Origin of the sequence: Kineococcus aridisoli (assembly GCF_050871885.1) — a bacterium.
In the GTDB taxonomy this organism is placed as follows: Bacteria; Actinomycetota; Actinomycetes; order Actinomycetales; family Kineococcaceae; genus Kineococcus.
The window spans coordinates 1-56,017 of sequence record NZ_JBJLSF010000017.1; the positions used below are offsets into that span (position 1 = coordinate 1).

General features: G+C 74.9%; 51 protein-coding genes and 4 pseudogenes (1 of these 55 cut by a window edge). 25 read left to right on the top strand and 30 right to left on the bottom strand.

Features of this window, described 5'->3' with window-relative positions; genetic code table 11:
- The 3 genes and pseudogenes from ACRYM2_RS06955 to ACRYM2_RS23200 form a co-directional block, all read right to left on the bottom strand.
- Positions 1 to 1,966: GAF domain-containing protein (locus tag ACRYM2_RS06955; RefSeq protein ID WP_432520983.1), on the bottom strand; the 1,966-nt coding region annotated here is incomplete at its 3' end.
- Between the two features lie 186 nt (positions 1,967 to 2,152).
- On the bottom strand, positions 2,153 to 2,395 hold the full coding sequence (locus ACRYM2_RS06960; protein WP_432521078.1) for a WCX domain-containing protein: 243 nt from the start codon (positions 2,393 to 2,395) through the stop codon (positions 2,153 to 2,155).
- Between the two features lie 238 nt (positions 2,396 to 2,633).
- A pseudogene (locus tag ACRYM2_RS23200) lies at positions 2,634 to 2,678 on the bottom strand (hypothetical protein); the annotation flags it as partial.
- Positions 2,679 to 2,737: 59 nt separating this feature from the next.
- Here ACRYM2_RS23200 and ACRYM2_RS06970 point away from each other — a divergent pair.
- From ACRYM2_RS06970 to ACRYM2_RS06995, 6 genes and pseudogenes are all read left to right on the top strand, one after another.
- On the top strand, positions 2,738 to 3,547 hold the full coding sequence (locus ACRYM2_RS06970; protein ID WP_432520984.1) for an NAD(P)H-binding protein: 810 nt from the start codon (positions 2,738 to 2,740) through the stop codon (positions 3,545 to 3,547).
- 251 nt (positions 3,548 to 3,798) lie between these two features.
- Positions 3,799 to 4,363, top strand: a pseudogene (locus ACRYM2_RS06975) (dihydrofolate reductase family protein).
- Positions 4,364 to 4,600: 237 nt separating this feature from the next.
- A complete protein-coding gene (locus tag ACRYM2_RS06980; protein WP_432520986.1) occupies positions 4,601 to 5,758 on the top strand; it encodes an MFS transporter in 1,158 nt (385 codons plus the stop codon).
- A gap of 110 nt (positions 5,759 to 5,868) precedes the next feature.
- Positions 5,869 to 7,230: an NADP-specific glutamate dehydrogenase gene (gene gdhA, locus ACRYM2_RS06985; protein ID WP_432520988.1), complete on the top strand. Its 1,362-nt coding sequence runs from the start codon at positions 5,869 to 5,871 to the stop codon at positions 7,228 to 7,230.
- A 141-nt stretch (positions 7,231 to 7,371) separates the two neighbouring features.
- The gene (locus tag ACRYM2_RS06990) at positions 7,372 to 7,866 is read left to right on the top strand and encodes a hypothetical protein (protein WP_432520990.1); all 495 of its coding nucleotides are present in this window, start codon (positions 7,372 to 7,374) and stop codon (positions 7,864 to 7,866) included.
- Positions 7,863 to 8,216 carry a transcriptional regulator gene (locus ACRYM2_RS06995; protein WP_432520991.1) on the top strand — a complete coding sequence of 118 codons (354 nt, stop codon included), beginning with the start codon at positions 7,863 to 7,865 and terminating at the stop codon, positions 8,214 to 8,216. The genes ACRYM2_RS06990 and ACRYM2_RS06995 overlap by 4 nt, the downstream gene beginning before the upstream one ends.
- A 5-nt stretch (positions 8,217 to 8,221) precedes the next feature.
- Here ACRYM2_RS06995 and ACRYM2_RS07000 read toward each other — a convergent pair whose 3' ends face one another.
- The 3 genes from ACRYM2_RS07000 to ACRYM2_RS07010 all read right to left on the bottom strand — a co-directional run bounded on the left by ACRYM2_RS07000 (position 8,222) and on the right by ACRYM2_RS07010 (position 10,542).
- Positions 8,222 to 8,614: a VOC family protein gene (locus tag ACRYM2_RS07000; protein ID WP_432520994.1), complete on the bottom strand. Its 393-nt coding sequence runs from the start codon at positions 8,612 to 8,614 to the stop codon at positions 8,222 to 8,224.
- Positions 8,615 to 8,716: 102 nt separating this feature from the next.
- Positions 8,717 to 9,325, bottom strand: a complete 609-nt coding sequence (locus ACRYM2_RS07005) for an HAD family hydrolase (protein WP_432520995.1) — start codon at positions 9,323 to 9,325, stop codon at positions 8,717 to 8,719.
- Positions 9,326 to 9,432: 107 nt separating this feature from the next.
- Positions 9,433 to 10,542, bottom strand: coding sequence for a GNAT family N-acetyltransferase (locus ACRYM2_RS07010; RefSeq protein ID WP_432520996.1), 1,110 nt, complete (start codon positions 10,540 to 10,542; stop codon positions 9,433 to 9,435).
- 140 nt (positions 10,543 to 10,682) lie between these two features.
- On the opposite strand from ACRYM2_RS07010, the gene ACRYM2_RS07015 reads away from it, so the two are divergent.
- Positions 10,683 to 11,204 (top strand): GNAT family N-acetyltransferase, encoded by a 522-nt coding sequence (locus ACRYM2_RS07015; protein WP_432520997.1) that lies wholly within the window; start codon positions 10,683 to 10,685, stop codon positions 11,202 to 11,204.
- A gap of 47 nt (positions 11,205 to 11,251) precedes the next feature.
- Entirely contained in the window at positions 11,252 to 13,690 is a 2,439-nt protein-coding gene (locus tag ACRYM2_RS07020; protein WP_432520999.1) for a HelD family protein, read from the top strand.
- Here the strand turns inward: ACRYM2_RS07020 and ACRYM2_RS07025 are convergent.
- Positions 13,629 to 14,192, bottom strand: a complete 564-nt coding sequence (locus tag ACRYM2_RS07025; protein WP_432521002.1) for a GrpB family protein — start codon at positions 14,190 to 14,192, stop codon at positions 13,629 to 13,631. The genes ACRYM2_RS07020 and ACRYM2_RS07025 overlap by 62 nt on opposite strands.
- A 307-nt stretch (positions 14,193 to 14,499) precedes the next feature.
- Here ACRYM2_RS07025 and ACRYM2_RS07030 point away from each other — a divergent pair, with 307 nt between their 5' ends.
- Entirely contained in the window at positions 14,500 to 14,667 is a 168-nt protein-coding gene (locus ACRYM2_RS07030) for a hypothetical protein (protein ID WP_432521004.1), read from the top strand.
- A 63-nt stretch (positions 14,668 to 14,730) separates the two neighbouring features.
- Here ACRYM2_RS07030 and ACRYM2_RS07035 read toward each other — a convergent pair whose 3' ends face one another.
- Positions 14,731 to 14,955, bottom strand: coding sequence for a DUF4287 domain-containing protein (locus tag ACRYM2_RS07035; RefSeq protein WP_432521005.1), 225 nt, complete (start codon positions 14,953 to 14,955; stop codon positions 14,731 to 14,733).
- Positions 14,956 to 15,186: 231 nt separating this feature from the next.
- Between ACRYM2_RS07035 and nagA the strand changes: the two genes are divergently transcribed.
- Positions 15,187 to 16,395 (top strand): N-acetylglucosamine-6-phosphate deacetylase, encoded by a 1,209-nt coding sequence (gene nagA / locus ACRYM2_RS07040; RefSeq protein ID WP_432521006.1) that lies wholly within the window; start codon positions 15,187 to 15,189, stop codon positions 16,393 to 16,395.
- Positions 16,396 to 16,739: 344 nt separating this feature from the next.
- Here the strand turns inward: nagA and ACRYM2_RS07045 are convergent, their stop codons facing one another.
- Together ACRYM2_RS07045 and ACRYM2_RS07050 are read right to left on the bottom strand one after the other, a co-directional pair.
- Positions 16,740 to 20,096: an ATP-binding protein gene (locus ACRYM2_RS07045; RefSeq protein ID WP_432521008.1), complete on the bottom strand. Its 3,357-nt coding sequence runs from the start codon at positions 20,094 to 20,096 to the stop codon at positions 16,740 to 16,742.
- A 113-nt stretch (positions 20,097 to 20,209) separates the two neighbouring features.
- Positions 20,210 to 20,965 (bottom strand): DeoR/GlpR family DNA-binding transcription regulator, encoded by a 756-nt coding sequence (locus tag ACRYM2_RS07050; RefSeq protein ID WP_432521009.1) that lies wholly within the window; start codon positions 20,963 to 20,965, stop codon positions 20,210 to 20,212.
- A gap of 65 nt (positions 20,966 to 21,030) precedes the next feature.
- On the opposite strand from ACRYM2_RS07050, the gene ACRYM2_RS07055 reads away from it, so the two are divergent.
- Together ACRYM2_RS07055 and ACRYM2_RS07060 are read left to right on the top strand one after the other, a co-directional pair.
- Positions 21,031 to 21,456, top strand: a complete 426-nt coding sequence (locus ACRYM2_RS07055) for a DUF4406 domain-containing protein (RefSeq protein ID WP_432521010.1) — start codon at positions 21,031 to 21,033, stop codon at positions 21,454 to 21,456.
- 357 nt (positions 21,457 to 21,813) lie between these two features.
- Positions 21,814 to 22,263 (top strand): LGFP repeat-containing protein, encoded by a 450-nt coding sequence (locus tag ACRYM2_RS07060; RefSeq protein ID WP_432521076.1) that lies wholly within the window; start codon positions 21,814 to 21,816, stop codon positions 22,261 to 22,263.
- 75 nt (positions 22,264 to 22,338) lie between these two features.
- Here ACRYM2_RS07060 and ACRYM2_RS07065 read toward each other — a convergent pair whose 3' ends face one another.
- The gene (locus ACRYM2_RS07065; protein WP_432521011.1) at positions 22,339 to 23,601 is read right to left on the bottom strand and encodes a DUF418 domain-containing protein; all 1,263 of its coding nucleotides are present in this window, start codon (positions 23,599 to 23,601) and stop codon (positions 22,339 to 22,341) included.
- Positions 23,602 to 23,872: 271 nt separating this feature from the next.
- Between ACRYM2_RS07065 and ACRYM2_RS07070 the strand changes: the two genes are divergently transcribed.
- The 3 genes from ACRYM2_RS07070 to ACRYM2_RS07080 all read left to right on the top strand — a co-directional run bounded on the left by ACRYM2_RS07070 (position 23,873) and on the right by ACRYM2_RS07080 (position 27,019).
- The gene (locus tag ACRYM2_RS07070; RefSeq protein WP_432521014.1) at positions 23,873 to 24,619 is read left to right on the top strand and encodes a phosphotransferase family protein; all 747 of its coding nucleotides are present in this window, start codon (positions 23,873 to 23,875) and stop codon (positions 24,617 to 24,619) included.
- A gap of 195 nt (positions 24,620 to 24,814) precedes the next feature.
- Positions 24,815 to 25,039: an I78 family peptidase inhibitor gene (locus ACRYM2_RS07075; protein ID WP_432521016.1), complete on the top strand. Its 225-nt coding sequence runs from the start codon at positions 24,815 to 24,817 to the stop codon at positions 25,037 to 25,039.
- Positions 25,040 to 25,645: 606 nt separating this feature from the next.
- Positions 25,646 to 27,019, top strand: a complete 1,374-nt coding sequence (locus ACRYM2_RS07080) for a hypothetical protein (protein WP_432521018.1) — start codon at positions 25,646 to 25,648, stop codon at positions 27,017 to 27,019.
- A gap of 64 nt (positions 27,020 to 27,083) precedes the next feature.
- On the opposite strand, the gene ACRYM2_RS07085 is transcribed toward ACRYM2_RS07080, so the two are convergent.
- Positions 27,084 to 27,440: a hypothetical protein gene (locus tag ACRYM2_RS07085; RefSeq protein ID WP_432521021.1), complete on the bottom strand. Its 357-nt coding sequence runs from the start codon at positions 27,438 to 27,440 to the stop codon at positions 27,084 to 27,086.
- Between the two features lie 132 nt (positions 27,441 to 27,572).
- Between ACRYM2_RS07085 and ACRYM2_RS07090 the strand changes: the two are divergent.
- Positions 27,573 to 27,827, top strand: a pseudogene (locus tag ACRYM2_RS07090) (DMP19 family protein); the annotation flags it as partial.
- A 202-nt stretch (positions 27,828 to 28,029) separates the two neighbouring features.
- Here the strand turns inward: ACRYM2_RS07090 and ACRYM2_RS07095 are convergent.
- Both ACRYM2_RS07095 and ACRYM2_RS07100 read right to left on the bottom strand, forming a co-directional pair.
- Positions 28,030 to 28,308, bottom strand: coding sequence for a hypothetical protein (locus ACRYM2_RS07095; protein ID WP_432521079.1), 279 nt, complete (start codon positions 28,306 to 28,308; stop codon positions 28,030 to 28,032).
- Between the two features lie 70 nt (positions 28,309 to 28,378).
- On the bottom strand, positions 28,379 to 28,717 hold the full coding sequence (locus ACRYM2_RS07100; RefSeq protein ID WP_432521022.1) for a hypothetical protein: 339 nt from the start codon (positions 28,715 to 28,717) through the stop codon (positions 28,379 to 28,381).
- Between the two features lie 310 nt (positions 28,718 to 29,027).
- Here ACRYM2_RS07100 and ACRYM2_RS07105 point away from each other — a divergent pair, with 310 nt between their 5' ends.
- Positions 29,028 to 29,435, top strand: a complete 408-nt coding sequence (locus ACRYM2_RS07105) for a hypothetical protein (protein WP_432521025.1) — start codon at positions 29,028 to 29,030, stop codon at positions 29,433 to 29,435.
- Between the two features lie 118 nt (positions 29,436 to 29,553).
- On the opposite strand, the gene ACRYM2_RS07110 is transcribed toward ACRYM2_RS07105, so the two are convergent.
- Both ACRYM2_RS07110 and ACRYM2_RS07115 read right to left on the bottom strand, forming a co-directional pair.
- Positions 29,554 to 30,576 carry a hypothetical protein gene (locus tag ACRYM2_RS07110; protein ID WP_432521027.1) on the bottom strand — a complete coding sequence of 341 codons (1,023 nt, stop codon included), beginning with the start codon at positions 30,574 to 30,576 and terminating at the stop codon, positions 29,554 to 29,556.
- A gap of 267 nt (positions 30,577 to 30,843) precedes the next feature.
- Complete coding sequence (locus tag ACRYM2_RS07115; protein WP_432521028.1) at positions 30,844 to 31,602, bottom strand: hypothetical protein; 759 nt, start codon at positions 31,600 to 31,602, stop codon at positions 30,844 to 30,846.
- Positions 31,603 to 32,309: 707 nt separating this feature from the next.
- Here ACRYM2_RS07115 and ACRYM2_RS07120 point away from each other — a divergent pair.
- A complete protein-coding gene (locus ACRYM2_RS07120) occupies positions 32,310 to 33,254 on the top strand; it encodes a C45 family autoproteolytic acyltransferase/hydrolase (protein WP_432521030.1) in 945 nt (314 codons plus the stop codon).
- A 285-nt stretch (positions 33,255 to 33,539) separates the two neighbouring features.
- Here the strand turns inward: ACRYM2_RS07120 and ACRYM2_RS07125 are convergent, their stop codons facing one another.
- Positions 33,540 to 34,469 carry a LysR family transcriptional regulator gene (locus ACRYM2_RS07125; protein ID WP_432521031.1) on the bottom strand — a complete coding sequence of 310 codons (930 nt, stop codon included), beginning with the start codon at positions 34,467 to 34,469 and terminating at the stop codon, positions 33,540 to 33,542.
- 72 nt (positions 34,470 to 34,541) lie between these two features.
- Here ACRYM2_RS07125 and ACRYM2_RS07130 point away from each other — a divergent pair, with 72 nt between their 5' ends.
- A complete protein-coding gene (locus ACRYM2_RS07130; RefSeq protein ID WP_432521034.1) occupies positions 34,542 to 35,258 on the top strand; it encodes an aspartate/glutamate racemase family protein in 717 nt (238 codons plus the stop codon).
- A 436-nt stretch (positions 35,259 to 35,694) separates the two neighbouring features.
- Here ACRYM2_RS07130 and ACRYM2_RS07135 read toward each other — a convergent pair whose 3' ends face one another.
- Together ACRYM2_RS07135 and ACRYM2_RS07140 are read right to left on the bottom strand one after the other, a co-directional pair.
- Positions 35,695 to 37,044, bottom strand: a complete 1,350-nt coding sequence (locus ACRYM2_RS07135; protein WP_432521037.1) for an MFS transporter — start codon at positions 37,042 to 37,044, stop codon at positions 35,695 to 35,697.
- Positions 37,045 to 37,174: 130 nt separating this feature from the next.
- Complete coding sequence (locus ACRYM2_RS07140) at positions 37,175 to 38,206, bottom strand: GGDEF domain-containing protein (RefSeq protein WP_432521039.1); 1,032 nt, start codon at positions 38,204 to 38,206, stop codon at positions 37,175 to 37,177.
- A 720-nt stretch (positions 38,207 to 38,926) separates the two neighbouring features.
- Between ACRYM2_RS07140 and ACRYM2_RS07145 the strand changes: the two genes are divergently transcribed.
- Positions 38,927 to 39,271 (top strand): hypothetical protein, encoded by a 345-nt coding sequence (locus ACRYM2_RS07145; RefSeq protein ID WP_432521041.1) that lies wholly within the window; start codon positions 38,927 to 38,929, stop codon positions 39,269 to 39,271.
- Between the two features lie 1,580 nt (positions 39,272 to 40,851).
- Here ACRYM2_RS07145 and ACRYM2_RS07150 read toward each other — a convergent pair.
- The 3 genes and pseudogenes from ACRYM2_RS07150 to ACRYM2_RS07160 all read right to left on the bottom strand — a co-directional run bounded on the left by ACRYM2_RS07150 (position 40,852) and on the right by ACRYM2_RS07160 (position 43,688).
- Positions 40,852 to 41,955, bottom strand: coding sequence for a glycoside hydrolase family 2 protein (locus tag ACRYM2_RS07150; RefSeq protein WP_432521043.1), 1,104 nt, complete (start codon positions 41,953 to 41,955; stop codon positions 40,852 to 40,854).
- A 419-nt stretch (positions 41,956 to 42,374) separates the two neighbouring features.
- Positions 42,375 to 42,656 (bottom strand): annotated as a pseudogene (locus ACRYM2_RS07155) (sugar ABC transporter permease); the annotation flags it as partial.
- A gap of 615 nt (positions 42,657 to 43,271) precedes the next feature.
- Positions 43,272 to 43,688: a hypothetical protein gene (locus ACRYM2_RS07160; protein ID WP_432521045.1), complete on the bottom strand. Its 417-nt coding sequence runs from the start codon at positions 43,686 to 43,688 to the stop codon at positions 43,272 to 43,274.
- Positions 43,689 to 44,006: 318 nt separating this feature from the next.
- Here ACRYM2_RS07160 and ACRYM2_RS07165 point away from each other — a divergent pair, with 318 nt between their 5' ends.
- A complete protein-coding gene (locus ACRYM2_RS07165) occupies positions 44,007 to 44,363 on the top strand; it encodes a type II toxin-antitoxin system VapB family antitoxin (protein WP_432521047.1) in 357 nt (118 codons plus the stop codon).
- Positions 44,360 to 44,770 carry a PIN domain-containing protein gene (locus ACRYM2_RS07170; RefSeq protein WP_432521048.1) on the top strand — a complete coding sequence of 137 codons (411 nt, stop codon included), beginning with the start codon at positions 44,360 to 44,362 and terminating at the stop codon, positions 44,768 to 44,770. The genes ACRYM2_RS07165 and ACRYM2_RS07170 overlap by 4 nt, the downstream gene beginning before the upstream one ends.
- A 265-nt stretch (positions 44,771 to 45,035) precedes the next feature.
- Here the strand turns inward: ACRYM2_RS07170 and ACRYM2_RS07175 are convergent, their stop codons facing one another.
- From ACRYM2_RS07175 to ACRYM2_RS07185, 3 genes are all read right to left on the bottom strand, one after another.
- Positions 45,036 to 46,493: an alanine/glycine:cation symporter family protein gene (locus tag ACRYM2_RS07175; RefSeq protein WP_432521050.1), complete on the bottom strand. Its 1,458-nt coding sequence runs from the start codon at positions 46,491 to 46,493 to the stop codon at positions 45,036 to 45,038.
- 475 nt (positions 46,494 to 46,968) lie between these two features.
- A complete protein-coding gene (locus tag ACRYM2_RS07180; RefSeq protein ID WP_432521051.1) occupies positions 46,969 to 47,313 on the bottom strand; it encodes a hypothetical protein in 345 nt (114 codons plus the stop codon).
- A 290-nt stretch (positions 47,314 to 47,603) separates the two neighbouring features.
- Positions 47,604 to 47,786, bottom strand: coding sequence for a hypothetical protein (locus ACRYM2_RS07185; RefSeq protein ID WP_432521052.1), 183 nt, complete (start codon positions 47,784 to 47,786; stop codon positions 47,604 to 47,606).
- 814 nt (positions 47,787 to 48,600) lie between these two features.
- Here ACRYM2_RS07185 and ACRYM2_RS07190 point away from each other — a divergent pair.
- Positions 48,601 to 49,545 carry a TIGR03560 family F420-dependent LLM class oxidoreductase gene (locus ACRYM2_RS07190; RefSeq protein ID WP_432521054.1) on the top strand — a complete coding sequence of 315 codons (945 nt, stop codon included), beginning with the start codon at positions 48,601 to 48,603 and terminating at the stop codon, positions 49,543 to 49,545.
- A 91-nt stretch (positions 49,546 to 49,636) separates the two neighbouring features.
- Complete coding sequence (locus ACRYM2_RS07195; RefSeq protein WP_432521056.1) at positions 49,637 to 49,951, top strand: hypothetical protein; 315 nt, start codon at positions 49,637 to 49,639, stop codon at positions 49,949 to 49,951.
- A 219-nt stretch (positions 49,952 to 50,170) separates the two neighbouring features.
- Here ACRYM2_RS07195 and ACRYM2_RS07200 read toward each other — a convergent pair whose 3' ends face one another.
- The 3 genes from ACRYM2_RS07200 to ACRYM2_RS07210 all read right to left on the bottom strand — a co-directional run bounded on the left by ACRYM2_RS07200 (position 50,171) and on the right by ACRYM2_RS07210 (position 52,362).
- Complete coding sequence (locus ACRYM2_RS07200; RefSeq protein WP_432521059.1) at positions 50,171 to 50,677, bottom strand: DUF1801 domain-containing protein; 507 nt, start codon at positions 50,675 to 50,677, stop codon at positions 50,171 to 50,173.
- A gap of 264 nt (positions 50,678 to 50,941) precedes the next feature.
- The gene (locus ACRYM2_RS07205; RefSeq protein ID WP_432521061.1) at positions 50,942 to 51,982 is read right to left on the bottom strand and encodes a DUF1648 domain-containing protein; all 1,041 of its coding nucleotides are present in this window, start codon (positions 51,980 to 51,982) and stop codon (positions 50,942 to 50,944) included.
- A complete protein-coding gene (locus tag ACRYM2_RS07210) occupies positions 51,979 to 52,362 on the bottom strand; it encodes a GntR family transcriptional regulator (RefSeq protein ID WP_432521064.1) in 384 nt (127 codons plus the stop codon). The genes ACRYM2_RS07205 and ACRYM2_RS07210 overlap by 4 nt, the downstream gene beginning before the upstream one ends.
- A gap of 311 nt (positions 52,363 to 52,673) precedes the next feature.
- Between ACRYM2_RS07210 and ACRYM2_RS07215 the strand changes: the two genes are divergently transcribed.
- Positions 52,674 to 53,087: an ester cyclase gene (locus ACRYM2_RS07215; protein ID WP_432521065.1), complete on the top strand. Its 414-nt coding sequence runs from the start codon at positions 52,674 to 52,676 to the stop codon at positions 53,085 to 53,087.
- A 305-nt stretch (positions 53,088 to 53,392) separates the two neighbouring features.
- Here the strand turns inward: ACRYM2_RS07215 and ACRYM2_RS07220 are convergent, their stop codons facing one another.
- Together ACRYM2_RS07220 and ACRYM2_RS07225 are read right to left on the bottom strand one after the other, a co-directional pair.
- Positions 53,393 to 55,243, bottom strand: a complete 1,851-nt coding sequence (locus tag ACRYM2_RS07220; protein ID WP_432521066.1) for an ABC transporter ATP-binding protein — start codon at positions 55,241 to 55,243, stop codon at positions 53,393 to 53,395.
- An 83-nt stretch (positions 55,244 to 55,326) separates the two neighbouring features.
- Positions 55,327 to 56,017 carry the 3' portion of an alpha/beta fold hydrolase gene (locus ACRYM2_RS07225; RefSeq protein WP_432521067.1) on the bottom strand. 230 nt of this gene lie beyond the right edge of the window, so only the last 691 of its 921 coding nucleotides appear in the window; the start codon falls outside the window, past its right edge; the stop codon is at positions 55,327 to 55,329.

Genomic DNA, 56,017 nt, shown 5'->3' on the forward strand with positions numbered 1-56,017 from the left:
TGGCGGCGGGGCGGTAGCGCACCGCGATCTGCAGGTGGTCCGGCTGCACCGGGTCGGTGAGCAGGGCGCGTTGCAGGCCTTCGGCCACGTGCTGCTGCTGGGCGTACAGGCGGGCGTTGTCCAGGGCGAGCCCGGCGCGGTCGGCGACCTCGCTCGCGGTCAGCAGGTCGTCCTCGAGCGGCGGCGGCCGGTGCGCCCCGCGGAAGAGGGTGACCAGCCCCACGGTGCGCCCGTGCGCGCGCAGCGGCAGCATCTGCGCGGACTCCGGCGCCAGCTGCCGCAGCAGCCTCCGGGCCGGCTCGGCGAGCATGGCCCCGAGGCGCTCGGTGGCCCGGGCGCCCACCACGACGGGGCGGTCCTCGCGCAGGGCCCGGTGCAGGGGCGCGGCAGGGTCCAGGCAGGACATCCGCACCCGGCGGTAGTCCCGCGCCACCGGGCGCAGCGCCTCGTCCTCGTGCCAGTCGCCGATGTCGCGCAGGCTCCCGTCGTCCTGGACGAGGGTGACGATGCACCAGTCCCCCAGCGTGGGTACCAGGTGCTGGGCCAGGCGGGCCACGGCCTCCTGGGTGTCCAGCGTCTCGCTCAGGTCGGCGCTGACGGAGGCCAGCAGCGCCAGCCGCCGCGCGGTGCGCTCAGCGTCGCGGCGCGCGTCCTGGGCCGCGGCGCGTTCGGCCTCGGCCTGCTGCTGCGCGGCGCGGCGGACGGTGACGTCCAGGAAGTACACCGACAACCCGTCCGGGTCCGGCCAGCCGCGGATCTCGTACCAGCCGTCCAGCGGGGGCGGGTAGTAGGCCTCGAAGGCCACCGGCTGCCCGGTGTCCACCGCGCGGCGGTACTGCGTCTCGAAGTCGGCGCCGACCGCGTCGGGGAACAGCTCCCAGATCACCCCGCCGAGCAGCTCCTCGCGGCGGCGCTGCAGCAGCTTCTCGGCCTCGGCGTTGACGTAGGTGAAGCGCCAGGAGTGGTCCAGGGAGTAGAACGCCGCCGACATCGACTCCAGCACCCGCGCGGTGCGCACCTCGTCCTCGTGCTCGCGGGTGGTGTCGTAGGCGGCGCCCAGCACCCGCACCGCGCGCCCGTCGGCACCGGCCACGGCCTCGCCGCGGGCCTTGACCCAGCGGGTGGTGCCTCCGGGCAGCACGACGCGGTACTCCGCCTCGTAGGTGCCGCACTCCTCGATGGCCTGCTGCAGCGCCTGGCCGACCCGCGGCAGGTCCTCGGGGTGCACCCGCGCGTTGAAGGCCTCGATGGTGCCGTCGAAGCCGCTGCCGCCCTCACCCTCGCGACCGCCCTCGCCGGCCCGCTCGTAGCCGAACATCCGCAGCAGCTGCTCGTCCCAGGCGAGTGCGCCGGTGCGCAGGTCCCAGTCGAAGCCGCCCACCCCGCCCGCGGCCACCGCCAGCTGCCAGCGCAGCCGGTCGGACTCGTACTCCAGCGCCAGCGCCGACAGCTCCAGCTCCGCAGCGGCGGCGCCGGCCAGGTCGGTGAGCACCTCCACGTCCGTGCTGCTCCAGGTGCGCGGGGCGGGGTCGAAGACGCACAGCGCGCCGACGACGTGCCCGTCGTGGCCGAGCAGCGGCACGCCCAGGTAGGCGCCCACCGCACCGCTGGTCACGGGTGGCAGCGCGGCCACCCGCGCGTCCGCGGCGGCGTCCTCGACCACGAGCGGCGCTCCGCCGGCGGCGGTGACGGTGCACAGCGGGTCCGCCGGCGCAGCGGTGGAGCCCACCAGGGCGGGGTCCTGCCCGGCCACGACGCTGGTGGTCTGCACCTCGGTCAGCAGCGAGACCTGCGAGGCCGGTGCGCCCAGCAGCCGCGCCGCCAGGCCCGCCAGGCGCTGCAGCGCCTGGTCGGCCGGCGCCTCGAGCAGCCGCTGGGCGGCCTGCACCTGGGCTGCTGACCTCTCCACCTGCCGGCCGGCGCGGGGCCGGTCGCCCCCGGCTGCTGGGTGCGGAGCTGCCGTCACTGCTGCGACCTCGACCTTCCCGGTGCGCCGGAGACCCGCGCGGTGCCCGGCGGGGACCTGCGCGCCGCGAGGTCGGACCCCGTCAGCGCGGTGAGCGGCCGCTGCGGGTCGTGCACGGCGCCACCCGTCACAGCGTACGGGCACTCGTGCGGCCGCTCGGTCCACCGCTGCCGCCGGCCACCGGTGTCAGCGCCGCGGTCCTCGCGCCGGCGGGGGTGGGGACTGCGTCGAGCCGGCCCCTGCCGGGGGAGTGGCCGTGAGCTGCGCGCGGGTGAAGCGGCGAGCCCAGTCGCTCGCGCGCGCGAGGAGCTCCGGCGGGGAGGTGACGTCGAAGTCCGCACCGATCGCACCCAGGAGCACGAGCGGCCGGTCGAGGTCGTCGGTGGCCATGCGCACGCGGCACGTGCGCTCGTCGAGCTCCTCGACCACCCCCCCAGAGGTCGACCTCGGCGCGGACGCGGGGAGCAGGTGCGTGCACGGTGACCTCCACGGCGTACGAGGCCGAGGCGCTGACGAGGCCCGCGGTGACGATGCCCGAGCGCACGAAGGCGGCAGCGTCCTCGGTGGGCAGGTTCCGTGGGCGGAAGCGCTCACCGGTGCGCTGCGGCGCGGTGAGCCGGTCGAGGCGGAAGCTGCGCCAGTCCTGCCGCGCCAGGTCGTAGGCCACCAGGTACCAGCGGTGCTCCAGCAGCACCAGCCGGTGCGGCTCCACCTCGCGCCGGCCGCGCTCACCGCTCCTGGTGGTGTAGCCGAACCGCCGGCCGCCACCTGGTGCGGCAGCTGGCGGCCGGCGGCCACCGCGTGCGCGCGCTGACCCGCACCCCCGCCACGGCGGACCTGCCCGACGGGGTGGACGTCGTCTCCGGCGACCTGACCGATCCCGGCACGCTCACCGGCGCGTTCGCCGGGGTCAGCGCCGTCCACTTCATCACCTTCGGCGGCCAGGACGGCGCACCTCTGAGCACGGGCCCTGCACTCGCGGAGCTGGCGATCCGCGCCGGCGTCCGGCGCACCACGGTGCTGCGCGGCTGGGAGGAGAGCGGTCTGGAGCAGGCGCTGACGGCGGCCGGTCTGGGGTGGACGCAGCTCGCCCCGGTCGAGTTCATGTCCGGTGCCCTGGAGTGGGCCCCTTGCGTCCGCGAGCACGGGGCCGTGCGGCTGCTGGCGGACTGGCCCAGCGCCGTCGTGCACGAGGCGGACATCGCCGCGGTGGCCGCCGTCGCCCTCACCGAGGACGGGCACGCCGGGCGGACCTACGACATCACCGGACCCGAGGCCCTGACCCCCCGGCAGCGCACCCGCGTCCTCGGCGACGTCCTCGGGCGCCCGATCGCCTTCGAGCCGCTCACCGAGGAGCAGGAGCGCGAGCGCCTGCGCTCGTGCGGCTACGGCGAGGACGACGTGGAGTTCGGCATCCGGCTGGCCACCGCCCCGCCCGTGACGGCGGCCGTCGTCCGCCCGACCGTCCAGCGCGTCACCGGACGACCCGCCCGCACGTTCGCCCAGTGGGCCGCCGAGCACGCCGACGCCTTCCGCACCGGCCCCTCCCGAGCTCCCGCCACGGTCCCCGCCGACGTCTGAGCGAGCGGCCGGGTGCCGGCGTCGAGGAGCCGTCGGCGTCCTCGGCCGCCCGGTGACCACCGAGCCCGTCGTGACCGACGACGTGAAGGCACCTCCGTCGTGGGGCCGGCAGCGAACGGATCGGGGCCCCGTCCCCGTGCCCGCAGCGCTCCGCCCCGCGTCCGGGTGAGGGCCGCCGATGAGGAACGGCGCCGGCGGTGGTCTGAGCACGATCCGGTGGAGGCAGGGCGCATCGAGGGGGGAGCAGCGGGATGAGACCACTCCGGTACTCGATGAACGTCACGCTCGACGGCTGCTGCCACCACGAGGCGGGGCTCCCCCCGACGAGGGGTCGATGCGCTGCTGGACCGGTCAGCTGGAACGAGCCGATGCCCTCGTCCTCGGCCGGGTGACCTGCGAGGTGGTGGAACCGGCGTGGCGGAAGCCGGCCACGGGCACGTGGCCCGACTGGATGGACGAGTGGCAGCTCCCGTTCGCCGAGACCATCGACCGGGCGCGGAAGCACGTCGTGTCCAGCACGCTGGGCAGGGCCGACCGGAACGCCGAACTGGTGCGCGGCGGCGTGGGGGGAGCGGTCCAGCGGCTCGAGCAGGAGCCGGGGGAGGGCCTGTGGGTGGCGTGGCGCTCCCCCTGGCGCTGGCGGACCTGGGACTGATCGACGAGTACGAGTTCCTCGTGCAGCCGGTCCTCGCCGGGCACGGGCCGACGTTGCTGGCCGGTCTGCGCGAGCGCGTCCGGCTCGAGCGCGTGGACCGCCACGAGTTCCGGTCGGGGGCGTTCTCCGTGCGGTACCGCCCCGTGCGAGGTGCGGGCTGACGCGGTGCTTCCCGGCACGTCGGCCGCTCCCTCGCGACAGGACGCCGGCTCGCCCGTGGGACGACGCCCGAGCAGTTCCTGGACCCTGGACGTGAGCAGCTCGGCAGGAGCAGGGTTCCCGTAGCCTGGCCGGCGACCCTACGACCGAGAGTTCGAACCACCATGCCTGCCAGTGCGCCCTCGTCCGCGAACACCCCGCCTGCTCCTGCTGCTCCGCTGAGGCGAGCGCGCGCTGCCGTGGCGGGGTGCTTCTTCCTCAACGCCGTCTTCTACGCCAGCCTCGTCCCGCGCCTGCCGGACCTGCGCGACGGGTTGGGCATCGGCAACGCCACGCTGGGCATCGCCATCGCCGCGCTGCCGCTGGGCAGCTTCCTGGCCGCTCCGCTCTCCTCGGTGCTGCTGCGCAGGTTCGGCTCCGCGGTCACCGCCTGCTCGGGCCTGGTGCTGCTGGCCCTGGCGCTGTCCGCTGCCGTCTCGGCACCGTCCTGGCCCCTGCTCGCGGTGGCCTTCTTCCTCGCCGGCATCGTCGACGCCCTGGTGGACGTGGCGCAGAACGCCCACGGGCTGCGGGTGCAGCGCGCCTACGGGCGCTCCATCCTGAACTCCTTCCACGGCTTGTGGAGCGTGGGGGCGGCCACGGGGGCCGTGCTGGGGTCGGCGGCCGCCGCGCTCGCGGTGCCGCTGGTGGGCCAGATGTGGACGACGGCTGCGGTCTTCGCCCTGGTGGCCCTGCTGCTGCAGCGCTGGATGCTGCCCGGTCCCGACCGGCCCGCGCCGGAGGGCCCGAGCAGCGAGCACGGTGAGCACGGTGAGCCCTCGAGCGGGTCCACCGGCCGCCGCAGGGTGGTCGTGGTGCTGCTCGCCCTGGGGCTGGTCGCCGCCTGCGGCAGCGTCGTGGAGGACGCCGGCTCGTCCTGGAGCGCCATCTACCTGCGGGACGAGCTCGCTGCGAGCGCCGGGGTGGCGGGGACCGGCTACCTGGCGCTCATGGTGGCGATGACGATCGCGCGCCTGACCGGGGACCGCGTCGTCGACAGGTACGGGCAGCGCCGCGTCGCTCGCGCAGGCGGAGCCGTGACCGCCCTGGGCATGGCGCTGGCGCTGGCGTGGCCGTCGGTGCCTTCGACCCTGCTGGGCTTCGCGCTGGCCGGTGCGGGCGTGGCCACCTTGATCCCTGCGGCCTTCCACGCCGCCGACGAGCTGCCCGGGCTGCCCCACGGCCTGGGGCTGTCGCTGGTGAACTGGGCGATGCGCCTGGGCTTCCTGCTCAGTCCACCGGTCATCGGCTTCGTCGCCGACAGCACGAGCCTGCGCATCGGCCTGCTGGCGACCGTCGTGAGCGGTCTGGCCACCCTGGTGCTGGGACGCTTCCTCGCCCCGCGCCCCGCGCGCTGATCCCGGGGCGCTCGCGCGTCGTCCGGTCGGCGTGCCCGGTCTTGTAGCGTCGGAGGCTCGCCTCCGCGCACGGCGGTCGGCGGTGTCGATGGAGAGGACCGCGAGCAGCCATGAGCGTCGACGTGCACGCCGACATCGAGCGCATCTTCGAGGAGGTGGCGCGCCGCAACCCCGGGGAGGCGGAGTTCCACCAGGCCGTGCGCGAGGTGCTGTCCAGCCTGGGCGCGGTGCTCGACAAGCACCCCGAGTACCGGCGGATGAAGATGATCGAGCGCATCTGCGAGCCGGAGCGGCAGATCATCTTCCGCGTGCCCTGGCAGGACGATCACGGCCGGGTGCACATCAACCGCGGCTTCCGGGTCGAGTTCAACTCAGCGCTCGGCCCGTACAAGGGCGGTCTGCGCTTCCACCCCTCGGTCAACCTCGGCATCGTCAAGTTCCTGGGCTTCGAGCAGATCTTCAAGAACGCGCTGACCGGCATGCCGATCGGCGGCGGCAAGGGCGGGGCGGACTTCGACCCCAAGGGCCGTTCCGACGCGGAGATCATGCGCTTCTGCCAGTCCTTCATGACCGAGCTGTACCGGCACCTGGGTGAGTACACCGACGTTCCCGCCGGCGACATCGGCGTGGGTGGGCGTGAGATCGGCTACATGTTCGGCCAGTACAAGCGCATCACCAACCGCTACGAGTCCGGTGTCCTGACGGGGAAGGGGCTGTCCTGGGGCGGCGCGCGGGTGCGCCCGGAGGCCACCGGCTACGGCCTGGTGTTCTTCGTCGCCGAGATGCTCGCCGCGCGGGGCGAGTCGCTGCGCGGTCGCACGGTGGTGGTCTCCGGCTCGGGGAACGTGGCCGTCTACGCCGTCGAGAAGGCCCAGCAGCAGGGTGCTCGGGTGCTGGCCTGCTCGGACTCCAGCGGGTACGTGGTGGACGAGGACGGCATCGACGTGGCGCTGCTGCGCCAGGTCAAGGAGGTGGAGCGGGCCCGGCTGAGCGCCTACGCCGAGCGCGCTCCCCGGGCCCGCCACGTGAGCACCGGTGCCGGCGGCGCATCCGTGTGGGACGTGCCGTGCGAGGTCGCACTGCCGTGCGCGACGCAGAACGAGCTCGACCGGGACGCCGCGGAGCAGCTGGTGCGCAACGGCTGCCTGCTGGTGGCCGAGGGGGCGAACATGCCCACGACGGTCGCCGCGGTGCAGGTGCTGCGCGAGGCCGGGGTGGCCTTCGGGCCCGGCAAGGCGGCCAACGCCGGTGGGGTGGCGACCTCGGCGCTGGAGATGCAGCAGAACGCCTCGCGGGACTCGTGGACCTTCGAGCACTCCGAGCAGCGCCTGGCCGAGATCATGCGTGACATCCACGCCCGCTGCTTCGAGGCCGCCGAGGAGTACGGCGGCCCCGGCGACTACGTCCTGGGGGCAAACTGCGCCGGTTTCGTGCGCGTGGCCGACGCCATGCACGACCTCGGGCTGATCTGAGCGCACCCCGGCGGTGCCGCCGCGTCGTGGTGGTGGGGAGCGCGACGCGCTGCCCGGCCGCTGCCGGTCGCGGGGCGCCGACACCGGTTTCCACCTCCTCAACCATTGCCGAGGTGGAAACCATCTGGCATGGTTGCCCCCATGGCAAGCACCGGAGGCAGACCCGATCCCGATGAGGCCCGCGCGGCGCTGGCCGGCATCCAGCAGGTGCAGCGGGCCGTGCGCGACACCCCCTGGCCCACCTGGCTCTACCCGACCAACGCGCTGCTGCTGGGCGCGATGACGCTGACCTTCCTGCTGGAGCAGCACCGCACCGCCGCCTTCCTGGCCGTCGCCCTGGTCGTCGCGGCTGTCAACCTGGTGGCCGGCTACCGGATGGGCGCTCCGTGGGCGCTGCCCACCTCCCGGCTGTTCCTGGCAGCGGTCGCCGCTGCGGGCGCCTGCGTGGTCGCCGCCCTCGTGCTCGCCGACCTCACGAGGAGCAGCTGGCCGGTGCTCGTGCTGGCGGTCGCGGCGACCGCCCTGTACTCGGCCGGCGCCGTGGCGCACCGCAGGTCCACCGGTCCGGTCGGCCGGGCAGGCACCTCGCGGCCCGGCGCGCGGGGCGCCTCGCGAACGGGTCGGCGGGACCGGTGAAGGCGCAGCTGGACCCCGTCATCCACCCGACGCACCGCTTGCGCATCTGCGCGATGCTCGCCGCGGGCACGACGCTGGAGCTGCAGGTCGTCAAGGAGCACCTGCAGTTGAGCCCGTCGGCGCTGAGCAAGCAGGTCGCGGCCCTGGTCGAGGCGGGGTACGTGAAGCAGGAGCGCCCGGGCGCCGACTCGCGCCGGGTGTGGTTGTCGATGACCCGGCAGGGCGCCAGGGCCTACCGGGCCCACGTCGCGGCGCTGCAGGAGATCGTGGCCGGCTCGGCACCGCCTGCCGCGCAGGTGGACGGGGGAGCGGACGGCACCGCGGGTCAGGACGTGGACGCGCGCCGCTGAGCGGCTCAGCCGGCGCCGGGTGCGGCCGCCTGCTGCAGGTAGACCAGGTCGTTGCCGTCGGGGTCGGTGAAGTGGAACATCGGCGGCACGCCGTCCCAGCGCAGCACCTCGGCGTTGTGCAGCGTCACGCCCGGCACGCCCGAGAGCCGCGCGTGGGCGGCGTCGGCGTCGGTCGTCGTCAGCCGCACCGCCATCGGCAGGGGGCTGTCGGGCGGCAGGAGCACCAGCCCCACCTGCGAGCCCGGTGGCACGACCTCCACCATCCGGGCTCCCGGCATCGCCTCCACGTCGTGACGCAGCTCGAAGCCCAGCACCCGGGTGTAGAAGGCCAGCGCAGCGTCCTGGTCGGCCACCGGCACGGCCACGCTCACCACGCTCGTCGTCATCGTCGTCGTCATGCCCCTGTGACCACGGAGCAGGCCTGGAGTCATCGCTCCGGGCGCAGGCGCGACCCCCACCGCAGCGGTCCCCGCCGCCTCCGGTGGTCGGCCGGCGCCGGGTCAGCTGCTCGCACCGGGGCGGGGCAGCACGTCCACGGCGGTCGCCGGGGTGCCCCAGGTGTCGTCGGCCGCGGCGGCGGGGTCGTACAGGTGCCCCCAGGCCGCGGCGACGGCACGGGCACCGGCAGCGCGCGCAGCCAGCAGGTCGGTCGGGGCATCGCCGACGTAGAGCACCTCCGCAGGCTCCACCCGCAGCTCGCGGGCTGCCAGGAGGACTCCGTCGGGCGCCGGCTTGGGCCGCTGGACCAGGTCCCCCCCGATCAGCAGGTCCACCTCCAGCCCGGCCGAGCTCAGCAGCGTGCGCGCGCCCCGGACGGCTGCTCCGGTGAAGACGGCGACGGGGTGGCCGCGCTCGCGCAGCACCTGCAGCGTCCGCGCGACCTCCGGGTAGGGGTGGACCTCGGCTCCCTCCAGGCGGCGGTAGTAGGCCTCGGCCTCACCTGCGCGCAGCGGGCGGCGCAGCAGGTGGGCCAGCACGGCCTCCGGGACCCCCAGGGAGTAGGCGGCCACGACGGCACGGGCGTCCACCGCCGGGCCCCCGAGCTCGGCGACGGCCTCGACGAAGGCGGCGGGCACCACGCGCGAGGAGTCCAGGAGCGTGCCGTCCATGTCCCACACGACCTGCAGCCGCTCCGCTCGGGGGACCGGCGGGTGGAGGCGGGGAGCGGAGGAGGGCGTGGACCGCAGGGCGGGCCTGCCGGTCACCGTGTCGCCGTTCACGCGTGGGCCGCCAGCCACTGCTCGGCCTGCTGCCGCGACCGTGCGCCTCCCTCCAGGACGGCGCGGCACACCGCCCACCCCCCGGGGTAGTCCGGCCGCTGGTGCCACTGCTCCTTCAGGCGCAGCACGGCGGCGCGCTCGGCGTCGCCGAGCTGCTCGCGCCAGCGCTCGTGCTGCTCGGCGACGTGGGCGTGCTCGTCGTGCAGGAACAGCGACAGGTCCAGCCTCCACAGCTCCCCGTCGGCCGCACGCACGCGCACGGGGAGGTGGTAGCGCTCGTCGCGCCGCTCGGCAGGCGTCCGCTCGCCGCGCTCGTCGGCGAGGTCGAAACCCTCGACCCCCGGCAGGCGCACCAGCTGCGTCAGCAGGCGCACCACGTCGGCCGGTGCGAAACCGGCTCCCACCCGCACCGCCACGTCCAGGTCGCGGGCCACCACCAAGTCGGAGACCACGCTGCCCACGGTGCGCACCGGGCCCAGCGCCGACAGCAGTTCGACGACGCGCAACTGCTCCAGCACCGCCCAGCCGGCGCGCCGCCGCGCCGCGGCCCGCTGCAGGACGGCTCGGTCGTCCTCGCCGCCGCCCGCACCGCCACACCCGCCGGAAGCGCTGCGCTGGTCCTGCCGGTCGCCGGGTCCGGGCAGCACCAGCTGCATCGCCACGTTGGTGAGCACCTGCCCGCCGCGCTGCACGCGCTGCTCGCGCACGGTCGTGAAACCCGCGCGCTCGAAGAACCCCCGGGCGGTGAGGCTGGCGTCCACGGTCAGCTGCCGGAGTCCGCGCGCCGCGGCCTCGCGCCGGAGCGCCGCCAGCAGGACCGCGCCGACCCCGCGGCGTCCGTGCTCGGGGTGGACGTAGAACATGCCGATGTGCCCCTGCGGGGAGAGGTCGGTGAACCCGGCGATGCCGCCGTCGTGGACGGCGACGCGGGTGCCGGCGGCAGCCCGGCGCCGTCCCCACTCCTGCACGTCGATGTCGTCGGGGGCCCAGGCCGCTCGCTGGGCCGGGGAGTAGTCCGCGGCCGCGGTGACGTGCACGCTGCGCCGGAACACCTCCGCGGTGGCTGCGGCATCGGCGGGTTCCCAGGCGCGGACGAGGAGGGACACGCGGCACCATCACCCGCCGCGCACGAGGTTGTCCAGCGGTTTTCCCTCCGGTCCCCGCCCGGCCGGGTCGGCGGCTCGCGACGGGACCTCGAGCGGTCGACGGGTGGTGGCCCCCGGGACCGGGTCGCTAGGGTCGGGCCGTGCCCGGTTCCGTGTGGTCGTTCCCCGCGCCGCTGGTCTCGGAGCGGTTGCTGTTGCGCGGGCACCGCGAGGAGGACCTGGACGACCTGGTCGCCTTCCACGGCGACGAGGAGGTCACCCGCCACACGCCGTGGCCCACGCGCACGCGGGCGCAGACGCGGGAGGCGCTGCTGCACCGCACCGGTCAGCAGGCCGCGGCCTGCGCGGGCGAGGCGATCGTCCTGGCCGTGCAGGAGCAGAGCAGCGGCACGGTGGTCGGGGAGGTGCTGCTGCTGCGGCAGGGCGACGACGAGGCGGTGCTCGGCTACGCGCTGCGTCGGGACCGGTGGGGACGTGGGCTGGCCACCGAGGCGGCCCGCACCCTGCTGGAGGCCGGGATCGACCGCTTCGGGCTGCGCCGCATCACCGCCGTCGTCGTGCCGGAGAACGTGGCCTCGACCGCCGTGCTGGCCAAGCTGGGTTTCGTCGAGGTCGCCCGCTCGCCGGAGCGCATCACCTTCGCCCGCGCGGTGGAGCGCTGAGGTCCTCTGCGTCGCAGGCGCACCGCACCACGGAAGGAGTTCGCCGAGTGGGTGCCGTCGACGAGGAGCAGCGCTTCCTCGACACCTTCCACGCCGCGCGGGACGCCGCGCTGACCCTCACGCACCGGCGGCTGGAACAGGTCCTGCACGGCGGGGCCCGAGCGGGTCAGGCGCGGCTGGAGCGGGAGGACCTGGCTGCGGGGTTGCGTCGGCGCGCAGCCCGCCTGCGCGCGGCCGAGGAGGGGCTGTGCTTCGGGCGCCTCGACCTCCTCGACGCGTCGGTGCTGCACATCGGGCGGACAGCCCTCTTCGACACCGAGCAGTCCCCGCTGCTGGTCGACTGGCGCGCCCCGGCCGCCCGGCCCTTCTACACCGCCACCGCCCGCAGCCCGCAGGGTGTGCGCCGCCGGCGTCACATCACCACCCGGGGCCGCGAGGTGCTCGACGTCCAGGACGAGCACCTCGCCGAGGTCGCCGGTGACGACTCCAGCGGCGCGGGCGGGGGGAGCGACCCGGGGGCCGGCGACGCGGATGCCGACGCTGCGGCCCCCTCCGCAGCGCTGGTGTCCGCGCTGGAACTGCCGCGCAGCGGGTTCGCGCGCGACATCGTCAGCACCATCCAGGCCGAGCAGGACGACATCGTCCGCCAACCCCTGCCGGGAGTGCTGGCGGTGCAGGGCGGGCCCGGTACGGGCAAGACCGCGGTGGCGCTGCACCGCGCGGCCTACCTGCTGTACACCCACCGCGAGCAGCTCGAGGAGCGCGGGGTGCTGCTGGTCGGGCCGAGCAGCACCTTCCTGGACCACGTCAGCCGGGTGCTGCCGGCGCTGGGCGAGACGGCGGTGGTGATGGCCACTCCCGGGCGGTTGTTCCCCGGCGTGGACGCCGAGCGCGAGGACACCCCTCGCACCGCGCAGCTGAAGGGCCGCCTGGAGATGGCCGACGTCGTGGCCGCGGCCGTCGCCGACCGCCAGGAGGTCCCCGAGCGACCCGTGCAGCTCGACGTGGCCGGTTTCCCCCTCACCGTGGCGCCGCAGGTGCTGGCCGGCTGCCGGGAGCGTGCCCGCAGCAGCGGCCGGCCGCACAACCGCGCCCGCGCCGCCTTCGCCGGCGACCTCGTCGAAGCCCTCACCGCGCAGTACGCCGACCAGCTGGGCGCCGACCCCTGCGGCGGGCCGAACCTGCTCGACGAGGCCGACGTCGCGGAACTGCGCCTGGAGGTTCAGCAGGCCGACGACGTGCAGGAGCTGATCGAGCGGTGCTGGCCCGCGCTGAGGCCGCAGCAGCTGCTGCGCCAGCTGCTCGCCGATCCGGAGCGCCTGCGACGCGCCGCTCCCCGGCTCGGCGCGCAGGAGCGGGCCCTGCTGCTGCGCGGTCCCGAGGAGCCGTTCACCGCCTCCGACGTGCCGCTGCTGGACGAGGCGGCGGAACTGCTCGGAGACCCGCAGGCAGGCGCCGACACCACCGGCCACCGGGCGCGAACCGCGAGGCACCGCTGGAGCGAGTACGCCCACGGCGTGCTGGAGGTGCTGCACGGATCGCGCTCCACCGACCTGGAGGACGACGAGGAGGCCGAGCAGGTCAGCGCCGGTGACCTGCTGGACGCCGACGCCTTCGCCGAACTGCTCGTCGAGCGCTACGAGAGCGCCGACGCGCGCACGAGCGCCGAGCGCGCCGCCGCCGACCGGGACTGGGCCTACGGTCACGTCGTCGTCGACGAGGCGCAGGAGGTCACGCCCATGCTGTGGCGGCTGCTCGCCCGCCGTTGCCCCACCCGCTCGATGACCCTCGTCGGTGACCTGCACCAGGCGGGCGCGCTGGGGGCACCCACCGACTGGGCCCAGGTGCGCGAGTGGATCGGCGCCGCCGACGACGCCCGGCACTGGCGCCTGCGGCAGCTGACCACCGGCTACCGCACTCCGGCGGAGGTCATGGACGTGGCCGCCGAGGTCCTGCGGCAGGCGGACCCGGCGGCGCGGCCGCCCCGGGCCGCGCGCCGCAGCGGTCACCCCACCACCGTGCTCACCGCGACGCGCCGGCAGGCGCACCGCTGCGCCGCCGAGACGGCCCTGCGCGCCGCGGCCGACGCGCCCGGCACCGTGGCGGTGATCGGCCCCGCCGAGGAGCTCGAGCACGTCCGGCGGGCGCTGCAGGAGGCTCCCGCACCCGAGGCCGACGACGACTCCCCGGTCGCTGGTGCGGGTGACGCCCGCACGCGCACCAGCGTGCTCACCGCCCGGGCCGCCAAGGGCCTGGAGTACGACCACGTCGTCGTGCTCGACCCGGCCGCGGTCGCCGCGGGGGGACCCCGGGGCCAGCGCGACCTCTACGTCGCCCTCACCCGCGCCACCCGGCAGCTGACCCTGCTGCGCGTGGAGGACGACGTGGACGGGGATGCCGCCGCCGGTGCTCGACCGCCGGCGGCTACGGCTCCCGGTGACCGGGGTCGTTCAGCCGGCGGATCGCGCGCAGCTCGTCGTCGGTGAAGCCGGCGGTCGCGAGGACCTGCTGCAGGACCGCGCTCTTGCCGGCCAGGTAGGCGTCGATGTCCATGTCCGGGTCCTGGGCGAGCCGCTGCTTGACGGCGGCGTAGGCGTCGCGCAGGTCCGGACGGCGGCGCAGGACGTCGCGCACGGCGAGGTGGTTGCGCACGTGCAGGGTGCCCGCCCGGCACAGGTAGACGTTGCGGCGCGGCTGCTCGTCGGGGGCTGCGAAGGCGTCGCGGCCTGCGATGCCGAGGTCACCCAGGGGGCGGTAGCCGAGCGACCGGAGGGCGTCGACGGCTGCGGCGTGCTGCGCGCGGTCGTCGGGGTCGACGAGGACGTCGATGTCGAGGACGGGTTTGGCGGCCAGACCGGGGACGGAGGTGGACCCCACGTGCTCCACCCGCGCCGAGGGGACGTCCACGAGGGCGCGGCGCAGGTCGGCGGCGACCTGCGCGAACTGCTGGGGCCAGCGCGGGTCGTGCGGGAGCACCTCGATCGCCATGGCAGCAGCCTGCACCGCACCTCGTCCGTCGGCGCGGGCGCCCTCCAGCGACGAGGGGCGGCGGAAGGTGGTGTCCAGGTCGGCGCAGGCGGCGTCGTGCGCGCGCCGCAGCCGGCGGTAGGCCCGTGAGGTGGTGGGGTCGGGGGGTGAACTCGTCGGTGATGCGCACCATCGCGGTGACGGCCGCGCAGATCGCGGCGCCCCGTGTGACGCCTGCCGAACCTGCCGCGCGGGTACCGGGCACCTGTGCTCGCGCCTGCTCTTCCTCGGCTGCGGTGGAACGGGTTCGCAGTGCCAGCGCTGGACGGTGCCCATCTCCTGCCTCGTGCGCCTGCCCACCGGCGCGGACCTGCGCAGGGCGGCGCTCGACGAGGCCGCCGACGCCTTCTCGCTGCTGACCGCCGGTGGCTCCGTCGTCGAGGTCCTCGTCGACTGCCGGCGCGTGAGGGCGGACCCGCAGCCGAGCGCGCCCTGACGGCTCGCGACCGGCGCGACCGGCACGACCGGCACGACCGGGGCGTCGGTCGTCGTGGACGTCTCAGGAGCGCCGGTCGTCGGCGAGGGTGGCGGCCACCAGCGCGTTGGCGTGCCCGTGCCCCATGCCGTGCTCGTCCTCGAGCCAGGCCACCAGCTGCATGTGCCGGAGGTCGGGGTGCTGGGCGCGGTGCTCGCGCAGCAGGTGTTGCCAGTGCGCGACCGGGTGTCCGTACCGGGCCTCGATGGCGGGGAAGTAGGAGGCCGGTCCCCTGGTGGTCTCTGCCATGGAGCTCTCCTACCGCGGGGCGGAGCCGCCGTCAACGGTGCGCCGCTCCGCCGCCGGTCGCAGGCGGACCCGTTGACACCCCCGGGCCGCGGTGCTTGAGTCCGACCGGTCGAGATCACCCGCGGACCGTGCCGCCCCGCCGGGAGACCGTCCGCTGCACGCGGTGCCGGAGTTCCGACGGCGCGAGCACACCGTCCGTCCCGCACCGACCCTCCAGGGAGCCGCACCACCGTGGTCGACCTGCTCTTCGTCGGAGCCCACCTGCTGGGTTCGTCCAGGGTCCCCGCCGGGACCGGCTGGTTGAGCACCGAGGGCGGTGCGATCGCAGCCCTCGGCGCGGGCGCCCCACCACCGGCCGCAGCGGGCGGGCGGCAGGTCGTCGACGTGTCCGGGTACACGCTCATGCCCGGTTTCATCGACGTGCACGTGCACGGTGCGCTGGGGCACGAGGCGATGGACGGGAACGTGCCCGGGTTGCTGACGATGGCCTCGTTCTTCGCCTCGCACGGGGTCACCTCGTTCCTGCCCACGACCTGGACGGCCGACCGCGCCGAGACGCTGAGGGCGCTGGAGGCCATCGCCGAGGCCGTGGACACCTCCACGGGCGCCGGCGCGGCGGGAGCGCGCGTGCTCGGCGCGCACATGGAGGGTCCCTACCTCAGCGACGTGCGCTGCGGGGCGCAGGACCCGCACCAGGTGCGCGGTGTGGACCGGGAGGAGGCGGCGGCGTTCCTGGACACCGGAGCGGTGCGGCTGATCACCGTGGCACCGGAGAGCGAGGGGGCCGGCGACCTCATCGACGAGTGCGTGCGCCGGGGCGTCGCGGTCAGCATCGGGCACACCGACGCCACCTACGAGCAGGTCGACGCCGCCCTCGCGCGCGGCGCCAGCCACATGACCCACGCCTTCAACGCCATGTCGCCCTTCTCCGCCCGGGTCCCCGGTGCCGTCGGCGCCGCCCTGGCGCTGCCCGGTTTCGACGCCGAGGTCATCGCCGACGACGTGCACGTGCACCCGGGAGCGGTGCGGGCGCTGGTGCGCGCCCGCGGGCTGCAGGAGGTCGTCCTGGTCACCGACGCGATCCGGCCGACCGGCAGCACCGGCGAGCAGGAGCTGACCATGGCCGGGCGTCCCGTGGCGGTGCGCGACGGCGCCGTCCGGTTCCCCAGCGGCCAGCTCGTCGGCAGCGTGCTGACCATGGACGCCGCGCTGGGGAACGTCCGCCGTGCCACCGGCCTGCCGCTGGAGGAGCTGTGGCCGATCGTCAGCGCCAACCCGGCCCGTTCGGCCGGGGTGGCGCGCTCGAAGGGGCGCCTGGAGGTGGGCATGGACGCTGACCTCGTCGTCGTCGACGACCGCCACGACGGCGTCCGCGTCGTCATGACGGTCGTCGGGGGGCGCATCGTGCCCACTGCCCCCGGCGGTGCGGGCGGCAGCTGAGCACTCGCCGGACGGCCGGCGGGTGGTCCCGGCGGCAACCCCGGAACCGCCGCAGCCCGGGACCCGCCGGAACCCGGGGACCCGCTCGGCCGGCGCGCGGCGGGGTTCACCCCGGAGCGCCTCGCGGAGGCCGCACCGGTGGCGCGGTGAGCCCGAAGAGCGACTCCAGGGTCTCCTCCTGCTCGGTCCCCGCCGGGCCGGTCTCCTGCGGGCCCGGTCCTGCTCCGTCGCCGCTGCCGGGCTCGTGAGCGCCCGGGCCCGGCGCGCCGGGTACGTCGGGAGTGGTCATGGCGTCCTCCTGGGGGCTCGAAGTGCGTGCGGGCCACCCTGGCGCCCCCGCCTTGTCAGACGGTTGCCGCGCGCTGACCTGCAGCCGCACCCGGCGGGGCGCCCACCTCCCTGGTCAAGCCCGCGGCGCCGGTGGCCCGCGCCGCGGCCAGCGCGCGCTGCACCTCGGCCTCGACCTCCGCGGGGCCGGCGCCGGTGCGGGCCAGCGCCTGCGCCAGGGCCAGGTGCACGCGCGGCAGGAAGAAGCGCTCGCCGGTGCGCTCGGCCTCGCGCACGGCGCGGCGGGCCGCCTGCGCCGACTCCGGCCACCGCCCGGCGGCGGCCAGCGCCTCGGCCAGGGCACCGAGCATGAGGTGGCCGAACATGTGCCCGCCGGGCAGCGCCCCGAACACCTCCAGCGCCCGCTCCAGCTCGGCCACGCCCTCGGCGGTGCGCCCCAGCCGGGCCAGCGCCCACCCGTGGGGAGCGGTGGCGAAGGCCGTCAGCTGGTCGAAGCCGCGCCCGGTGCTCAGCCGCAACCCCGCCTCGGTGGCCTGCGCCGCCGCCTGCGGATCGTCGCGGAAGGCGGCGCGCCAGCCCTCGAGCACCGTGCGGTAGGCGCTGGTGTAGTCGTGCCCCAGCGCCGTTCCCGCCTCGCGCGCCCGCCGGGAGAACCCCTCGGCCTCCTCGTCCTCGCCGAGCAGGGTGAGCACGACGGCCAACCACGCCGGCGCGGTCACCGCCGGGTGCTGCAGGAACAGCGCCAGGTCCACCTGCTCGCGGTGCTCCTCGGCGAGCGCGGTGGCGGCCAGCAGGTCGGCGCGCGCCTCCTGCAGGCGCCCCTGGTGCAGGCGCACCTGCCCCAGCGCGTGGTGGTGGGCCAGGCGCAGCATGAGGTCCTCGCGCCGGTCGGCGGCCCGCGCCAGCTCCAGGGCCGCCGCCTCCGCCGCCGGCAGGTCGCCGGAGACCAGGGCGACGCCCCACGCGCCCCACAGCGCCGACAGCAGGTGGTGGGTGGTGCCCACCTGCTCGGCCAGGCGCACCGCCCGGCGCCGCTGCTCGGCCACCTCGGGGGTGTTGTAGCCGTGCAGCAGGGTGAGCAGCGAGCCCAGCCGCACCCGCACCTCCAGCTCCAGCTGCGCCGAGAGCGAGCCGGCGCTCGCCGACACCTGCCCCAGCGCGGTGCGCAGGTGCTGCTCGGCCTCGGCGTGGGCGGCGTGCCGGCCGGCGACCTCGGCGGCCAGCAGGCAGGCGCGCACCGCCCGTTCGGGATCGCCGAGCGCGCCCGCCGCGACGTGGTGGTGGGCCAGGTACGCGGCCACGGGCGCCAGGTCGCCGCCGTGCCGGTTCTCCAGGACGTCCGCGGCGCGCGCGTGCAGCGCCGCCCGCCGCATCGGCCCGGTCGCGGCCAGCAGCACCTCCTGCACCAGGGCGTGCGTGAACAGGTACGTGCCGGCCGTGCCCGGTTCGGCGTGCACGATCCCCGCCGCCGTCGCGGCGTCCAGGTCGTCGGCCAGCTCCAGGGGCGTCCTGCTGAGCAGCTCGGCCAGCAGCCGGACCTCGAACTCGCGCCCCAGCACCGCCGCGGCCTCCAGCACCTGCCGCGCTCCCGTCCCCAGGTGCACCAGGCGCCGCTCGAGGACGGCCTGCACGCTGCGGGGCACCTGCAGGTCCGCGCGACCGCGGCTGGCGCGCTCCTCGCCCAGCAACCGCACCAGCTCGGCGATGAAGAACGGGTTGCCGTTGGTGCGCTCGTGCAGCCGCTGCGCGGCCGACGGCTCCACGGGTGCCGCCAGCTGCTGGGCCGCGTAGCGCTGCACGTCGGTGGTGGACAGCCCGCGCAGGACCACCTGCTGGGCGTGCGGCAGCCGGCTGACCAGCGACAGCACCCGGTCGCGGGCCTCGGCGGCGGCCGCCTCCGGGTCGCGCACCGTCAGCACCAGGCACAAGGGGGCGCCGGTGGCCCGGGTGACGACGTGCTCGGTCAGCTGCAGCGTCTCCGGGTCGGCCCAGTGCAGGTCCTCGACCACCACCGTCAGGGCGGCCTCGGCGGCCAGCTGCTCCAGGAACGCCGTCACCGCCTCGAACAGCAGGGTGCGCGCCGCCTCGGGCGCCATGGCCGCCACGTCCGGCGCACCGGAGCGCCCGGCGCCGGTGTCCCCGGGATCGGCCGCTGCGCCACCCGCGCCGCCCGCGCCGCCCGCCTGCGGCAGCAGCAGCGCCGCCGCGGCACCGCGCCCCTGCAGGGCGCGGGCGGTGGCCGCCGGTCCCCGGGAGGCCGCCAGCGCGGTCAGCACCTGCCGCCACGGCCAGTAGGCCGGTGCCCCGCCGCCGTCGGTGCAGCGCCCCCACACCACCTCCGCGCCCTCGGCGTGCACGCGCCGCCCCAGCTCCTGCGCCAGGCGCGTCTTGCCGATCCCCGCCTCGCCCACCAGGGCGACGGTGCTGGGCGTGCCCGCGGCGGCGCGCCTCCACGCGCGCAGGCACTGCGTCAGCTCCTCCTCGCGCCCGACCATCGTCTCGCGCCCGCCCTCCGCGGCGGTCACCGCCGCACCCGCTGCCGCACCCGCTGCCGCACCGTCCGCGCCGCCCGCCCGTCCACGCGCACCGGCGTGCGGGGAGGTCGCACCGGGCGAGGGGGTGCGGCCGGGGGAGGAGCTCGTGCCGCCCGCGGGCGCGGCGGCGGGCGCGTCCAGCACCGGGTCCTGGCGCAGCACCAGCTCGTGCAGCCGCTGCAGCTGCGGAGAGGGGTCGGTGCCGAGCTCCTCCGCCAGCAGGGTGCGCGTCTGCTCGTACAGCGCCAGGGCGGCCGCCTGCTCGCCGCAGCGGTACAGCGCCAGCAGCAGCGCTCCGCGCAGTCCCTCGCGCAGCGGGTGGGCGGCGACGACGGCGGGCAGGCGGGCTGCGACGTCCTCGTGGTGGCCCAGCACCAGGTCCAGCTCCGCGGCCAGCTCGGTCGCGGCCAGCCACAACCCGTCCAGCCGCGCCACCTCGTCGGAGACCACGTCGGCGCGCACGTTCGCGTACGGCTGCCCGTGCCAGAGCGCCAGCGCCGCACCGGTCTGCTCGCGCGCGACCAGCACCTCGCCCTGGGCCACCGACCGGCGCGCAGCGGCGAACAGGTCGGTGAAGCGGTGGGCGTCGACGTCCTCGCGCGCCACCTCCAGGCGGTAACCCGGTGCCGCCGTCAGGATGGGCGAGGCCCCGCCCACCGACAGCCGCTTGCGCAGCCGGGAGATCACCACCTGCAGGGAGGTGGAGGCCGCCGGTCCGGCGTCCTCGCCCCACACCCGCTCCAGCAGCGTGGCGGTGCTCACCGTCCGCCCGGCCTCGACGAGGAGGACGGCGAGGACGGCGCGTTGCTGGGGCGCACCGAGGTCCAGGCGTCGCTCCGCCTCGAAGGCCGCCAGCGGCCCCAGCACCTGGTAACGCACACAGCCTCCCCGGATCGGCGACCGGCCCCCGCCGGCCGGGCGGCGACGAGGCTACCGCGCCCGCCGCCGCCGATGGTCCGGTGCGCGTGATCGGTTGCGGCGCAAACGGTGGATCACTGCAGCACGACGACTCCTCCGCCGCGCAACGACTCCAGCGTGGAGCCGTCCGCGTCGGTGCCGTCGGTGACGATGCCGGCGACCTCCGCCAGCGGCAGGACGGTGAACGGCGAGGCGGTGCCGATCTTCTCCGCGCTGGCCAGGACGTAGGTGTCCGCGGCGCGGCGGGCCAGCGCGCGCTTCATGGCGGCCTCGTCGGAGTCGCCGGTGGTCAGGCCCGCGGTGGCGTGGACGCCGGTCACCCCCAGCAGGAAGACGTCCGCGTTGACGCCGGCGGCGGCTTCGACCGCGGCGGCTCCGCAGGCGACGGCGGAGTGCTTGAAGATCCGGCCGCCGATGACGTGCAGGTCGATGCCGGGGTGGTCGACCAGGGCGGCGGCCACGGTGGGGCTGTGGGTGACGATCGTGGCCTCGAGGTCCGGTGGGAGAGCGCGGGTGAGAGCCAGCGCGGTGGTGCCCCCGTCGAGGATGGCCGTGCACCCGGGGGTGATGAGCTGGGCGGCGCGTTCGGCGACGCGTCGCTTGCTGTCGACGGCGACGCCGCTGCGGGTGGACAGGTCGGCGACGGCGGGGGAGACCGGCAGCGCGCCGCCGTAGACGCGTTGGCACAGCCCGGCTGCGGCCAGTTCCCGCAGGTCCCGGCGGATGCTGTCCTCCGACAGGCCCAGTTCGAGGGCCAGGTCCTTGGCGACGAGGCGGCCGTCGGTGCGGAGGCGGGCGAGCAGCACCTCCTGGCGTTGGGCTCCCAACATGCGCGTTCTCTCCCGTTCTCGCAAATTGCTTCACGTTCTTGCACGTTGTCGTCTACGGTACTGCCATGCCGACGACCACGACCGAAGCACCGCCTTCGACCAGGCCCCTGCTCATCCTCATCGCCGGTCCCTACCGGTCGGGAACCGGTGACGACCCCGCCCTGCTGGAGGCCAACCTGCGGCGGCTGGAGGAGGCGGCCTGGCCGATCTTCCGCCGCGGGCACGTGCCGATGATCGGTGAGTGGGTCGCCCTGCCCGTGCTGCGCGGTGGCGGTGGCGACGGGCCGGCGCACCCGCTGGCCGAGCAGGTGATGTACCCGACGGCGCAGCGCCTGCTGCAGCACTGCGACGGCGTGCTGCGCCTGCCCGGTGCCTCCCGGGGAGCGGACCAGGACGTGGCCATCGCCGAGGACCTCGGGCTGCCGATCTACCACGACGTGGAGCAGATCCCGTTCGCGGCGACCCACCGCGGAACCCTTCAGGGTTCCTGAGGCGGAACCCCCACCGCGCTGGGCGATCTCCTGCGGCCGTCGCGGGTCCCCGAACCCTCGTCGAGCCGGCAGGCCGCCCCGAACTCGAGCAGGTTCGGTGGAAGACCCCGCGTGCGAGGCGCTGCGCGTCCGCAGGTCGTACCGGCCCGGCTGCTGCCGGGGGCGGGGGACCGGTCGATCGGGGGAACTGCGACGACGAGGCGACGGCTGCGGTCCAGGTGGATCGCCGCGGCACTGGTGGCTGCGGGCGTGGTGGTGGGGAGTGCCGTTCCCGCCGCTGCGCGGGAGTGCCTCACGGGCTCCGTGGCTGCCCGGTACGCGCAGGTGGGGGGGGGCGAGCAGGGACCGCTCGGTCCGGTGGCCGCGTGCGAGGAGCGCACGGCGCGCGGTACGGGGTCGTTCGCGACCTTCCGCCGGTGGGGCGATCCACCAGAGCCCGGCGACGGGGCCTGGGACGTCTCCGGTTCCTCCCTCGGCCTGTGGCGGTCGAAGGGCTGCGAGACGGGCCTCCTCGGCTACCCGCGCTCGGGCGAGGTGTGGACGAACGGGGGCGTCGTCCAGCAGGACCACCAGGGTGGGGACCTGAACTGGAGCTACCGCACGGCGAACCGGGGTCCGCACTCGGTGTCCGGGGCGTTGGGGTCCACCAGGAGCACGAGCACGGCGTCGCCCGCTGGGCGGCGGCGACGGGCGCGCACAGCGTCACCGGCTCCTTCCTGGGCTGTACCGCGACAACGGGTGGGAACGGGGGCGGCTGGGCTGCCCCCGTCGGTCACCACCGACGACCCCGACGCCCAGGTGCGCTGACCATGGAGCCCGGTGGCGCGCGAGACCTCCCGGCGAGGTCCGTTCGCGCCAGGGGCCCGCGGCCCAGGGGGTTCCTCAGGCGGGCGGTGCCGGTGCCACGGGTGCCGGCACCGCCGGTGCCGGTCGTCCGTACACCCAGCGCCGCAGCAGCACCTCGGCCGGGCCCGAGCGGCCGGCGCGCTCGAGCAGGACCGCGACCAGCGCGCTCGAGGCGTAGGTGCCCACGCCGACGGCCGCGACGAAGGCGGTGCCCGCTCCCACGCCCCAGCCGGCGCCCCACGGCGCCAGCAGCGGGACCATGACGATCGACTGCAGCAGGTAGCAGGTCAACGAGCGCTGCCCCACGGCCGCGGCCACCCGCCACGCACCGGCCGGCACCCAGCGCCCGCCCGCGCGCCCGCCCTCCCGTCCGGCCCGTTGCTCGCGCGCCCCGACCAGCCACGCCACCAGCGCGGCGAAGGCGAGCCCGCCGGCCAGGCCCGTGCCGGCGTGCACGATGCCCAGGGCGTAGCCGCCGGCCACGCCCACGGGCAGCACCTGCACCGAGGCCAGCACCAGCGGCACCGCTCCCGGCACGCTGAGCGCGAGACCACCCAGCGCCAGGCGGCGCAGCAGCGGCAGGTGCTCGGCGGGGTGCTCCAGGACGCCGCGCCGCGCGAGGAGGAGGCCGAGCACCGCGGGACTGAGGAAAACCAGCGCGACCAGCGGCGCGGTCACCACGTAGGAGGCCGCGACGAGCGCTCGCGCCGCCAGCGCACCGGTGGAAGTGTGCGTGTCCAGATCGAGCGGGACGGGCGGCCCGCTCAGGGCGCCGGGCATGCCGTCGACACCGTTGTAGGCCAGGTAGGGCAGCAGCGCCAGCGAGCCCACCAGGACGAGCGTGCGTTCCCGCACCCGCAGCAGCAGCACCACGGCGAGCCCGAGCAGGCCGTAGACGAGCAGGATGTCGTTCTCGAAGAGCAGGACCAGGTGGACCAGGCCGAAGGCGCCCAGCCACAGCGTGCGCCGCAGCAGCAACGAACGGGTGCGCGGCCAGGGCGCACCGCGCTCCCCCTGGCGACGCGCGGTGACGGCCAGCCCGTACGCCAGCAGCAGCGTGAACAGCGGGAAGGCGCGGTTGTCGACGAGCAGCCCGACGGCGACGTCGACCGCCCGGTCCGCGCTCGAGCCGTCGACGGGGCGGAAGGAGGGACCCAGCTCGCGGGCGCTGATGTGCGAGACGCTGTTGGCCAGCGCGATGCCGAGCAGCGCGGTGCCACGGGCGACGTCCGGCGCCGGTGAGCGCTCGGCACCGCTGAGCGGTGCACCTGGACCAGGGGTGGTGGGTGCTGTGGTCACCGCGGCAGCCTCCCACCGCAGCGTGCCCGGCAGGGCTGTCCGGCCCGACCGGTTCCGGTACCGCGACGACCCCCTCGACGCCGACCCGTCGTGAGGCGGCCGATCACCGGGTGCCGGCGCCACGAGCCGCAGCCCACCGGGGTTCCACACCACGCCCGGGCCACTCGGCCTCCTCTCCGCACGCAGGTCCGGTGCGGGCTGCTGGTGGCGTCGGCCATCGACGACTCCGGCTGCGGCCACACGCGCACTGCCGCGTGGTGGTTCCGCGACGATGACGGGCGTGGATGACGTGGAGATCATCGTCGCGCACGGGGAGCGGGCGACCTTGCGGGTCGGTGGGGTGTTCCTCAAGGTCGACGCGGACCGGGCGCGCAGCGACGTCGAGGTGACCGCGATGGCCCTGGCGCCGATCCCGACGCCGCAGGTCCTGTGGCACCAGGCGCCCGTCCTGGCCCTGGCTGCGGTGCCGGGTACGGCGCTGGGACGCCTGGGGCAGCCCTCGAGCGCTCCGCCCGAGGCCTGGGCCGCGGCCGGTGCCGCGGTCCGGCGGCTGCACGAGGCGCCCCTGCCTCCGTGGCCCGGGCCGGAGCCGGCTGAGGTGGAGGCTGGTCTGGACCGTCAGTGCCACTGGCTCCGCAGCAGCGGTGTGCTGCCCGCCGACCTGGTCGAGCGCAACAGGCAGGTCGCCGGCGCCGCACTGCGGGAGTGGACGCCGGTCTTCACGCACGGCGACCTGCAGGCCGGGCACGTGTTCGTGCGGGGTGAGGAGGTCACCGGGGTGATCGACTGGTCGGAGGCAGCGCGAGGTGATGCCCTGTTCGACCTGGCGGTCCTGACGCTGGGGCACGAGGAGCACCTGGGGGACGTCGTCGCCGGTTACGGCCGGCCGGTGGACGTGGACGTGGTGCGGGGCTGGTGGTCGTTGCGCAGCTTGTCGGCCATCCGGTGGCTGGTCGAGCACGGGTTCGACCCGTTCGCGCCGGGCTGCGAAGTCGACGTGCTCAGAGCGCGGATGTGATCGGGGACCACGTGCGGGAGCGGGGCCGGCTCATCGGGGTGCGTCCCGGCGTCGGTGGTCGAGTCCGGTACCGACGAGCTGCTGGTGTCGGCAGGGCCGGGAGGTCCGCGAAGCCCTCGCCAGCGCCTCGACCGTGACGTCGCGCGCAGCGCGGGATGACCGTGCGCCGGTCCAGTTCGCTGAGACAGTGGTCGTGTGGAGGAGCCGGTCGGTGAGAGTGCGTGGGACCACTTCGACAACACGTGGTTGAGGGACTTCGTCGGTCTCTCGCTGGAGGCTGCCATCGAAAGGGCTGCGGCTGAGGGCCGGCCGGTGCGGGTCCTGCATCCAGGGTCGGACGTGACCTTGGACTTCCGCCCTGACCGCTTGAACCTGCGCTTGGACGCATCGGGTGATCTCCAGGACGTGAGCGCAGGGTGAGGCTCCGGTGTGCGGGGGACCGTGCAGCCGAGGACGTCTCTCGGCCTGGTGATCGTCGACCGCGAGAGGGGTGGGGAGGCCCCGTAGCCGCCCTCCACCGGCACGGTGGTTCTCCGACCGGGTCTGATCAGCGGTCTCCCCGGCTGCGCCGGGAACCCTCGGGTCGTGGTCGCCGTCTGAAGCGCGACTGGTCTCAGGACCAGCCCCGCAGCGGAGTGCGGCACCGCGGTCGTCCACAGCTTCAGCACCGATGCCGAGGGCTGCGCCTCACCTCAGGAGGCGATCGCGGCCTTCCGGGACTCCACAGCGGACACCGCTGACCATGAGTCCGGGACTGAGGAGGCAGTGGCAGACCGTCGCGCCATGGCCGAATCGGCGTCCACACGCCCTGATGGCCGCGTTCGGGGCTCGTTCGCCTGCGTGCACCTCACCGTGAGCGCGGGTGCCGCTGGCTGCGGGGACGTGTGGGTGATCCTCGCTGCTCAGCTTCCACTCGCTCTTCGGCACGATCGCGAGGTCGTCGACGTCCTGACCAGCGCATGACCGGATGCGTGGGTCCACGGGAAAGCTGCTGCCTGGTGCTGCCGCCAAGGGCAGGATGCTGAAGTGCCCACCAGTCCAGGCGATGCACCTCGTGCGCCCGAGCGGGCGCCGTTCGCGGTGCTGCAGGAGCCGGCCGATCGGCAGTCCGCGCAGCAGGTGTGCGCCGCGGTGGCGCGCCTGCTGCGCCCCGCCACCGCGCGAGTGCTGCTGGAGGTCTGGTCCGATCACCGCGGTGCGATGCCGCAGGAGGTGGTGCAGGCACAGGTGACCTTGCGGCTGCCCACCGGTGGGCGCGGCTGGCGCCACCAGGGCGACCGCGTCATCACGATGCACGACACCGACGCCAACTGGGCCGCCCTGCAGGTCTACGCCGGCTGGTCGCGGCACGTTCGTCTGCTGGACGAGCGCGGGGTGCAGCTGGCTGAGCTGTCCGGTGCCGGCGCCAGCACCACGGTGCTCCTCACGGCGCAGGAGGCGGCGGTGCTGGCCGGCGTCCTCGCCTCGCTGAGCACGCCAGCTCCGAGCACCGCTTCGAGCACCGCGCTGCTGAGTCTGGTGCCCCTGGACGCGGCGGTGGCCGAGGAGGTGGCCCGCCGACGCGCCGAGCACCAGCGAGGACGTGGTGCACGGCGGCTTCAGCACGAGCGGCTCGCAGCGCAGCCGGTCCCTCGGGTGTGGAGGCCGCCGCCGCCGGATCCGCTGCCGGGAGCTGAGCGTGCGCGAGGCCGCTCGTGGCTGGCCACCCTCGACGCCGCCATCGAGGTCGCTCCTGTGCCCGGCACGCCCGGTGCAGGAGGTGCACCGGTGTCGGCGCCGGGTGACGCCCGGGTCGGGGTGCTGCCGCGCATCACGCTGCGCGTGAGCGGTGCCTCGGTCACCGTGCTTCACGGCGCGCCCATCGACGCTCCAGCGCACGCCGCACCTGAGACGCCACTCAGCGCCTCAGCTGGTGCCGTGGCTGGTGACTGGGTGTTCCACCTCCCGCCGGTGACGGCTCGCCTGGTGGAGGGGCGTCTGGTCATCGTCGAGGTCCGCTTGGAGGACCCCATCGTGCCGGCCTGGGACGAGCAGGTGCATCCCTCGATGCGCCGCAAGCTGGAGAAGCAGCGCAGCGTCTTCTCCACCTTCGTGGCCGCTCAGCGCGAGCACGTGGGCGCTCAGGAGATGGACGTGCGGGTGGACAGCGGCTGGGAGCCGCAGCTGGGGTGGGTGCTGCCGGCGCCGACGCCGGACGTGGCCGAGATGGAGGATCGGATGCGCTTCCCCGGCTGGTACGTGTCGGTGCTGCGGGGGGCGGTGGGCGCCGTCGAGGTGAGCGCGCCGGTGTGGTGGGGACAGCGGGAGCGCACGCCGGAGGCGGCTTGGGTGCGCAGTGGTCCAGCCGTGAGTGCGCCCGACGGCACGTTGCGGTTGCGGATGGATCTGGGTGCGGGCTGAGGATCTTCACGAGGCGCCGCCCGCAGGACGCCATGAGCGAGTGACGTCCACGCTGGGCTGATCGTCAGTGACGCAGGCGTGGACTGCGCAGCTCACCGACGAGCAGGGCCAGCACCGTGCCGTCCTCGCTCTCCCAGCGCTGCAGACAGCCGTCCTCCTCGACGAAGCGCACCATGCCCGCCCAGACGATCTGGTGCTGCTCGGAGTCGGTGGCCAGGCGCTCGGAGCCCAGGCGAGGACTGTTCGGGGTGCAGTCGAGCAGGTTGAAGACCATCACGTCGGCGTCGGTGAGCAGCCGGCGCTGGTGCTTGCGGACGTCGTCGTCGATGAGCCGGTACAGGCGGGTGCCGTCCCAGAAGCGGTCGTCGTCGGTGTACCCCGGTTCACCCGGCTGCAAGGGGTGGCCGCTGTAGTCCTGCACCAGACCTGCTCGCGACCGGGAGGCCGCAGACGATGACCCCGCTGATCGACGCGCTGAACGTCCGCGCCATCTCCGCCTGCGAACGCGAGGACGCCTCGGCCCTCCCCGGCCTGCGCTCCCCGGGGCGCGGCGATGGCCCTGCACGGCATCGCCGAGAACGGCGGACTGGTCGGTGGAGGCATCGAGAACATCTTCTCCAGCGAGAACCTGCAGTCGATCCAGGACGCCGTCGAGGGCTACCGCTGGCTCGGTCTGGGCGACGTCGCCGGGCTCGTCACCCGCGCCCGCGACGAGTACCTGCGGTTCCGACCCACCGGCTGGGAGGAGCTCTCCGAGGCGGACGCCCTGCTGTGGGATCAGCTCGACTCGGCGTTCTTCACGATCGCTCCCCTGGAGCGGCTGGAGGCGGCGGCAGCTGCCGCCTGCACCAGATCGCACCCGAACTGCTGCCGTTCTGACCGCTGCGGGTCAGTACGTCCCACCCCACGTCGGACGTCGAAGCCGGTCAGCGCTCACCGGCGAGACGGCGACGTCGCCGGCAGCTCAGGACCGCGCACGACGCGGGATGACCGTGAGGTCGCGCCGCTGGCTAGGGCCCCGGCTGGAGCTGGGCTTCGAGGCGGGGATCGGCCAGGACGCGCTCGAGCAGGACGTGCGGGCCGGCGACGAAGGTGTGGTGGAAGTCCAGGTCGGTGGCCACGATCCAGGAGCGGTCGGCTGGCCAGAGCAGGCTGGGGCTGTGCCGCTCGAACCAGCGCCGGTCCCGGTAGCGGGTGCTCCGGCCCAGGGTGGGCACCGCACGCAGCGGAGCGGTGAGCAGCAGGTAGCTGCGCGAGCCCACCTCCAGGCGGGGTGCGGCCGCGCGCACCTCGGGTGCGAACGCCGGCTCCTGCGGCGGCTCGAGGGGGGGTCGCCGTAGAAGTCGAGCCCCTGCCCGTTCATCCACGCCGGGTGTCGTCGACGGCGAGGTAGCAGGTGGCGCCGGCGCCGCTGTAGCGGCTGAGGTGGCCCAGCAGCGCGTCCCAGTCCGTTTCGCCGAGCTCGCCGTTGACGGGTGGGCCGCCGGGCCAGTCCTCGCGGGTGGTGCGGCGGGTGCGCACGGTGCCGGCCGCCTGCTCCCACGTCGAAGCAGGGTGCAGGGGGTGGCCGGTGCGGGCGGCCACCTGCGCCCAGGTGCTGGGTCGCTGGTGCTCGTCGGTGGCCGGGTGCAGCAGGCGGGCGGCGGCGGCGAAACCGGTGGGCGGGTGGGGCCGGGACGCCGGATCGAGGACAGCCACGCGGTGGTGGCGGCGGCGACGGCGCGCGGTGCCGGTTGCAGCTGCGGAGGACGCACGACGGCAGTATGGCCGCGACCTCCCCGCGGGGCGCCATGAGCGTGCGGCGCTCGCCGTGACGAGATCGTCATGCCGGAACCGAAGGCGGGGTTTCTGGCATCCTCACTGTCGTGAGCAAGGCCACCGTCCTGTCGAGCAGCGCCATGCAGCTGCCATCGGCGCTGGTGCTCGATGAAGCCCCGCCCGCCCTCGATGCTGACGCCCACCACCCGAACGTGATCACGTGAGGCAGTGGCGAACCTACTCGGGGGTGGTGGAGATCTCCCTCGCTGGCCTGTGGGTGCTGCAAGACGGTGAGCCCGAGGGCTGGGGCTATGACGACTACCCGTCCAACTTCGCCGGCACAACCGGTGGTGAGGGCATCTACCTCATCTCAGGGCACTACTCCGGCCCCATCGACGTGACGGTGCAGGTCCACCCCACCCGTCCCGAGCCGCCGGAGGGTTGGGAGAAGTCGACCGAGGTGGAGGGGATCTACCCGAGCCGGGTGGCCGTGGCGTGGTCTGAGATCCTTCCGGCTGATGATGGGCTCAGGAGCATCGAGTTGCCCGCCGAGCGCGTCAGGGTGCGCGTGTTGGTGAAGGGCTGGAGCACACCGCCGAACCCTGGGAGCCCACCGGAGACGTGGCTCCTGCAGGTGTGGCCCGCCGAGGTTGCCTGATTCCTAGCAGGTGCGCCAGCAGCGGGCAGCTGACGCGGCGTGAGGACACGCCCGCAGGGCGCCATGAGCGGAACATCAGCTGCGTGCTCCAGAGCCGGAGCTGAGCCGCAGTCGGCTCCTACCGCCGCCGGGAGATGCGCAGCGTCAGCGTGGCGGTGCCGTCGGCCCGTGTCGGGTCGGTCCAGCTGACCGGCGTCGAGAACGCGAGAGCGTCCTCCGCGGCGCGCTCGACGTAGACCGACCACCCGTCCCAGGGGATCCACATGCCCCACCCATCGCTCAACAGGGGGCGTGCGCCCGGATCGACGAGGTCCCCCTCGGTCCGGTCGACCAGCAGCGAGGCGCCGGCACCGGTGACGCGCCGCGAAGGGGACAGCACCCGGCACGGGACGCGGTGACCGCCGTCGGGGAACGACCCCGCCGTCACCGCCGCGAGGTGGACCGCGAAGACCCCTTCGCGGATGCGCTCGAGGTGGTCGGTGGTCCGGGGGCGCCCACCACCGCCGATGCCGAAGCCGGCCACGACCTGGGCCGGTTCGCGGCCTTCGTGCACTTCGGTCGTCACGGAGAGGTCGACGCTGAACGCGTCGGCCGGATGAGGCGCCGGCGGCGCGGGTTCCCACGGGTCCTGCCGCTGCCTGCGCTGGTGGGCGAGGTAGGCGTTGTGCCTGTCGAACCACCCTGGCCGGCCGCGTCGACGACGCTCGTCCTCGGCGGCCAGGCTCGTCTGGAGCCTGCGGCGGGTGAGGCCGTCCAGCGGAGTGACGGCGAGGCCCGGCCGTCGGCTGCGCAGCGCAGCCGCTTCGTGCGCGGTGAGGGCAGCGGTGATGACGGCTCCGCCGTCGTCGAACTCGGCGAGGGTCTCCTCGGCGTCGTCCAGCACGCGGACGCCGAGGCTGGCGGTGGCGTAGGTGCGGGCCGTCGTCCAGAGGGCGTCGTCGCGCGCGTCGATCCACACCGCTCCTGGCCAGCGGCCGGTGCGGGTGGGGGCGGGCAGTTCGCGCAGGTCGTTCTCGGCCCACCGCTGCTGCTCGTGCAGGTCGATGGGCAGCAGCGAGGAGCCCTGCTCGAACCAGCGGTCGGCGGCGAGGTCGATGATCAAACTGCCGGTGACCGGCCGCAGGACGTCCAGGGTCGCCACGGCCGCTCGGGCCCGGTCGATCGGATCCGGCCAGTTCGGGTCCACCCGTCGTGGTGCGACGACGTGGATGGCGCGATCGGGCAGGTCTGAGCGGGACAGCACATGGTGATCCTGCCCGGCCGTGGCCGTACGCGCAGTCAGGTTCAGCCCGACGGTCCAGTCCTTCGGTGCGAGCGCGACAGCGCGCTCATCGGCACGACCGTGAGGTCGTCGACGTCCTGGCGCAGCGCAGCTCGCGTCATGACCGGACGCGCTCGCAGGACCCGCTCAGCGCGCGGCTGCAGACAGGCGTCGGCGCGCAGCGCCGGCTGCGGCGAGGACAGCGACCACGACGGCGCAGCCCGCGGCGCCGCAGACGCTGAGCACGAGCCAGACGATCACCCCCAGCGGGTCGGAGGCCAGGATCGGTGCGGCGGCCAGCACCACGGCCGGGCCGAACGCGAAGAGCGCCCCGAGCCATCGGCGCAGCCTCAGCTCACCGAGCACGACGGCCAGCAGCAGGGTGCAGGCGGCGCCGCCCAGGAGCCGGTCCGCGCCCGGTGGGGAGTCCTCGTTGAGCGGCCACCAGCTCAGCCATGCGCTCCACGCCGCACCGCCCAGCAGCGCTGCGATCACCGCCCACGCCCGCTGGGCGTGCGGCAGGGTGCGCAGCAGCAGGTGCAGTGCGCTGATCGGAGCAGTCAGGACTGCGCCGGCCGCAGTTGCGTACAGCAGGGCCGTGGGCAGCAGGTCGACCACGGAGGCGTCCTGGGTCAGCGCCGCGCTGGAGAGCAGGTAGGCCAGGCCGGCGGCCGTGGCGCTGGTCGCGGTGCCCGTGAAGGGCCGGGTGCAGCGGTCGGTGAGCACCGTGGCGGCGGCCAGCAGGAGGGTGAGCAGGGTCCACGGGATGCCGGTGCCGTGCGCGAGTACAGGGGTGAGGGCCCACCGCCACAGCAGCAGCACGGCTGTGGTCGCGGCGGTCGCCGCTGCAGCGAGCACCATGCGCCGTGCGATCAGCTGTGTGAACGTCGTCGGCAGCGCCTGCACGAGGTCAGGGTGGCGGATCGGGGCGGTCGGCGGCGGTGAAGAGCCGGGATGCGCCCGTGTGGGTGATGCGGGGCGTGCGGGCGGTGAAGACGGATGAACCGGATGTCGCCGAGGACGCGCAGGACTGAGGGGTAGGCAGTTGCTCCTCGGCACCCGTGGACCGCGTTCAACCCGCGCAGCGCCGTTCCCGGTGCACGGGTCAGCGGGACGCCTTCGGCTGCGGAGTCCGGTGCGGCGTCCTGTGGGGAGCGCTGCTGGGCGCCTTCGCCGGATCGGCCGTCGGGGCGGTGTGCGCCACGCTCACCGCCCTGGTCCAGCAGGAGCGCTGATCACCGGTCTGATCACCGTCGGCGGCTTCGGCTCGTGGCCGTTGCTCTTCCAGGGTGTGGTGCCGTGGGGGCTGCAGGTGGGTTGGGTCCTGGTGTGCGCCGTCGTGGCGGCTTGGCAGGTCCGCCGAGTGCAGCAGCACCCGTCGGCTGGGTAGTCGGCGACCGTCAGCGCCTCGTGGTGCGGGGCGACCGCGCTGACCTCTTCGGCGCTCGTGCCTCCGGCGCTGGGGACCTTCCGCAGATCGGCGTGTCAGGACGTCGTTGGCCGCTCGTGGCCACGCCCGGGCGGCGCCATGACCGCGACGTCGCGCACAACGGATCCACCCGCGATTGGCTAGGTTGTTCACCTCGGCCGATTCTCACGGGGGTGTGGCAGCCGTGCGGCGAGAGCGCAAGACCTTCCGGGCGATCGAGGTCGGTGACGGCAGCGACGGGCGGTGGGCCGCCCACGCCCGGGGCCTGTGGCCGCAGGTGGAGGACCTGCTGACCGAAGAGGGGCGAACCCCGGAGGGCGCGGACCGTGTCCGGGCGCTGTTCGGAGCACACATGCCCGAACTGGTCCCGGTCCTGGACCGCCTGACCGGCCAGCTCGACCGGCCCGGAGCGGGAGCCTTCCTCACCCACGCGGCGCTGCGGCCGTTCTCCCAGGGGTGCACCCAGATCGGCGGGGACGGCGCCCTGCTGCGCAACTACGACCTGCGGCCCGACCAGTGCGAAGGCACCATCGCCTCCTCCTGCTTCCTGCGCCCCGTGATCGGCATGCAGGACCTGCTGTGGGGCCTGCTGGACGGGATGAACGACGCCGGTCTCGCGATCTCGCTCACCTGGGGTGGACGTCCCGCCCGAGGGCGCGGCTTCGCCGTCCTCGTCGTGGTGCGCTACCTGCTGGAGACGTGCGACACCGTCGACGAGGCGGTCGGCAGGCTGCGGTCCCTGCCGGTCGCCGTCCCCCAGAACCTCACCCTCGTCGACCCCACGAAGGCGGTGACGGTCTTCCTGGGGCCGGACATCCCGCTGACGGTGGCGCCGGACGCGTGCGCGGCCAACCACCAGCACCTGCCGGTGAGCGATGAGCAGGAGCGGGCCCTGCGGACGCAGGAGCGGCTGCGCGCCATCCGCGTCGCGGGCGCGGACGTGGCGGCGATGCTGGAGCCGCCGCTGTACCGATCCGTCGACGAGCAGGGGTCCAGAACGCTCTACACGGCCCACTACCGGTCCGTCGAGGGCCGTGTGACGTACTACTGGCCCGGTGAGTCCTGGCAGCAGTCCTTCGGCGACTTCACACCCGGATCCCGGGCCGTGACCTTGGGCCGGACCCGCTGAGAGGCTTCCCGGACCTCTGCTCACGCCGCACGGAGATCCTGCGAGGAGGTGGCATCACCCGTGGTTCACCGTGTGGCCGTGGCACGGGCGGGTCGGGGGAGGGCTTGCCGGCGGCGCGGAGCACGGGTGGTCGGGAGCGTTCAGTGGACACTCGCTCTTCGGCTGCACGACCGAGCGTCCCGCCCCGGCACGACGGAGCGATGTACGAGGCCGTCACGGCTGGCGCAGATCCACCTCGCCGTCGCCGATGACGACCGCTCGATCCGGCGTGCCGGGTCGTCGTCGTCACCTCGGGGTCGCGCCCGCCGTGGACGCCGAGGCGACGAGCCGCTCGGCGAAGGCCGCCACGGGCCCGGCGGCCGGGGTGTCGCCGCGGACCAGGACGGCGAGGTCGCGGCCGAGCGGGGGGTCCAGGGGGAGGGCCACGACGTCGGGGCGGCGGTGGGCGCTCAGCGCGAGCCCGGGCAGGACCGCCGCCCCCTGCCCGGCGGCCACCATCGCCTGCATGAGCACGTGGTCGTCGGTGACCTGGTGGTGCAGCCGGGTCCGCACGCCGGAGCGGGCGCAGTGCCGTTCCCAGCGCGCGCGGCAGGTCGGGCAGCCGGCGAGGACGGTGGCGTCCTGCAGGGCGGCGAGGGGCACCCGTGCCTGCCCCGCCAGGGGGTGGTCCCCGGGCAGCACGACGAGGAGGGGGTCGCGACCCGCCGGGCGCGCGAGGAGGCCGGGTGCGCCCGCGCCGCCGGGGACGACGTCGTCGAAGACGACGGCGAGGTCGGCGGCGCCCTCGCGCAGGGCCCGGGTCGCCTCCGGCGGTTCGGCCTGGAGGACGTCGACGGCCAGTCCGGGGGCGCTGAGCGCGAGGGCGCGGACGGCCTCGAGCACGATCGTGGCGCAGGCGGTGGGGAATGCGGCCACGCGCAGGCGCGCGGGCCGGTCGGTGGCCAGACCGCTCAGGCAGTCGCCGGCGCCGCGCAGCGCCGCGGCGACGGCGGCGGCGTGGCGGGCGAGGACCGCGCCGGCCTCCGTCGGGCGCACCCCGCGCCCGTGGCGCTCGAGGAGGGCGCAGCCGGCGGCTCGTTCCAGCCGGCGCACGTGCTGGGACACCGCGGGGTGGGTCCACCCCAGCTCGCGCGCGGCACCGGACAGCGATCCGTGGCGGACGACCAGGTGGAGCACGACGAGGCTGCGGGGGTCGAGGTCCAGAGGGCTCGTCATGGAAGCCAGGGTGACAGGTGCTGTTGCGAGATCGCTCTTCTCCTTGGGTGCGCGGGTCGTCAGGCTGGAGGCGTGCAGAGGATCGGGGTCATCGGGGGGATGAGCTGGGAGTCGACCGCGGAGTACCTGCGGTTGCTGAACCAGGGGGTCCGCGAGCGCCTGGGGGGGCTGCACTCGGCGCGGCTGGTGGTGGCGACGGTCGACTTCGCCGCCGTCGAGCCGCTGCAGGTCGCCGGCCTCTGGGGGGAGGCCGGCGACCTGCTCGCCGCGGAGGCGCGGGCGCTGGAGGCCGCGGGGGCGGACCTGGTGCTGCTGGCCACGAACACCATGCACCGGGTGTTCGACCGCGTGGCGGGGGCTGTCTCGGTGCCGGTCCTGCACCTGGCCGACGTCACGGCTGCGGCGGTGCGAGAGCGGGGGCTCTCCCGCGTCGGCCTGCTGGCGACGCGGTACACCGTGGAGCAGGACTTCTACCGGGGGCGGCTGGCCGAGGGGGGCGTCGAGACGCTGGTCCCGGAGGGGGCGGACCGGGAGGAGGTCCAGCGGATCATCTTCGAGGAGCTGTGCGTGGGGCGGGTCGAGGAGGCCTCCCGGCGGCGGCTGGCCCGCATCGCCGGCGACCTGGTCGCGGCCGGGGCCCAGGGCGTGGTGCTCGGGTGCACCGAGCTGGAGCTGAGCCTGGGCGCCGGCGACCTCTCCGTCCCGGTGTTCCCCACCACCACCCTGCACTGCCGGGCGGCGCTGGACGTGGCCCTGGGACCGGTCCCGGTCTCGAACCCCGTCCGCTGAGCGGAGGCGGCACCTCGTCGATCGTGGTGCCGGGTGCCGCCTCGCTGCGCCGCACGGCGCGGGCGGTCGGCACCACGGCATCGGCCTCGCCGCTGACGGCGGAGGTGGGCCGGTCGTCGGCGACGGAGCGCACGTGCTGCTGGTCGGTGGGGGAGGGACTGCGGAACCGGCGCCGCGGCGAGCTGGACGGTCGGGACGGTCGCGCCGTCGGTCACGTACGCAGCGCCGGAGATCGCCGGGGCACGGTCGGGCACCGGGGAACCGACGAGATCCGCGCCGAGGCGCCGGCCGAACCGGTGTTCGAGGTGCAGCCGGAAGACCCCGTCCGGGGGCTTGCCGGAGGACGGCTGGTGGTGGCGCACGCACGGTTCGCCGACGCGCGGCACGTGGGGACGGGACCGCTCGCGGGTCCTCGTGCCGGTCGGGTGGTCCTGCCTCAGCGCCGCGGGGCGGTGGGGGCGCGCTCCTGCCGCTGCAGCAGGGTGACCGCGGCGACGAGCACGAGCAGGGCAGCGGCCAGGCCGTCGAAGCCGACGCGGGCCAGCACCGGCCCGGCCACGGCTCCGCCCGCGGCGCCGGCCAGGCTCATGAGCGCGTCGGAGGCGCCCTGCAGCCGGGGCCGCTGAGCCGGCGGCACCGCGCCGGCGACGAGGGTGGAGCCGGCCACGGTGGAGGCCGACCAGCCCAGGCCGAGCAGCACCAGAGCGGCCGTGACCAGTGCGGTGTCGTCGGCGCCGAGCAGCGACAGGGCCAGCGCCCCCAGGAACAGCGCCTGCCCTGCCAGGACGATCGCGCGGGCGCCGAAGCGGTCGCTGAGGGAGCCGAAGATCGGGGAGAGGGCGTACATGCCGGCTACGTGCAGGCTGATCGTCAGGCCGACCACGCTCAGCGAGGCGCCGTGCTCGCTCAGGTGCACCGGTGTCATGGACATCAGCGCCACCATCACCGCGTGGCTGCCCGCCACGGTGAGCACGGCCCGCCGGGCGGCGGGTGAAGCGCGCAGCGCGCTCAGCGCCCCGTCACCGGCAGGCACCCGCGGTGCCACCTTCCCCGGCCCGCCCGGCGACGGCTCCGTCGTCGCCGCCCCCGTGGGCGTGGCGGGCGCGGCGGGTGGCGCACCGGCCAGCCGCAGCGGATCGGGACGCAGGCCCAGCAGGTAGACGACGGCGCTGAGGACCTGGGCGAGCGCGGCGATGAGGAACCCGCCGGTCAGCGCCGGCAGGTCCAGGGCCCGGCCGACGGCCTCACCGGGCTCGAACAGGTTCGGCCCGGCCACGGCTCCCAGGGTGGTGGACCACACCACCGTCGACAGGTCCCGCCCACGGGTCTGCGGGGCGGCCAGGTCGGTGGCCGCGAAGCGTGCCTGCAGGTTCAGCGCCTGCCCCGAGCCCAGCAGGAGCACTCCGACGAGCAGCGCCGGCAGGCTGCCGGCGACGGCGGCGGCCACCACAGCACCCGCGCCCGCGACGGCGATCAGCGCCCCGGTGCTCAAGGAGGTGCGCCGTCCTCGGGCCTGCGCCAGCAGGGCCAGCGGCACGGCCAGCGCGGCGGCGCCGAGGGTGCTCATCGTCGCGGCCATGCCCGACCAGGCCGAGGAGCCCGCGACGTCGGTGATCAGGAGCGCCCCGAGGCTGAGGGTGGCGCCGGTGCCCAGCCCGCCCAGGACCTGCCCGGCGGCCAGGACCCGCACGACGCGGCGTTGCAGCAGCCGCCGCTCCGGTGCGTCGACGGCAGTCGCGGACGCGGTGGTCCTCGTGGCCTCGCCCGGGCCGGGTGGTGTCGACATCGATCGCTCTCGCTCGTCGTGCTCGCGCGGCCGCCGCCGGCGGCCCGGGCGCGTGTGCCGCCCGAGGGCGAGCATGCCAGCGCAGGGCGCCGTCCGGCGGGCATTTCTCCCCGCGTCGATCGTGCGCGGATCAGTCGGTGTCGGCGTCGGCGTCGGTGTCGGCGGCTTCGCGCCGTGCGCTCTTCGCCTCGTACAGGGCCGCGTCGGCGTCGGCGTAGAACTGATCGGGCCCGCGGGAGGGCAGGTAGGCGGCGGTGCCGGTGCTGACCGTGATGGCCAGGTCGGCGATGGGGCGGGCGGCGACCGTGCGGCGCACCCGCTGCGCCAGCTGGGCGGCGTCGGTGGCGCCGGCACCCGGCAGCAGAACGGCGAACTCGTCACCGCCCATGCGGGCCAGCAGGTCGGTGCGGCGCAGCGCTCCGGAGGTGCGCGCCGCGATCTCCACCAGGACGGTGTCGCCTGCCTGGTGACCGGCGCTGTCGTTGACCTGCTTGAAGTCGTCGACGTCGATGAGGACCAGTGCCAGCTCACCGGGGTGGCGGTGCAGGCGGGCGATCTCCTCGGCCAGGCGTTCCTCGAAGCGGCGGCGGTTGGCGACCCCGGTCAGCGCGTCGGTGCGCGACTGCGTGCGCAGCTGCGCGGCCAGCTGCTGCAGGCGCTCGCGGGAGTCCTGGAGCTCCTGGAGGGCGATGCGCAGGCTGAGCTCGTCGGAGGCCGCGGCGGCCAGGTCCTCCAGCAGCTGCAGGTCGTGGGAAGACCACGCCCGGGGCACGAAGTCCGCGGCGCAGAAGGCACCCAGCGTGTGCTCCTCGTGGTGCAGGGGGTAGCCGGCGTAGGCACCGGCTCCCATCTCGACCACGGCGGCGTGCCGGCGGTAGGTCGGGTCGGTGCGGGCGTCGAAGAGGATGACCGGCCCGCGCAGGCGCACGACCTGGGCGCACAGGGAGTGGCTGAGCGGGGTGGAGCGCAGCGAGGCCCAGGGCTCGGGGAGCCCGACCGCGGCCTGGATGATCTCGCGGTCGGCGGCGACGAAGGAGACCATCGCCACCGGCACGTGCAGCACCCGGGCGGCCATGCGCACCAGTCGCTGCAGACCGTCGCTGTCCTGGCCGGCGCGCACGGCCTGCTCGAGGGCTTCGCGCCGCGCCGTCGCGGGCTGCACCGAGGCCTGGCCCGCATCCAGGGCTGATGAGGGTTCTGCTGGTGACTCCGCTGAGGATCGGGATGCTGATGACATGTCGCCATGCTCCCCGAGCCTCGCCAGCAGGACAAGGGACCGAAACCGCTCCTCCAGTGCTCGTGCGCGTTCGCCCGTGGCAGATCCGATTGCGCAAGCACAACCGTTGGCGCCGGGTGCGGAAGACTGCTGCCTCGGGGATGCAGGTCCGTGGGCGCGGCACCGCGCCGTGCCGGCTCCTCCCCTCACCGCCGTGAACTCGTCGAGTTCTGCGCCGGGGACGTGTCCTGCGAACGTCGCAGGTGCGTCACCGCGGCCGAGCGGGTCATCGCCGACGAGGTGCGCGGCCACGTTCCGACGCGTCAGGTGCTGCGGCGCAGACGCACCAGGGCGAGAGCGGCCCGCCGCGGAGAGGCAGGTTCCACCGGTGGGCGACGACGGGCCCTCGATGCCAGGAGCAACGAGCGACGCGACGTCGTCGATCGCTGCACCGACCGGTTCGAGCAGTTCCGCGCTCCCGCGACTCGCCATGCCGAACGCGCTGCCTGCTTCCGCAGCGAGGGATCACCGCCTGCACCGTGCTGGACCTTCGATGGTCCGCGGAACAGGCCCCGCGGTGGGGACGGAACGACCGAACTCCTGAACGCCGGCCGCTGCGCTCGCACGCGGGGAGCGTCACCGACCGGAGGAGTTCCGCTCGACGCGGTGCAGTGGCTGCAGCGCACCGTCCACGGGGAGATCGGGACATCGGAGGACTGCCTGGACGGGAACGTGGACGAGGCGCACGGCGGTGTCTGCGACGACGCCGTCCGGAACCACGCCGTCCGAAACCGCGCCGTCCGGAACCGCGCCGTCCGGAACCGCGCCGTCCGAAACCAAGTCGCCCGGAACCACGTCGTCGAGGACTGCGGCTCGCCGACGGTGGGCGCACGCTGGGACGGGCAGGTGCCGGTGACGACCCTCATGACGCTGGAGGAGGAGCGGCCGGACGGCGGTTCCCGGTGGGTGAGCATCCAGCCCCGGCCTCGTCGACGAGGGTCGCGTCGGTGACGGCGGTGTCGGCGACGGCCGGCCTGCCGACGCGTCAGGTGCCGCTGGTGTCGGGTGCTGCGCGAGCAGGCCGGGAACGGCATCGGCGGGGAGCACCCCCTCCTCGTACAGCAGTTCGAGGAGGGGGAGGCGAGTGGTGGACACGTCCAGGTCTCGATCACGTCTCAGTCGCCGGGATCGGGCCTCTCGTGTAGCGCGCCGGGGGCCCGCATGGCTCCATGGGAGGTGCGCACCCGGCGCAGCCGCAGTGAGCACGCGATGAGGAGGACGCGATGCCCCGAACACCCACCCCTGGTCATCCCGCTGGACACCCCGGTGGTCATCGGCACCGGAACCACCACCGCCCACCCGATCCGCTCCCGGAGCCCGGTGCTCACCGCGGAGTTCCTGCCGAGCGGCTCCCACGACCGCTCGAGGTGCGCCCCACCGCTGAGGACGAGGTGGTGGCGCTGCGCGGCAGCGACGGCTTGACCGACATCGAGCGCGAGGCGCTGGCACACCGCTACGACGTCGTCGTCCGCACCACCACCTGATCCAGCCCTACCCGATCCACCAGCGACGCAGCTGCCGATCCGCCCCCGACCTCCCCACCGGCCCTGTCGGCTCCCGGTGCACCGCCCGGAGCCCAGGCTCTTCCTGCCGGTGGGGACGGCACTCCACGATCCTCACCGCGCTCCCGCTCGTCGGAGACGACGCCTGCCGTCACGCGACTCCGGTGCGGTAGGCGTCGAACGGCGCGGGGAGGCCGGCACCCGACGCCTGCTGCACCAGTCGATCCCGTGACGCGGCCCGGGCGCGAGGTGCTCAGCTCACCAGCGGGTGCTCAGGTCGTCGAGGACTCACCTCGTCGAGCGCTCACGCCGTGCCGGGGGAGGAAGCGGCGGCGCCGAGCACCGCGCGCCGGACGCGCTCGACGGCCACCTTCGGTCGGCGCTGCGCATCCAGCAGGCCGTTGGTCTCCTGGGCGGTGTCGGTCAGCTGGGTGCAGCAGGAACCGGCGAGGAAGGAGCCGGCGCGGACGCCGTCGTAGAGGGCGCCGATGCGGGCGATCCAGTCGTCGCCGTCGACGGCCGCGGTGCAGCCCCAGCCGTCGGGTCGGGCACCGTCGGGCTGGTGGTTCACCCCGCCGAACTCGGTGAGCATCACCGGTTGCCCCGCGTCCGCGGCACCGCCGACGAACTGCGGGCGCCCCGAGGGGGCGGTGCCCGTCGTGATGCGCGCGCGGGCTGCGGCGTCGGCGTAGCTGCGTGCCAGCAGCGCACCGTCGCCCTCGTGGTCGTGGACGGCGTCGTGCCGGATCTGCTGCACGCCCCACGACTCGTTGAAGGGGACCCGGGTGACGATGCACGGGTGCGAGACATCTCGGTCCACGGCGGCCATCCACTCGTGGGTGAGGCGCTGGACCGCGGTGGGGGAGAACTCGTAGGCACCGGGCGCCTCGGCCCGCACCAGCAGGCCGAGGCGGTCGGCCCAGTACGGGAAGCGCGGGTCCTCGATCTTCTGGTGCAGCCGGCAGGCGTTGAAGCTCAGCTGGAGGATCGGCTCCACCTCGCGGCGCAGCGCGCCGGGTGAGGGCGCGGTCAGGTGGGATCCGGGCCAGTCGCGCTGGTCGAGCACGCTGCGCACCTCGCAGGGGTGCCCGTTGAGGACGAAGGCGCCGTGCTCGACGCCGACGGTGCGCACCCCGAGGTAGCTGGACACCGCGTCGGTGACCGTGCCGTCGGCCGCGTGCAGGGAGACGGTCGCATCCAGCAGGCGGGGACGGTCCGGTGACCAGGTGAGCTCGTCCTGGACCTGGCCGTTGCGCTGACGTGCCAGCGCGAGCGGCACGTGCAGGCTCCTGCCCCGGCGGGCACGTCCACCTCCAGGCCGGCCAAGGACCGCTCCCGGTGGGCGAGCCGCACGCGCACGCGCGAGCCGGCCGGGACGGGACCGTCGAAGCGGACGGTGAGGTCCACGGCCACCGGCCCCGCGGCCACTGCCGCCGGCACCCAGCTCAGGTGCTCGATGCTCCTGGTCGGCACGGCCTCCAGCCACACGCTCGGCCAGATGCCGGTGGTGCGGCGGTACCAGATGGCGTGGGCGTCCTCGTACCAGTCCTGCTTGCCGCGCGGCGGGGTCACGTCGTGCGGGTCGTCCTCGGCGCGCACCACGAGCAGGTGCCCACCGTCCTCGCCCGCCGCGCCGGTGGAACCCGTGGAACCGGTGGAACCCGTGGAACCGGTGGAACCCGTGGAACCGGTGGAACCGGTGGAACCCGTGAAACCGGTGGAACCCGTGGAACCGGTGGAACCCGTGGAACCGGTGGAACCCGTGGAACCGGCGATCAGGTGGGTGGTGGCGACGGCGAACGGCGTGTGCCCGCCCTCGTGCCGACCGGCGAGGTGGCCGTCGATCCACACGGTGGCGCGGTGGTGGACCGCGCCGAAGTGCAGCAGCACGCGCGGTGCCTCCTGCGCGGTGCCGGCTTCGAGCAGGTCGTCGCGGGTGATGACCCGCGAGTACCAGACGACGGGGTGGAAACCCGGCTCCTGCACGGTGGAGGCCGCCGACTCGGGTGGGAGCGGCACGAGGATCCCGGTGGCGGTCTGGAAGCCGGTGTTCCACCCCTCGGCCTGCCCGCGGTCGTCGTCGTCGTGGCGGAAGGCCCAGGCGCCGTCCAGGCTCGCCCAGTGCGCGCGCACCAGTCGCGGGCGCGGGTAGGTGCCGTCCTGCTCGCTGGCCCGCGGCGGGCCCGCCGCTCGTCGGGCGGGGAGTTCCGCAGGGGTCCCTGCGGACGGCTCGTCGAGGAGCGGGGGCCGGCACGGGCAGGTCCCTGCGGAGGGCGAAGGCCGAGGCCCGGTCCTCGAAGCCGCCGTCCGGCGACCACTCCAGCCGGAAGAGGCCGTCGGTGAGCACGCTGATGCGCCAGTCCTCGCCGCTGACCCGGCAGCGGGTGTCCGCGCGGGGAGCGGCTCCCGGCAGGGGGCGGACCACCGGGAGGCCGGGGCCCGGGGAGGTCGGGACGTCGGGCATGGATCTCCTCGTGCGCGTCGTGCGCGTCGTGCGGGCGGGCGGGTGCTGGTCGGGGTGCGTGCCGGCCGTCCTGCGTCCAGGGGGGGCGTCAGTGCTTGACGGCGCCCTGGGTGACGCCGCTGATGGCCCAGCGCTGGGCGAACAGGTACACCACGATGGTCGGGGCCATGGCCATCTGGTAGGCGTAGTCCCCGCCGGTGAAACCGCTGAAGATGGTCATGGCCACGCTGCTGGTCGAGGTGCCCGGACCACCACCGGTGAGCCCGACGATGACGTCGTAGACGCCCAGGTAGCCCTTGATGCCCAGGACGGTGTTGATGAGGACGAAGCCGGCGACCAGCGGCAGGGTGGTGGAGCGGAACTGCCGCCACGCCGAACCCGACGTGGTCGGTGAAGCTGTAGAAGATCCCGACGATTACCGGGGCGACGACGAAGACGGTGAACAGGGCCAGCGCGGACACCATGAAGGCGTAGTAGACCGCCTCGGTCCTGCGCCTGCCTCCCTGGTAGAAGGCGGCGGCGTCCACGTACGGCTGCAAGCCGGCCATGCGCGGGTCCTGCTGCGGCGGGGCGCCCTGGCGGGTGGACCAGGCCAGGTTGTCGGCGTTGTAGGCGTCGACGACGTCCTCGTGCACGAGGAACTCCACCAGCTGCTGCGCCCCCTCCGCCTGCTGGGACCGGGTGGGGATCCACAGGCCCAGGTCGATGTTGACCCGGACCCTGCGCTCGGCGGGGTCCTCGGAGACGGGCAGGACGAAGGTGCCCACCTGCAGGTCGGGGTCGAAGAAGGAGGAGACGACCTTCGCGCGTTCCATCGGCACGGCGAAGTCCTTTCCGAAGGAGACCTCCGAGCCCGGGCCGACGTCGGTGCCGATCTCCTTCACGCGCTCGAAGAAGCGGCCGTGCTCGACCAGGCTGCCCACGGAGTAGTCGAACAGGCCCTGCCATGGCGTCCAGGTGTCGCGGTCGGTGGCGTAGATCGGGGTCACGCCCGCGCTCTCCAACGCCGTGCACACCTCGGTGGACTGCGTCCACGTGGTGGGCACCGGCAACTGGTGCTCGGCGAAGATCCGCTGGTTGTCGATGACGCCGGCGGCGGCCAGCGAGCAGGGCAGGACGCTCGTGCGGCCGGGTAGGTGGCGTACTGGTCGGTGAGGTCCTTGAAGTCGGTGCGCACGCCGGCGGCCGAGGGCAGTTGCGACAGGTCGCTGAGCACGCCGCGCTCGATGTAGCGGGCCAGCTCCAGGTCGTCGTTGAAGCAGCCGACGTCGGTGGGCTCGGCCCGCACGAACTGCGGGGCGAGCGCCGTCGTCGTGTCGTGCACGACGCTCGTCCCCGGGTGCTCGCTCTCGAAGCGGCGCAGCGGGCCGCCGAAGTACTCGATGACCTCAGTCTTCCGCATGTGGAAGCGCAGGTCCGCTCCTCGGCCACCGCTGCTGGTGGTGCCGCAGCCGGCCGGCCCCCAGGCGAGCGCGCCGGTCGAGGCCGCGAGCAGTGACCGGCGCGAGAGGGGCGCGGATCGTCTGGACCGTGGACTCACGTGGTGTCTCCTTCGACCGACCCCGAGCAGTGCCGGAGATTCACAGCGCTGGAGATTTGTGCGTCAAGGGAGGCTGGGGGCAGCCGCCCCCGCTGGATCGGCCGAGGGAGCGGTCGACGGCACCCCACCCATGTACATGGCCGGCTGGTACCTTGTACATGAGGACGAGGAGGGCCGAGCATGAGCAAGACGCACATCGACATCGACGAGGACCTGCTGGCCCGGGTCGCGCAGATCACCGGCACGAGCACCAAGCGCGAGACCGTCGAGGCCGCGCTGCAGCTGGCCCTGCGCCACGACCAGCGCCGTGCCGCGGTGGAGCGGCTCATCGCGCGCGGCCGGAGCGGCTACTTCGCCACCGCGCTCCAGGAGCACCCCAAGCCGGCCGGGCACGAGGACATCGCCGCCCGCAGCTCGGGGAGTCGCGAGCAGGACGACACGCACGACCCTGCTGTCGATGACCCTGTCGATGACCCTGCCGGTGAGCGGGCCGTCGGCGGACCGGCCACCGGCAGCCGGACCCAGGGCGCTGCGTGAGCTTCCTGATCGACAAGTCCGCCTACGCCCGCTGGCACCAGCCGACGGTGGCCGCGCAGCTGGACCAGCTGCTGCGCGAGGACCTGCTGTGCATCGCCCGCCCCAGCGTGCTGGAGATCGGCTTCTCCGCGCGCTCGGCCGGCGACTACCGCGAGCTGATCGCCGACATCGGCGCGGCGATGAGGGTGCTGGAGGTCGACGAGGCCATCAGCCGCCGCGCCCAGGAGCTGCAGGAGCGCCTGACGCACCGCAGCTGGCACCGCGCGCCGGGGCCGGTGGACCTGCTGCTGGCGGCCACCGCCATCGAGCACGAGGTGACGCTGCTGCACCTGGACAAGGACTTCGAGCTGATCGCCCAGCTGGCCCCCCTGCGCCAGCAGCGCGTCGCCACCGGCGACCACTCCTGAACCGAGCGCGGCGAACGCGCGGGAGCCCGTCGGCTCCTCGCGCCGGTTGGAGCCACCGGTTCGCACCGCGGGCTCGAGCGGCTGGTCCGACGTGGTCGAAGTTCCCCGACCTCGCTGCGGAAGGCGCTGGCGCGCCCGCACCTGCTCGCTCCGCTCGGCCCGGCCCGTGCAGCGCCTCCGTCGAGGCCGTGCAGCGCGCCCGCGCCGTCGCCGGCGGAGGTCCACGCCGGCCCCCAGGTGCCGACGCGCGCGGGGGCCGCGCCGTTCAGCGCTCAGCGGGCACGTGGCGGTGGGCGTCCTCACCGGTCCACACGCTCTGCGGCAGGTCACCCGGCAGGTCCGGGTTGCCGATGGCGCGGAACACCGGGTCCTCGCCTGCGCGCACCTGCCGCTCGTAGTCGCGCAACGCGCCCAACGCCCACTTGCCCAGCAGCACGATCGCCACCAGGTTCACCAGCGCCATCGTGCCCATCGCGACATCGGCCAGCGCCCACACGGCCGCCAGTTCCAGCACCGCGCCGGCGCCGACCAGCGCCACCACGAGCGCGCGGAAGAGCAGCAGGACCACCGGCCGGGCTCGCAGGAAGGACATGTTCACCTCGGCGTAGGCGTAGTTGCCCAGCACCGAGGAGAAGGCGAAGACGAAGACGAGCAGGGTCATCACCGGCGTCAGGGCGCTGCCGAGCTGGTCGGCGACGGCGGTCTGGGTCAGGGAGGCGCCTTCCACGTCGGCGCCGGGCCGGTACACCCCCGGGCCGGCGGAGAGGATGATGAAGGCGGTCGCGGAGCAGATGACGATGGTGTCGACGAAGACGCCCAGGGACTGCACCATGCCCTGCTTGACGGGGTGGCTGGTGGTGGCCGTCGCGGCGGCGTTGGGGGCGCTGCCCATCCCGGCCTCGTTGGAGAACAGGCCCCGCTTGGCGCCGTTGAGCAGCGCGGCGGCGATCCCGCCGGTGATGCCGGCCGCGGCCTCACCGACGCCGAAGGCGGACGAGACGATCTGGCCCAGCACGCCACCGAGCGAGGTGATGTTCATGGCGACGATCACCAGGGCCAGCAGGACGTAGGCCAGGGCCATGAAGGGCACCATGACCTCGGCGATGCGGGCGATGCGACGCACACCACCGAAGATCGCGATCGCGGTCAGCGCCATCAGCAGCAGCGCGGTCCACCCGGTGGAGACGCCGTGCCCCTCGGAGAGCACTGCGCTGATGGTGTTGGCCTGCACCATGTTGAAGGAGAAGCCGAACGTGAAGATCAGCAGGACGGCGAAGAGCACTCCACCGGCGCGCGACCTCAAACCCCGCTCGATGTAGAAGGCGGGACCACCGCGGAAGGTGCCGTCGGCCGCAGGCACCTTGAACACCTGGGCCAGGGTGGACTCGATGAGGGCGGTGGCCATGCCGACCAGCGCGACCACCCACATCCAGAAGACGGCTCCGGGGCCGCCGAGGGTGAGCGCGATCGCCACGCCGGCGATGTTGCCGGTGCCCACCCGCGAGGCCAGGCCGATGGCGAACGCCTGGAAGGAGGAGATGCCGCCCTCTGCGCCGCTGCGCGAGGAGGTGACCTGGCGCAGCATCCGCCCGAAGAGGCGGACCTGGACGAAGCGGGTGCGGATGCCGAAGTAGAGACCCACCCCGATCAGCACGTAGACCAGCACGTACGTCCACAGCAGGTTGGAGACCGGATCGATCACGTTCTCCTGGATCAGGTCCATCGGTGCCTCCGCGGGTCAGGGGTGCTGCGCCGGCGTCGTACGGTGAACTGGCCGTGACCAGGTCGCTCAGTATGTCCGCTCTCACCGCCTTCGTCTCATCGGTGGAGCCGTGTCGGTGCGGGGCGGTGCGGTGCGTCCGCCCGGCCCAGCGAGGCGCAGAGCTGTTCCGGCACGTCCACCGACCACCCGCGAGCGGTGGCCGGACACCTCGTCCAGGACGCCGGGTCCGCGTGCTGGAGGACGTCGGTGAAGAACTGCGCCACGGCCTCAGGACGGAGAGCCGGCGGAGGTGGGGGTTGCTCGGGACCGTGGACGCCGTGGCCGGGTCGTGGAGCCCTTCACCTGCTCGGTGGGACGAGCGCCGGGCGACGGGTCGTTCCAGCGCTCGGCCGGCCTCGCAGGAGGAGCACCTGCACCCTGGGTGCGGTGGCCCACCGCGGCCAGCGCTGCGGTGGGCTGCCGCAGGACCTGCCGGTCAGCGACGGGTGCGCTGCGCCGGCACGCCCCAGCGCCTCGCGGGGCCGGGGAGTCCGGTGGTCAAGAGGCGCTCCCGCAAGAACGTCTGGACCGTGGCGCTCAGCGGTTCCCCGGCCAGGACCTGGTGCGGATCGTCGAGGCCGCGCCGGACCGCGGCGCCGCCGGGCAGCGCGGTCCGCAGGGACGTCAGCAGGGCTCGGGAGTAGGTGCCGGACATCAGGCAGGCGCGGGCTTCGGCGAGGGCGGCGCTGTCCGAGCCGGCCAGCCACTGCTCCAGTGCGGACCAGGTGTCGGTGGCGACGCGCCGTCCGGTGCTCAGGGCCTGGTCGGTCACGGTGGTCACGGCGAGATTGTGTCGATGCACACAAGAGAAGGCAAATGTCAGGTGTCTTCCGGGTGACGGAGCGGTCCTGGCGCGGTCCTGACGCGGCACTGGCTCGATGCCGGCTCGATGCCGCCTCGATGGTGCCCGGCGCCGGCGTCGACGACCACGTCGATCGCCCGGTCGTCCCAGGCTCCTCCGCTGCCACCGACGTCGCCGACGAGCGGAGCTCGATCGAGCCCGGCCACGTGTCGTGGTCCGCGCGCAGCGCTCCCTGGCCGTGGCGTCGGTCCGGTCGAACGATGCTGCGCTCAGCGAGGACGTGCTCGGGTGGCGGCACCGAGCAGGTACTGCGCCTGCACCTGCGTGGAGGTGGTCTCGATCCGCTGCTCGGGCCAGCGGCAGGTGGTGGTCAGCGGCGGCGGCAGCGGCCACGCCCAGTGCTGCACGCGGGTGCCCGACGGCTCGATGACACCCGCGTCGGGTACCAGCACGGGGTGAGCCGGGCGCCGGGCGGCGTCGTCGGCCCGGGCGGGGCGTTCGTGGCCACCTGCCGGGTGCTCGTCAGCCGACGCGCGCGGTCGGCGCCGTGAGCGCGTGTCGCGAGGACGCGAGGACGCGAGGACCGAGGGGCCGGCGGAGGGGAGGAGGCCTGCGCACGTCGGTGACGACCGTTGCCGAGTCGGCTGGGGGTCCAGGGCAGGGGAGCTCGCCGCAGGGCGGGGTCGGTGCCGGGCACCTCGTCCTCGGACAGGACGACCAGGTCGGTGCCGCTGTCGAGCAGCTGCCCGCAGCGCAGCGCGCGGCTGCAGCGCAGCAGGTCGCCGGCGGTGCTCCACAGGTCCCCGCTGCCGGTGATCTGCGCCCACCGGGGGTCCACGTGCGCGCGGTGGCCGGCGCGGTGGCCGGCGGCGGCATCGACCTGCCTCGGGGAGGACCCGGGCGGCGAGGAAGAAGCCGGGGCCGCAGGAGCGCCACGCCGCCCCTGGAGCGCTGAGCAGGTGGTGCAGGGGTGATGTCGTGGAAGGTCCGCGGCAGCTGCGGCAGCCACCGGCGGATCGGCTGGCCCTGCTGCAGCCGGCCGCGCTGCTGCAGGGCGGGCGCGACGACCGAGAGGACCTGCTCGCTGATGGAGGAGGCCTGGAAGCGCGAGTGCGGTCCGCGGGGTGTGCCGGCCGCTCCGTCGGCGAAGCCGCTGGATCCCTGGTGCACGACGCGGCCTGTCGTCGGCCAGGCATCGAGCGCGGATCCAGCCCGGATCGAGCAGCATGGAGCAGCACCGAGCCGGCACCGAGCGGAGGAGAGGCCATGGACGTGCGGGGGCGCCCGCTGCACGTGGGCATCCAGTTGCAGGCCCAGCGCACCAGGTGGAGCGAGTTCACCGACGCGCTGGCGGCGGTGGAGGAGCTGGGTTTCGACTCGGCGTGGACGTTCGACCACCTGCTGCCCTTCTCCGGGCCCGACGACGGCGCGGCGTTCGAGACGCTGACCACGCTGGCGGCGATGGCGACGCTGACCCGCAGAGTGCGCATCGGCGTCCTGGTGGCCGGGGTGCTCTACCGCGACCCGGCGACGCTGGCCAAGAGCGCTGCGCTGGTGGACCACATCAGTGGCGGCCGTCTGGAGTTCTCCCTGGGGGCGGCGTGGGCCCAGCGCGAGTTCGACGCCTACGGCCTGCCGTTCCCGCCGCTGGCGCAGCGCTACGAGCAGTTGGAAGAGGCCCTGCAGATCGTCACGCAGCTGTGGAGCCGGCCGCGCACGACGTTCCAGGGCCGGCACTACCGCCTGCACGAGGCGCCGTGCGAACCGAAGCCCGTGCAGTCGCCGCACCCGCCGATCACCCTGGGCGGGTCCGGCTGGGGAACGCTGCGGATCGCCGCGCGGTACGCGGACCGCTGGAACGCGCAGGGCTCGCCGGAGCACTGCGCCGAGCGGGCTGCCCGGTTGCAGCGGTGTTGCGAGGAGGTGGGCCGCGACTTCGGCGAGATCGAGCTGTCGGTGCACCCCTCGGTGTCGGTGGCAGCCACCTACGAGCAGGCCGAGGAGGCCGCCGCCCGGGTCGCAGCCGGTCACGGCACCGACCTGCAGCAGCAGCGGGAGCGCTGGCTGATCGGCACCCCGGAGCAGGTGGCGCAGCAGGTGCGGGCGTACACCGAGCGAGGGTTCTCGCACTTCGTCTTCGGGGTGGGCCACCCCTTCGACCTCGAACCGCTGCGGCTGCTGCACCAGGAGGTGCTGCCGGCCCTGGAGTGAGTGTCCTCCACGGCCGGCGCAGCTGCCGCGCGCCCGCCGCGTGTCGGGGTACCGGGGTGGCGGGGCGTCACCCCGGCGCACCCCGGGTCCGGTGAGCGAGGTGCTCGCCGGACCGGTGGCGCTCCGGGGTTCGACGGGGACCACCAGGGCTGCTGAGGCGTACTCCTCCACCGACGTCGAAGCCGGTGGCCCGGTCCCCGGTCCCTCCTCGATGTCCGCCGTCGGTGTCGCCCTGTGCGGCTACCGCACCGGCACCGGCGAGCTGGTGGCCGTGCTCGCTGATCGGGATCGGCCGTGCTCCTGCGCCGAGCTGCAACCCGTCAGCGACGACTTCGACCCCGAGGCGGGAGCCGGCGCCGGCACACCCACCACGCGCTCGACGATGCCCGCGAGCAGGGCGAAATGATCGTGCGGTGGGACGGCGCGTGAACCACCAGAGGTGGAGCCCGGGGGTTCGGCACCGGATCGGGGACGGCGCCCCGATCACCCGGGGCGTCGGATGCCGAGGGCGGTCTGCGCACCCGGTCGACGGCCGCATCGACGCGGGCGCGCGTGCCGCAGCGCGGTGGTGCGGTCCGCTCGTGCGAGGCGGTGCTCGACCGTCGTCACCGCTGCTCCACGGCGCTCAGTCGCCCGCCCGGGACGTGGGCGCGGTCTCGCCGGTCGCCTTCTCGACCAGCTCGGCGATGCGTCGCAGCGCCTCGTCGTCCGCCTGGTTCGTCACCGCGTACGAGGTCGCCCACAGGCCTCGGGCCTCGTCCAGGTCGGCCTGCGGGCTGAAGCCGAAGGTCGAGTACCTCAGCCCGTCCACCTGCCCGCTGCGGAAGAAGCACACGATCTTGCCCTCTCTGGCGTAGCCGGGTTGTCCGTAGTACAGCTTCGGCGCCAGGTCCGGCGCCGCCGCGGTGACGACCTCGTGCACCCGCTGGGCCAGTGCGCGATCCGCGTCGGGCATCTGCGCGATCTTCGCCAGCACGTCCGCCAGGTCCTGCCCCGCCTTGTCCGCCGCGCGGCTGCGGCGGCCCTGCTTCTTCAGCTCGGACGCTCGCTCCTTCATCGAGGCCCGCTCCCGCTCGGAGAACTCCGTGCCCGTGTCCGTGTCCGCGCCCGCCGATCCGGAAACCGAACCCATCACCGCTCCTCTGCGCCGTTGCCGACTGCCCGTGCTGTCGACCGCCGTACCCGCGGTCCGGCGTCTGGGCCACGCTAGAGCCGGCCGGGCCTTCGGTGCTTCTCCGATCCTGATCGCCGCAGTCGGCTCGGTGTGCGAGCGCACGGGGCTGCGAGGCGCTCTCGTCCACGAACCCACCGGTGCCACCGCCCTGCCCACCTCCGCTGGTCGCCGGGTGCGCGCCCCGCGACCGGCGTCGGAGCCTCAGCCGACCGGCGTCGGACGTCAGCGCGCGCGGTCGGCGACGGTGGTCAGCAGGGCCGCGGCCGTGGCGGCGCCGGAGACGGTGACCACGAGCTGGCGGTCGCCGGGCAGGTCCACCTGCAGCGCCTCGCCCGAGCGCGGCACGATGCCGGTGCGCCCGCGCAGGTCGTGGCGCAGCCCCCAGCCGCCGAACTCGCGCAGCGCGGAGACGGTGGTGGCGCGCGCGGCGAGCACCTGGTCGGCGGGTACGTGCACGCGGGGCCGGCCCAGCAGCGAGCGGGCGGTGAGCCCGCGGGCGTCGACGCTGATGCGCCAGCTGCCCACCGCCAGGTGGGCGCCCAGAACGACGGCAGCGGGGACCAGCAGCAGCCAGTGGGTGGTGGCGACCGCGAGGGCGGTGAGCGCCGCGGCGATGAGCGGCAGCAGCGGGCGCATGCTGGTGCGCCGGGTCCACACCGCGCTCTGCGAGGCGCTCAAGGGCAGGCGGGGGAGCGCGGGGTCCACCGGTCCGGGGGTGGTGAGCGGACCGGCCGCCGCGCCGCTGACCGCGGCCCGCCCGCTCGTGCGGCCCGCCAGCACGTGGGCCAGCAGGTAGGCCAGCGCGGCCAGCGGCAGCCCGACGAGCAGGGCGCGTTCGGGACCGGGTGCGGCCCCACCGCTGAGGTCGCGCTGGGCGCCGATGCCCAGCAGCAGGACGGCGGCGATGAGGGTGCTGACCGCGGAGGCGCTGCCGGCGGCGGCGCGCCGCACCGCCGGGTCGCTCGCGCGGGTGACCACCCGCAGGGCGGGCAGGGTGAGCGCGGTGGCGATGGCGGTGGGCAGGCCGACGGCGACCCAGGGGCGGGCGTAGCCGTCGGGGCCGTCAGGACCCCAGTGGACGACCAGCTGCTCGGGCAGCTGCTCGCGCCAGCTGAGCACCAGGGCGGCCGCGGCCAGGACCGCTGCCAGGCACAGCAGAGGGGTCAGCAGCGGCACCAGCCGAGCCGGTGGCGGTGCGGTGCCGCGGTGCTCGCGGCGTCCCCCGCCGGCGCGCTCGTGCCCGGGGGTGCGGGACCTGTTCACGAGTAGACCTCCTTGACCAGGGTCAGCAGGGATTCGCGGCCGACGCCCAGGCGGCGGGCTTCGTCGACCAGGTGCGCGGCGGCCTGCGCCAGCGCGGAGACGTCGGTGCCGGTGCCCGCAGCCGAGGCGGCGGCGGGCACGGCGGCGCTGGTGAGGACGGCCCCGCGGCCGCGGCGCAGCTCGATCAGCCCCTCGTCGCGCAGCAGCTGGTAGGCGTGCAGGACGGTGTGCACGTTGATGCCTAGGGAGGCTGCGAGCTCGCGCGCGGCCGGCAGGCGCTCACCGGGGTGCACCTGCCCGTGCAGGGCGGCGGCCCGCACGCTGTCGGCGATCTGGGCGAACAGCGGCTCCTCGGCGGCCGCGTCGATGGTGATGAGCACACGCCAAGCGTAGTTGTTCTAGCTGAACTAGCACAAGCAGGAAGCTGTGCACCGATCCGCTCGTGCGTCCGGCACCCGGGCTCCCGCCTGGCGGCCCGCCCGGCCCGAGCCAGGTGCGGTGAGCAGAGCGCTCGTGCTGTGCCGGTGCAGCAGAGCGGCGCACCGACGGTGCGGGACCTCGTCCGGCGGTGGGGCGTTCCCGTGCTCGAGGAGGGCAGGTGGGCCTGTCGCCGCTGACGGTGCGCGGGCGGCGTGCGCGAGTGCTGTGCTGTGCTGTGCTGTGCTGTGCTGTGCTGTGTGATCGTGTCTGCGTGGAACTCGAACGCGCTGGTGTGATCGCCCTCTACGAGCGCTACCTCGCCTGCTGCAACGAGCACCGGGTGGACGAGCTCGGCGATCTCGTCTCCGAGCAGGTCAGCGGGTCCGGACCGGTCGACGGGCTGGCCGCCTACATCGACGGCGTCAGGGCGGTCTGCGTCGCCTTCCCCGACTACCAGTGGGAGTTGCAGCACCTGGTGGTCGAGGCGGACACGATCGCCGCCCGGCTCGTCGGTCGGGGGACGCACACCGCGCCCTTCAGCGGCATCGCGCCCACCGGCCGCAGGATCAGCGTGCAGGAGTTGGTGATGTACCGGGTCGCCGACGGCAAGATCGTCCGGTGCTGGGGAGACCTCTTCCCCGTGGTGCGCGACGCCTTGACGGCTCCTGCCCACGAGGCCGCGTGAGCCGACGGCTCCGTGGTGCGCCGGTGGCGGGCATCCCACCGCCGAACCTCAGGCGCGTCGACGAACGTCCGCGAGGCACCGTGTCCGTGGAGTCGGCCAGCGGTCGAGACCCCTCGCCGCCACGGGCGGTGGCGCCCGGTGCTGGCCACCGCTTGCCGTAGCGGGCGAGCGTGGCCAGCGCGGCTTCCTCCACCGCGCGGGCGACCGCAGCGGCGCCGGGGTTCCGGTCGACGAGGAGCATCCGCGCTGCGGCCTCGTCGAGGGCCATCACCCGCGAGCGGGCGGTGCCCCGCGGCTCGGTCCGCTCAGGACGGGCCGATGAGCAGCTGCGTGGCGGCGAGCTCCCGGTACAGCGGGGAGAGCTCCAGCAGCTGCGCGTGCGTGCCCGAGGCGGTGGCCCGCCCGTCCTCCAGCACGACGATCTGGTCGGAGTCCACGACCGTGGACAGCCGGTGCGCGACGACGACGAGGGTGCGCCGGGAGGCCGCGGCGACCAGCGCCTCGCGCAGCAGCGCCTCGTTGCGTGCGTCGAGGCTGGCGGTGGGCTCGTCGAGCAGCAGCAGCTCCCCGGGCGCCAGCAGGGTGCGGGCGATCGCCAGGCGCTGGCGCTGCCCGCCGGAGAGCAGCACCCCGCGCTCGCCGACCTCGGCGGCCAGGCCGGGACCACGTTCGGCCAGCTCGCGCAGGCCCACCGCGTCCAGGACGGCGAGGACCTCCTCGTCGGTGGCGCCCGGCGCGCCGAGGACGAGGTTCTCGCGCAGGGTGCCGGCGAGGACGGGCGCGTCCTGCTCCACGTGGCCCAGCCGGGCGCGCAGCGCCGCCAGCGGCTGCTCGCGCACGTCGACCCCGCCGACGCGCACGCTGCCGCCGTCGACCTCGTGGAAGCGCTCCACGAGGCCGAGCAGGGTGGACTTGCCGGCGCCGGAGGGGCCCACCAGGGCCGTGCGGGTGCCGCGCGGCACGCAGAAGCTCACCCCGCGCAGGGCGGGGGTGCCGTCGGGGTAGGCGAACGCGACGTCGTCGAGCTCCAGCAGCGGCACCGGGCCCGGGCGCTGCGGGGGTACCACGGCGTCGGTCGCGGTCGCGGAGACGGCGGGTACGGCGACGGGCGCGGTGCGCACCGGCGGGCGCGGGTCGTCCTGCTCCACGGGCAGGCGCAGCACCTCGTCGACGCGGGTGAGGGCGGCCACCCCGCTCTGCACGACCGTCCAGGTCTGCACGAGCTGGCCCAGCGGCATCACGAGCGTGAACAGCAGCAGCACGAAGCCCACGAGCTCGGCCACGCTGGTGTCGCCGGAGGCCACGCGGGCGCCGCCCAGGCCGAGCACGAGCACGAAGGCGCCCTGCACGGCCACCTGCATCGCCGGGTCGAGCAGCGCCCGCACCCGGATGGCGCGCACGGAGGCGTCGCGGGCGCGGCCGGCGGCGGCGACCACCCCGGCCAGCTCGCGGTCGGTGGCGCCGGAGGCGCGCAGGGTGCGCAGCGCACCCAGCACGCGGCCCACCGCCGAGCTCATCGCACCCACCTCGGCCTGGGTGGCCAGCGTCAGGCGCCCCAGGCGGCTGGAGGCCAGCGCGATGGCGGTGCCGGCCACGACGATCGCGGCGAGCGTGACGGCCAGCAGCACCGGGTCCAGGCGCGCCATGAGCACCAGGGCGCCCGAGAAGGTCAGGACCGTGGCGAGGAGGTCGAAGAGCCCGGAGGTGACCACGGCGGCCAGCGCCGTGGTGTCGCCGGAGACCCGCGAGAGCAGGTCCCCGGAGCTGCGGGCGTCGCGGGCGGCGATCGTCAGGCGGGCCAGGCGGGTGACCAGGGAGGTGCGCACCGCCAGCACCACGCCCGCGCCGGCGCGCTCCAGCAGGTACTGCCGCAGGCCGTCGGTGAGTGCGCCCAGCAGCACCACGCCCACCAGCAGCGCCGCGACCGGGCGCACCGGCGAGCCGTCCTGCACCACCTGCACCACGCGGGCCACCGCGAGCGGCTGGGCCAGCGCGGTGGCCGCGCCGACCAGCGAGAGGAGCACCGCGGCGGCGATCGCGGCGCGGTGCGGGCGCAGGTGCGGCAGCAGCAGGCGGGCGGCGGCGCGCAGCGGCAGGACGGGTGGGGTCTCGGCCGGGCCGGCGGGGGCGGGCCCGCCGGGGTGCGGGGTGCTCACGGCGCCAGTGTGGGCGGCGCGTGCAGGCCTGCGCGTCCGCCGTCCGTCGCGACCGGGCACCGCCCGCTGCGCTCGGGTGCCCGCTACCGCGTCAGCTCGAGCAGCAGCGTGCGCAGCAGGTTCCAGCTCTCGCGGTCGGGCCCGTGGCCGCTCACGGCCCGGACCAGCTCGCCGCGGGGCAGCTTCTGCACCAGCTCGTACGCGCTCCTCGGTGGGCAGATCATGTCGTACCTGCCCTGCACGACGTGGACCGGCATCGTGAGCCGGTCGGTGGTGTCCAGGACGTGGTCGGGGGGCAGGAAGCGGCTGTTGGTGAAGCAGTGCGCCTGCACCCGCGCCGGCGTGGGGTCGAAGTCGTCCGTGAGCGGCGCGGGCGCGAAGCGGTCGTCCAGGTCCGTGATCGCGCTGTCGGCCGTCGTGCAGGCGTACGCCGACCGCCTGCTGCGCGCCGCGTCCGAGCCGAGGATCTGGGCGACGTGGTAGCCGCTGGGGTCGTCGTGGTGCTCCCGCGGCGTCCGGTCCAGGTACCACTGCCACACCTCCGGGAAGAAGGTCCGCCAGTGGCCCTGGTTCAGCCGGTCCGACTCCTGCTGCCGACCGGTGAGCAGCCCGTGCAGCACCAGCGCCCGCACGCGGTCGGGGTGCGCGAGGGCGAACACCAGCGCCAGGCACGAGCTCCAGGAGCCGCCCACGAGGACGGCCTGGTCCACCTCGAAGCGGTCCAGGACCCGCACGATGTCCGCGACGAGGTGGTCGGTGGTGTTGTCCTGCAGC

What these genes read in the sequence shown, in the direction of transcription:
- gdhA (WP_432520988.1), top strand. Translation starts at nt 5,869, where the DNA reads ATGAGCGTCGACGTGCACGCCGACATCGAGCGCATCTTCGAGGAGGTG.
- ACRYM2_RS06990 (WP_432520990.1), top strand. Translation starts at nt 7,372, where the DNA reads ATGGCAAGCACCGGAGGCAGACCCGATCCCGATGAGGCCCGCGCGGCG.
- ACRYM2_RS07000 (WP_432520994.1), bottom strand. Translation starts at nt 8,614, where the DNA reads ATGACGACGACGATGACGACGAGCGTGGTGAGCGTGGCCGTGCCGGTG.
- ACRYM2_RS07005 (WP_432520995.1), bottom strand. Translation starts at nt 9,325, where the DNA reads ATGGACGGCACGCTCCTGGACTCCTCGCGCGTGGTGCCCGCCGCCTTC.
- ACRYM2_RS07025 (WP_432521002.1), bottom strand. Translation starts at nt 14,192, where the DNA reads ATGGCGATCGAGGTGCTCCCGCACGACCCGCGCTGGCCCCAGCAGTTC.
- ACRYM2_RS07035 (WP_432521005.1), bottom strand. Translation starts at nt 14,955, where the DNA reads ATGGCAGAGACCACCAGGGGACCGGCCTCCTACTTCCCCGCCATCGAG.
- ACRYM2_RS07050 (WP_432521009.1), bottom strand. Translation starts at nt 20,965, where the DNA reads ATGTTGGGAGCCCAACGCCAGGAGGTGCTGCTCGCCCGCCTCCGCACC.
- ACRYM2_RS07055 (WP_432521010.1), top strand. Translation starts at nt 21,031, where the DNA reads ATGCCGACGACCACGACCGAAGCACCGCCTTCGACCAGGCCCCTGCTC.
- ACRYM2_RS07070 (WP_432521014.1), top strand. Translation starts at nt 23,873, where the DNA reads ATGACGGGCGTGGATGACGTGGAGATCATCGTCGCGCACGGGGAGCGG.
- ACRYM2_RS07125 (WP_432521031.1), bottom strand. Translation starts at nt 34,469, where the DNA reads ATGACGAGCCCTCTGGACCTCGACCCCCGCAGCCTCGTCGTGCTCCAC.
- ACRYM2_RS07135 (WP_432521037.1), bottom strand. Translation starts at nt 37,044, where the DNA reads ATGTCGACACCACCCGGCCCGGGCGAGGCCACGAGGACCACCGCGTCC.
- ACRYM2_RS07160 (WP_432521045.1), bottom strand. Translation starts at nt 43,688, where the DNA reads ATGCGGAAGACTGAGGTCATCGAGTACTTCGGCGGCCCGCTGCGCCGC.
- ACRYM2_RS07165 (WP_432521047.1), top strand. Translation starts at nt 44,007, where the DNA reads ATGAGCAAGACGCACATCGACATCGACGAGGACCTGCTGGCCCGGGTC.
- ACRYM2_RS07175 (WP_432521050.1), bottom strand. Translation starts at nt 46,493, where the DNA reads ATGGACCTGATCCAGGAGAACGTGATCGATCCGGTCTCCAACCTGCTG.
- ACRYM2_RS07190 (WP_432521054.1), top strand. Translation starts at nt 48,601, where the DNA reads ATGGACGTGCGGGGGCGCCCGCTGCACGTGGGCATCCAGTTGCAGGCC.
- ACRYM2_RS07200 (WP_432521059.1), bottom strand. Translation starts at nt 50,677, where the DNA reads ATGGGTTCGGTTTCCGGATCGGCGGGCGCGGACACGGACACGGGCACG.